This window comes from Microbacterium sp. cf332, assembly GCF_900102175.1.
Taxonomy (GTDB): domain Bacteria; phylum Actinomycetota; class Actinomycetes; order Actinomycetales; family Microbacteriaceae; genus Microbacterium.
The window spans coordinates 57,672-113,921 of sequence record NZ_FNKN01000001.1; the positions used below are offsets into that span (position 1 = coordinate 57,672).

The 56,250-nt window shown below is 71.0% G+C and carries 51 protein-coding genes, 2 tRNA genes and 1 pseudogene (2 of these 54 running past the window's edge); 38 read left to right on the top strand and 16 right to left on the bottom strand.

All coding sequences use genetic code 11. The features are described 5' to 3' along the window. The 7 genes from BLT21_RS00205 to BLT21_RS00235 form a co-directional block, all read left to right on the top strand. Positions 1-578, top strand: the 3' portion of a protein-coding gene (locus BLT21_RS00205; protein ID WP_091497218.1) for a 4-(cytidine 5'-diphospho)-2-C-methyl-D-erythritol kinase. Its footprint begins 364 nt before the window's first position; 578 of the gene's 942 nt are visible here — the last part of the coding sequence; the start codon falls outside the window, past its left edge; it ends in the stop codon at positions 576-578. Next, positions 575-1,900: a GNAT family N-acetyltransferase gene (locus tag BLT21_RS00210; RefSeq protein ID WP_091497221.1), complete on the top strand. Its 1,326-nt coding sequence runs from the start codon at positions 575-577 to the stop codon at positions 1,898-1,900. Before BLT21_RS00205 ends, BLT21_RS00210 begins: the two co-directional genes overlap by 4 nt. A gap of 114 nt (positions 1,901-2,014) precedes the next feature. Then, positions 2,015-2,305, top strand: coding sequence for a DUF427 domain-containing protein (locus BLT21_RS00215; RefSeq protein WP_091497225.1), 291 nt, complete (start codon positions 2,015-2,017; stop codon positions 2,303-2,305). A gap of 4 nt (positions 2,306-2,309) precedes the next feature. Then, the gene (locus BLT21_RS00220) at positions 2,310-3,167 is read left to right on the top strand and encodes an ABC transporter ATP-binding protein (protein WP_091497230.1); all 858 of its coding nucleotides are present in this window, start codon (positions 2,310-2,312) and stop codon (positions 3,165-3,167) included. 1 nt (position 3,168) lies between these two features. Then, positions 3,169-3,852 (top strand): ABC transporter permease, encoded by a 684-nt coding sequence (locus BLT21_RS00225; RefSeq protein WP_091497235.1) that lies wholly within the window; start codon positions 3,169-3,171, stop codon positions 3,850-3,852. Further along, positions 3,849-4,565: an ABC transporter permease gene (locus BLT21_RS00230; RefSeq protein WP_091497239.1), complete on the top strand. Its 717-nt coding sequence runs from the start codon at positions 3,849-3,851 to the stop codon at positions 4,563-4,565. The genes BLT21_RS00225 and BLT21_RS00230 overlap by 4 nt, the downstream gene beginning before the upstream one ends. Before the next feature lie 53 nt (positions 4,566-4,618). After that, complete coding sequence (locus BLT21_RS00235) at positions 4,619-5,536, top strand: ABC transporter substrate-binding protein (RefSeq protein ID WP_091497242.1); 918 nt, start codon at positions 4,619-4,621, stop codon at positions 5,534-5,536. A 109-nt stretch (positions 5,537-5,645) separates the two neighbouring features. On the opposite strand, the gene BLT21_RS00240 is transcribed toward BLT21_RS00235, so the two are convergent. Both BLT21_RS00240 and BLT21_RS00245 read right to left on the bottom strand, forming a co-directional pair. Further along, positions 5,646-7,502, bottom strand: a complete 1,857-nt coding sequence (locus BLT21_RS00240; RefSeq protein ID WP_091497246.1) for an ABC-F family ATP-binding cassette domain-containing protein — start codon at positions 7,500-7,502, stop codon at positions 5,646-5,648. A gap of 62 nt (positions 7,503-7,564) precedes the next feature. Continuing rightward, entirely contained in the window at positions 7,565-8,083 is a 519-nt protein-coding gene (locus BLT21_RS00245; RefSeq protein ID WP_091497249.1) for a MarR family winged helix-turn-helix transcriptional regulator, read from the bottom strand. A 99-nt stretch (positions 8,084-8,182) separates the two neighbouring features. On the opposite strand from BLT21_RS00245, the gene BLT21_RS00250 reads away from it, so the two are divergent. From BLT21_RS00250 to BLT21_RS00280, 7 genes are all read left to right on the top strand, one after another. Further along, positions 8,183-8,254, top strand: a tRNA-Gln gene (locus BLT21_RS00250). A 1-nt stretch (position 8,255) separates the two neighbouring features. Continuing rightward, positions 8,256-9,728, top strand: coding sequence for a bifunctional UDP-N-acetylglucosamine diphosphorylase/glucosamine-1-phosphate N-acetyltransferase GlmU (gene glmU / locus BLT21_RS00255; RefSeq protein ID WP_091497253.1), 1,473 nt, complete (start codon positions 8,256-8,258; stop codon positions 9,726-9,728). Next, complete coding sequence (locus BLT21_RS00260; RefSeq protein ID WP_091497257.1) at positions 9,703-10,737, top strand: ribose-phosphate diphosphokinase; 1,035 nt, start codon at positions 9,703-9,705, stop codon at positions 10,735-10,737. The genes glmU and BLT21_RS00260 overlap by 26 nt, the downstream gene beginning before the upstream one ends. A 443-nt stretch (positions 10,738-11,180) precedes the next feature. Further along, positions 11,181-13,886 carry an HAD-IC family P-type ATPase gene (locus tag BLT21_RS00265; RefSeq protein ID WP_091497261.1) on the top strand — a complete coding sequence of 902 codons (2,706 nt, stop codon included), beginning with the start codon at positions 11,181-11,183 and terminating at the stop codon, positions 13,884-13,886. Between the two features lie 87 nt (positions 13,887-13,973). Further along, positions 13,974-14,480: an FMN-binding protein gene (locus BLT21_RS00270; protein ID WP_091497266.1), complete on the top strand. Its 507-nt coding sequence runs from the start codon at positions 13,974-13,976 to the stop codon at positions 14,478-14,480. Further along, on the top strand, positions 14,477-15,349 hold the full coding sequence (locus BLT21_RS00275; RefSeq protein ID WP_256335859.1) for an FAD:protein FMN transferase: 873 nt from the start codon (positions 14,477-14,479) through the stop codon (positions 15,347-15,349). Before BLT21_RS00270 ends, BLT21_RS00275 begins: the two co-directional genes overlap by 4 nt. Further along, the gene (locus BLT21_RS00280) at positions 15,346-16,893 is read left to right on the top strand and encodes an FAD-dependent oxidoreductase (RefSeq protein WP_091497271.1); all 1,548 of its coding nucleotides are present in this window, start codon (positions 15,346-15,348) and stop codon (positions 16,891-16,893) included. The genes BLT21_RS00275 and BLT21_RS00280 overlap by 4 nt, the downstream gene beginning before the upstream one ends. A gap of 58 nt (positions 16,894-16,951) precedes the next feature. Here the strand turns inward: BLT21_RS00280 and BLT21_RS00285 are convergent, their stop codons facing one another. From BLT21_RS00285 to BLT21_RS00300, 4 genes are all read right to left on the bottom strand, one after another. Continuing rightward, a complete protein-coding gene (locus tag BLT21_RS00285) occupies positions 16,952-18,391 on the bottom strand; it encodes an HNH endonuclease signature motif containing protein (protein ID WP_256335860.1) in 1,440 nt (479 codons plus the stop codon). Between the two features lie 143 nt (positions 18,392-18,534). Continuing rightward, the gene (locus BLT21_RS00290; RefSeq protein ID WP_091497275.1) at positions 18,535-18,948 is read right to left on the bottom strand and encodes a hypothetical protein; all 414 of its coding nucleotides are present in this window, start codon (positions 18,946-18,948) and stop codon (positions 18,535-18,537) included. Next, positions 18,945-20,423, bottom strand: coding sequence for a sensor histidine kinase (locus tag BLT21_RS00295; RefSeq protein ID WP_176786773.1), 1,479 nt, complete (start codon positions 20,421-20,423; stop codon positions 18,945-18,947). Before BLT21_RS00295 ends, BLT21_RS00290 begins: the two co-directional genes overlap by 4 nt. 116 nt (positions 20,424-20,539) lie before the next feature. Next, complete coding sequence (locus tag BLT21_RS00300; protein WP_091497278.1) at positions 20,540-21,271, bottom strand: response regulator transcription factor; 732 nt, start codon at positions 21,269-21,271, stop codon at positions 20,540-20,542. An 88-nt stretch (positions 21,272-21,359) separates the two neighbouring features. Between BLT21_RS00300 and BLT21_RS00305 the strand changes: the two genes are divergently transcribed. Further along, a complete protein-coding gene (locus tag BLT21_RS00305) occupies positions 21,360-22,373 on the top strand; it encodes a magnesium and cobalt transport protein CorA (RefSeq protein ID WP_091497281.1) in 1,014 nt (337 codons plus the stop codon). A gap of 77 nt (positions 22,374-22,450) precedes the next feature. Here BLT21_RS00305 and gndA read toward each other — a convergent pair whose 3' ends face one another. After that, entirely contained in the window at positions 22,451-24,043 is a 1,593-nt protein-coding gene (gene gndA / locus BLT21_RS00310; protein ID WP_091497285.1) for an NADP-dependent phosphogluconate dehydrogenase, read from the bottom strand. A gap of 76 nt (positions 24,044-24,119) precedes the next feature. Beyond that, positions 24,120-24,782: a bifunctional 4-hydroxy-2-oxoglutarate aldolase/2-dehydro-3-deoxy-phosphogluconate aldolase gene (gene eda, locus BLT21_RS00315; protein ID WP_091497290.1), complete on the bottom strand. Its 663-nt coding sequence runs from the start codon at positions 24,780-24,782 to the stop codon at positions 24,120-24,122. A gap of 97 nt (positions 24,783-24,879) precedes the next feature. On the opposite strand from eda, the gene BLT21_RS00320 reads away from it, so the two are divergent. Then, entirely contained in the window at positions 24,880-26,337 is a 1,458-nt protein-coding gene (locus BLT21_RS00320) for a gluconokinase (protein WP_091497295.1), read from the top strand. After that, positions 26,334-27,302, top strand: coding sequence for a phosphoglycerate dehydrogenase (locus BLT21_RS00325; RefSeq protein WP_091497299.1), 969 nt, complete (start codon positions 26,334-26,336; stop codon positions 27,300-27,302). The genes BLT21_RS00320 and BLT21_RS00325 overlap by 4 nt, the downstream gene beginning before the upstream one ends. On the opposite strand, the gene BLT21_RS00330 is transcribed toward BLT21_RS00325, so the two are convergent. Continuing rightward, positions 27,277-27,972, bottom strand: a complete 696-nt coding sequence (locus BLT21_RS00330; RefSeq protein ID WP_091497305.1) for a FadR/GntR family transcriptional regulator — start codon at positions 27,970-27,972, stop codon at positions 27,277-27,279. The two genes, BLT21_RS00325 and BLT21_RS00330, sit on opposite strands and share 26 nt — an antisense overlap. 162 nt (positions 27,973-28,134) lie before the next feature. Between BLT21_RS00330 and BLT21_RS00335 the strand changes: the two genes are divergently transcribed. From BLT21_RS00335 to BLT21_RS00345, 3 genes are all read left to right on the top strand, one after another. Continuing rightward, on the top strand, positions 28,135-29,523 hold the full coding sequence (locus BLT21_RS00335) for a GntP family permease (RefSeq protein ID WP_091497309.1): 1,389 nt from the start codon (positions 28,135-28,137) through the stop codon (positions 29,521-29,523). Between the two features lie 62 nt (positions 29,524-29,585). Beyond that, positions 29,586-30,353 carry an SDR family oxidoreductase gene (locus tag BLT21_RS00340; RefSeq protein ID WP_091497314.1) on the top strand — a complete coding sequence of 256 codons (768 nt, stop codon included), beginning with the start codon at positions 29,586-29,588 and terminating at the stop codon, positions 30,351-30,353. A 16-nt stretch (positions 30,354-30,369) separates the two neighbouring features. Beyond that, on the top strand, positions 30,370-31,383 hold the full coding sequence (locus tag BLT21_RS00345; RefSeq protein ID WP_091497319.1) for a zinc-binding dehydrogenase: 1,014 nt from the start codon (positions 30,370-30,372) through the stop codon (positions 31,381-31,383). Positions 31,384-31,454: 71 nt separating this feature from the next. Here BLT21_RS00345 and BLT21_RS15770 read toward each other — a convergent pair whose 3' ends face one another. Beyond that, positions 31,455-31,577 carry a hypothetical protein gene (locus BLT21_RS15770; RefSeq protein WP_256335861.1) on the bottom strand — a complete coding sequence of 41 codons (123 nt, stop codon included), beginning with the start codon at positions 31,575-31,577 and terminating at the stop codon, positions 31,455-31,457. 214 nt (positions 31,578-31,791) lie between these two features. On the opposite strand from BLT21_RS15770, the gene BLT21_RS00350 reads away from it, so the two are divergent. The 3 genes from BLT21_RS00350 (at position 31,792) to mfd (ending at position 36,741) form a co-directional block, all read left to right on the top strand. Further along, positions 31,792-32,436 (top strand): 50S ribosomal protein L25/general stress protein Ctc, encoded by a 645-nt coding sequence (locus BLT21_RS00350; RefSeq protein ID WP_091500610.1) that lies wholly within the window; start codon positions 31,792-31,794, stop codon positions 32,434-32,436. A 67-nt stretch (positions 32,437-32,503) separates the two neighbouring features. Beyond that, positions 32,504-33,085, top strand: coding sequence for an aminoacyl-tRNA hydrolase (gene pth, locus BLT21_RS00355; RefSeq protein WP_091497324.1), 582 nt, complete (start codon positions 32,504-32,506; stop codon positions 33,083-33,085). 56 nt (positions 33,086-33,141) lie between these two features. Further along, positions 33,142-36,741: a transcription-repair coupling factor gene (gene mfd, locus BLT21_RS00360; RefSeq protein ID WP_176786774.1), complete on the top strand. Its 3,600-nt coding sequence runs from the start codon at positions 33,142-33,144 to the stop codon at positions 36,739-36,741. A 38-nt stretch (positions 36,742-36,779) separates the two neighbouring features. On the opposite strand, the gene BLT21_RS00365 is transcribed toward mfd, so the two are convergent. After that, complete coding sequence (locus tag BLT21_RS00365) at positions 36,780-38,171, bottom strand: basic amino acid/polyamine antiporter (RefSeq protein ID WP_091500611.1); 1,392 nt, start codon at positions 38,169-38,171, stop codon at positions 36,780-36,782. A gap of 132 nt (positions 38,172-38,303) precedes the next feature. Then, complete coding sequence (locus tag BLT21_RS00370; RefSeq protein ID WP_091497333.1) at positions 38,304-40,976, bottom strand: phosphoenolpyruvate carboxylase; 2,673 nt, start codon at positions 40,974-40,976, stop codon at positions 38,304-38,306. Between the two features lie 115 nt (positions 40,977-41,091). On the opposite strand from BLT21_RS00370, the gene BLT21_RS00375 reads away from it, so the two are divergent. From BLT21_RS00375 to BLT21_RS00420, 10 genes and pseudogenes are all read left to right on the top strand, one after another. Continuing rightward, the gene (locus BLT21_RS00375; protein ID WP_091497338.1) at positions 41,092-41,838 is read left to right on the top strand and encodes a nucleoside triphosphate pyrophosphohydrolase; all 747 of its coding nucleotides are present in this window, start codon (positions 41,092-41,094) and stop codon (positions 41,836-41,838) included. Positions 41,839-41,869: 31 nt separating this feature from the next. Beyond that, a complete protein-coding gene (gene hisS, locus BLT21_RS00380; RefSeq protein ID WP_218125732.1) occupies positions 41,870-43,126 on the top strand; it encodes a histidine--tRNA ligase in 1,257 nt (418 codons plus the stop codon). A 316-nt stretch (positions 43,127-43,442) separates the two neighbouring features. Then, a pseudogene (locus tag BLT21_RS00385) lies at positions 43,443-43,982 on the top strand (GDSL-type esterase/lipase family protein); the annotation flags it as partial. A gap of 96 nt (positions 43,983-44,078) precedes the next feature. Further along, entirely contained in the window at positions 44,079-44,753 is a 675-nt protein-coding gene (locus BLT21_RS00390; RefSeq protein ID WP_091500612.1) for an O-methyltransferase, read from the top strand. 98 nt (positions 44,754-44,851) lie between these two features. After that, positions 44,852-46,132 carry a phosphopyruvate hydratase gene (gene eno / locus BLT21_RS00395; protein ID WP_091497346.1) on the top strand — a complete coding sequence of 427 codons (1,281 nt, stop codon included), beginning with the start codon at positions 44,852-44,854 and terminating at the stop codon, positions 46,130-46,132. Positions 46,133-46,162: 30 nt separating this feature from the next. Further along, a complete protein-coding gene (locus BLT21_RS00400) occupies positions 46,163-46,633 on the top strand; it encodes an FtsB family cell division protein (protein WP_256335862.1) in 471 nt (156 codons plus the stop codon). A gap of 116 nt (positions 46,634-46,749) precedes the next feature. Next, positions 46,750-47,220, top strand: a complete 471-nt coding sequence (locus BLT21_RS00405; RefSeq protein ID WP_091500614.1) for a DUF501 domain-containing protein — start codon at positions 46,750-46,752, stop codon at positions 47,218-47,220. Further along, positions 47,217-48,482 carry a S8 family serine peptidase gene (locus BLT21_RS00410; protein WP_091500615.1) on the top strand — a complete coding sequence of 422 codons (1,266 nt, stop codon included), beginning with the start codon at positions 47,217-47,219 and terminating at the stop codon, positions 48,480-48,482. Before BLT21_RS00405 ends, BLT21_RS00410 begins: the two co-directional genes overlap by 4 nt. Positions 48,483-48,525: 43 nt before the next feature. After that, the gene (locus BLT21_RS00415; RefSeq protein ID WP_091497351.1) at positions 48,526-49,962 is read left to right on the top strand and encodes an NAD(P)/FAD-dependent oxidoreductase; all 1,437 of its coding nucleotides are present in this window, start codon (positions 48,526-48,528) and stop codon (positions 49,960-49,962) included. Between the two features lie 164 nt (positions 49,963-50,126). Continuing rightward, positions 50,127-50,199, top strand: a tRNA-Leu gene (locus BLT21_RS00420). Here BLT21_RS00420 and BLT21_RS00425 read toward each other — a convergent pair. Further along, positions 50,159-51,055: an EamA family transporter gene (locus BLT21_RS00425; protein ID WP_256335957.1), complete on the bottom strand. Its 897-nt coding sequence runs from the start codon at positions 51,053-51,055 to the stop codon at positions 50,159-50,161. The two genes, BLT21_RS00420 and BLT21_RS00425, sit on opposite strands and share 41 nt — an antisense overlap. Before the next feature lie 42 nt (positions 51,056-51,097). Between BLT21_RS00425 and BLT21_RS00430 the strand changes: the two genes are divergently transcribed. From BLT21_RS00430 to ilvA, 4 genes are all read left to right on the top strand, one after another. Then, entirely contained in the window at positions 51,098-51,577 is a 480-nt protein-coding gene (locus BLT21_RS00430; RefSeq protein ID WP_091497354.1) for a MarR family winged helix-turn-helix transcriptional regulator, read from the top strand. A 78-nt stretch (positions 51,578-51,655) separates the two neighbouring features. Then, the gene (locus tag BLT21_RS00435; protein WP_091497359.1) at positions 51,656-52,222 is read left to right on the top strand and encodes a LemA family protein; all 567 of its coding nucleotides are present in this window, start codon (positions 51,656-51,658) and stop codon (positions 52,220-52,222) included. A gap of 64 nt (positions 52,223-52,286) precedes the next feature. Then, entirely contained in the window at positions 52,287-53,468 is a 1,182-nt protein-coding gene (locus BLT21_RS00440) for an AI-2E family transporter (protein WP_091497364.1), read from the top strand. Then, positions 53,465-54,691 carry a threonine ammonia-lyase gene (ilvA, locus tag BLT21_RS00445; RefSeq protein WP_091497368.1) on the top strand — a complete coding sequence of 409 codons (1,227 nt, stop codon included), beginning with the start codon at positions 53,465-53,467 and terminating at the stop codon, positions 54,689-54,691. The genes BLT21_RS00440 and ilvA overlap by 4 nt, the downstream gene beginning before the upstream one ends. Positions 54,692-54,767: 76 nt before the next feature. Here ilvA and greA read toward each other — a convergent pair whose 3' ends face one another. Together greA and BLT21_RS00455 are read right to left on the bottom strand one after the other, a co-directional pair. Next, a complete protein-coding gene (greA, locus tag BLT21_RS00450) occupies positions 54,768-55,259 on the bottom strand; it encodes a transcription elongation factor GreA (RefSeq protein WP_091497373.1) in 492 nt (163 codons plus the stop codon). Positions 55,260-55,343: 84 nt separating this feature from the next. Next, the gene (locus BLT21_RS00455; protein WP_091497378.1) at positions 55,344-55,739 is read right to left on the bottom strand and encodes a DUF4307 domain-containing protein; all 396 of its coding nucleotides are present in this window, start codon (positions 55,737-55,739) and stop codon (positions 55,344-55,346) included. A 79-nt stretch (positions 55,740-55,818) separates the two neighbouring features. Here BLT21_RS00455 and BLT21_RS00460 point away from each other — a divergent pair, with 79 nt between their 5' ends. Next, positions 55,819-56,064 carry a hypothetical protein gene (locus BLT21_RS00460; RefSeq protein WP_091497382.1) on the top strand — a complete coding sequence of 82 codons (246 nt, stop codon included), beginning with the start codon at positions 55,819-55,821 and terminating at the stop codon, positions 56,062-56,064. 22 nt (positions 56,065-56,086) lie between these two features. On the opposite strand, the gene BLT21_RS00465 is transcribed toward BLT21_RS00460, so the two are convergent. After that, positions 56,087-56,250 carry the end of a PAQR family membrane homeostasis protein TrhA gene (locus tag BLT21_RS00465; RefSeq protein WP_091497386.1) on the bottom strand. 529 nt of this gene lie beyond the right edge of the window, so only the last 164 of its 693 coding nucleotides appear in the window; its start codon lies beyond the right edge, outside the window — the gene reads right to left on this strand; its stop codon occupies positions 56,087-56,089.

Consider the following 56,250-nt stretch of genomic DNA (forward strand, 5'->3'; position numbering starts at 1 on the left):
TCGCCTGCGACGCGCTGTGGGGCGCGGGACTCACCTCGCCCGCCCTGCAGGAGATGGCCGCTCGTCTCGGGGCCGACGTGCCGTTCTCGCTCCTCGGCGGCAGCGCCGTCGGCACCGGCCGGGGAGATCGCCTCAGCCCGGCCCTCGGACGCGCGCGGTTCGACTGGGTGGTGGTCGCCGACGACGGCGGCCTCGCCACACCCGCCGTCTACGCCGAGCTCGACCGCCTGCGGGAGGCGCGTCGTCCCGACATCGCCCCGGAGCCGGGCCCTCCCGAGGTCGACCCGGTCGTCCTCCAAGCGCTGCGCTCGGGGTCTCCCGACCTGCTGGCCGGTTCGCTGCGCAACGATCTCCACGACGCCGCGTGCTCGCTCCGCCCCGACCTGTGCGATCTGCTCGATCGAACGTCCGAGCTCGGCGCGCTCGCCGGGCTGGTGTCCGGCTCCGGACCCACCCTCGCCTTTCTCGCCGCCGACGCCGACTCCGCGCGCGGCATCGAGCACGCCCTGTCCGCGGCGGGCCATCGGGCCCGCCATGTCTCCGGCCCGGTGGCGGGTGCAAAGGTGGTGTCCCGGTGACCGACGAGCTCTCCCCGTCGATGCCCGTCGCGGTCGACGAGGCGTCACGCGCGGCCCTCGCGCAGCGCGGTCTCGGCTATCGCACGGTGGCCGCCGAGGGCCCGGCGTTCGAGGGATGGCTGCACGCGGTGTCGCGCGGCTTCCAGGACGGCGAGCGGTCGACGGATCAGGTCGCCGCGGCCCGTGCCCGTAATGCCGAGCGACGTCTGACGGGCGTCTTCGACGACTCCGGGCCGATGCCCGAGGTCGCCGTCGGCACGATCGCCTCATGGTCATCCGAGCTCACCGTCCCGGGCGGCGGCACCGTGCCCGCCGGCGCGATCAGCGCCGTGAGCGTGGCCCAGACCCACCGGCGCCGAGGCATCGCGCGCGCCCTGCTCGAGGGCGAGGTGCGGACGATCGCCGCCGCGGGCCTCCCTCTCGCGATGCTGACCGTCACCGAGTCCACGCTCTACGGGCGCTACGGGTTCGCCTCGGCGGCCTCCGCCGTGACCCTCGACATCGACACCCGTCGGGTCCGGTGGACCGGGCCGGTACCCGACGGACGGCTCGACTTCGTCGAGCGCACGGCTGCGCGCGACGCGGTCGTCTCGCTGCACGAGCGCACGCGCCGCCGGACGCCGGGCGAGGTGGCGCTGCCGCCGAGCCACCGCGACCGGTTCACCGGGACCGACCCCGACGCGAAGGACGGGGGAGACATCCGGTGCGTCGCCTATCGCGACGCCGGCGGTGAGGTTCGCGGCATCCTCACCTACACGATCGTCCCGCACGCGCACGACATCGTGCAGGGGACGGCGAAGGTCACGATCCTCCTCGCCGAGACCGACGACGCATACGCGGCCCTCTGGCGCTTCGTGCTCGAGCTCGATCTCGTAGCGCACGTGCATGCGGATCTCCGTTCGGTCGACGAGCCCCTGCTGTGGATGATCGACGATCGGCGTGCGGCGTCCGTCCGCGTCGTCGACCATCAGTACCTGCGGGTCCTCGACGTGCCGGCGGCGTTGGCCGCGCGGACCTATGCGGCGCCCGGTCGCGTGTTGCTGCGGGTGACCGACCCGCTCGACATCGCGGCGGGGGAGTACGTGCTCACCGCGGGCGTCGACGGCGGCGCGCGCGTGACCGCCCCCACGGCGGCCGACACGCCGGACGTGGCGGACGCCGGGTCGATCGAGCTCTCCGTCGTCGAGCTGGCGGCCGTCTACCTCGGCGGCGTCTCGCCCGAGACGCTCGCACGAGCGGGACGTATCCGCGCGACGGACGCGGCCTCGGCGTCGCGCATCTTCGCCACGCCGACGGTGCCGAGCCTCGGTCTCTGGTACTGATCGCACGACCGGGTCGGGATGCGCGTTTTTAGTCCATTTCACGACATGACGCAACACGACCTCCGGTGTCGGCTCCGAACGCTACCGTGAAAGACCACAACGGAGGGCGGCGCCATGCGTGCACGACTGGGCGACACGATCATCGCGGAGGCCGACGAGAACGATCTCGTGCGGATCGAAGGCAACTGGTACTTCCCGCCGCGCAGCATCGCGCCGGGGGTCCTGACCGAGAGCGACACCGCCTACACGTGCGCCTGGAAGGGCGACGCGCAGTACTTCGACGTCGCCGGGTCGTCCGACAAGGCGTGGTCGTACCCCACCCCGTATCCGACGGCCATCGAGCGCGTGGGCACCGACTTCTCGGGCTACGTCGCATTCGACCGCGCCGTCTCCATCGAGAGCTGAACGCGTGATCGAGTTCCGAGACGTCGTCAAAGAGTTCCCGGACGGCACCCGGGCGGTACGGGACTTCTCGCTCGTCATCCCGTCGCACAAGACGACCGTCTTCGTCGGATCGTCCGGATGCGGCAAGACCACCCTCCTGCGCATGATCAACCGCATGGTCGAGCCGAGCTCCGGAGCGATCGAGATCGACGGCGAGAGCGTCGCGACGGGTTCGCCCGTGCAACTGCGTCGCCGCATCGGCTACGTCATGCAGAACTCCGGCCTGCTCCCGCACTTCACGGTCGCCGACAACATCGCGACGGTCCCGGTACTGACCGGAACCAGTCGCCGCGACGCCCGTCGCCGCGCCCTCGAGCTGATGGAGACGGTCGGTCTCGACACCCGCATGGCCGACCGCTACCCAAGTCAGCTGTCGGGAGGCCAGCAGCAGCGCGTCGGCGTCGCCCGCGGGCTCGCCGCCGATCCCAACATCCTCCTCATGGACGAGCCCTTCGGCGCCGTCGACCCGATCGTCCGCACCGAGCTGCAGCAGGAGCTGCTCCGCCTGCAGCGCGAGCTCGGCAAGACGGTCGTCTTCGTGACCCACGACATCGACGAGGCCTTCCTCCTCGGCGACCAGGTCGTCATCCTCGCGGCCGGAGCCGAGAAGCTGCAGGTGGGTTCGCCCAGCGAGATCATCCGCGAACCCGCCGACGACTTCGTCGCGAGCTTCATCGGCGTCGACCGCGGCAAGCGCGCGCTGCGCATCGAGCAGACGCCGGCGGGCCCGGTGCTCGTCGACTCCGAAGGACGCACGCAGGGCACCCTCGTCGACGGAGCGCCCGCGCACGACGCCGCTCGGCGGAGCGAAGGCGGCTCCTGACGTGTCGTGGATCTGGTCGAACCTCGACCTCATCTTCTCGCTCGCCCTCGACCACATCCGGCAGAGCATCATCGCGATCGTGCTCGGCTTCGTCCTGTCGGTGCCTCTGGGATGGGTCGCCTGGCGGTACCGGCTGCTCCGCGGATGGGTCATCACGCTGACCGGCCTGCTGTACACGATCCCCTCTCTCGCGCTGCTCGTGCTGCTGCCGAGCGCGCTGGGCTACGGCATCCGCACCGAGACCAACCTCATCGTCGGGCTGACGATCTACGCCATCGCGATCCAGACCCGCTCCGTCGCCGACGGCTTCGACTCCGTCGACCCGGGCGTGCGGCAGGCGGCGACGGCCATGGGTTACGGCGGATTCCGCCGATTCTGGGCCGTCGACCTGCCCCTGTCCGGTCCCGTCGTGCTCGCCGGGCTGCGGGTCATGTCGGTCTCGACCGTCTCGCTCGCCACGGTCGGCATCCTCGTGGGCGTGACCAACCTCGGCTACCTCTTCACCAACGGCATCCAGCGCCGCCTCCTCGAGGAGGTGTTCGCGGGCATCGTGGCCGTCGCGGTCATCGCGCTCATCATCGACGCGTTGCTCGTCATCCTCGGGCGCCTCGTGATGCCGTGGGCCCACACCGCCGCACCGCGCCGTAGCCGGCGGGCGCGTCGCCGAGTGGAGGCGACCGCATGAACGTCTTCGTCGACGCGATCGCGTGGCTGCTCGATCCGGCGCAGTACACCGGCAGCAACTCGGTGCCGTTCCTCATCGGCCAGCAGCTGTTCTACACGTTCATCTCCGTGCTCATCGCGGCGGTCATCGCCGTGCCCATCGGGTGGGCGATCGGCCACACCGGCAAGGGCCGCGAGTTCGCGGTGGCCGTCTCGGGCGCGGCGCGTGCCATCCCATCCTTCGGTCTGCTGATCCTGCTGATCCTGCTCCTCGGCGTCACGCAGAAGACCGAGGCGGCCTTCGTCACCTTCGTCGTGCTCGCCGTTCCCGCGCTCCTGGCAGGCGCCTACAGCGGCCTGCAGGCCATCGACCGGCGCACCATCGACGCCGCTCGGGCGGTCGGGATGACGGAGTGGCAGATCCTGTGGCGGGTCGAGGTGCCCCTCGGCCTCCCGCTGCTCATCGGCGGACTGCGCTCGGCCGTGCTGCAGGTCGTCGCCACCGTGACGATCGCCGGCTACACCGACCTGGGCGGGCTCGGCTTCCGCATCATCCAGGGCATCGATCTGCGCGCCATCGATCAGGTGCTCGGAGCCGCGCTGATCCTCGCTCTCCTGGCGCTGCTGCTCGACGCCGTCTTCGCCCTCCTGCAGCGCCTCAGCGTGCCGCGCGGCATCCGCGCCGCCGACGCCGCGCCGCAGCGGCGCCGCCGACCCGTGGCCGCCACCGCTTGACCGACCATCCGACCCACAGCACCGATCCTTCGCACCACCGGAAAGAGGAAACCATGTCCCGCTTCACCACCCGCCGTCTGCTGACGGTCGGTGTCGGCGTGATCGCCGCCACCACCCTGTTCGCCGGTTGCGCCAGCTCCGACCCGCTCTCGGAGGGCGGCTCGGAGTCCGCAGCCCCCGCCGACGGCACCATCGTCATCGGCTCGCAGGACTACTACTCGAACGAGATCATCGCCGAGATCTACGCACAGGCGCTCGAAGGCGCCGGCAAGACCGTCGACCGCCAGTTCACGACCGGACAGCGCGAGGCGTACCTGCCCGAGCTCGAGAGCGGCTCGCTGACGCTGTTCCCCGAGTACACCGGCAACCTGCTGCAGTACTTCGACGAGGACACCACCGCCCGCACGTCGGAGGACGTCTACGCGGCCCTCGGCGACGCGCTGCCCGACAACCTCACGGTGCTCGACCAGGCGACTGCGAGCGACCAGGACTCGTACACCGTGACCGCTGCCTTCGCCGAGCAGTGGAACCTCACCACGATCGCCGACCTGGCGAACGTGACCGAGCCCCTCACCCTCGGCGGCCCCGCCGAGCTCGAGCAGCGGCCCTACGGTCCGTCGGGCCTCGCCGACACGTACGGCATCGACGTGAGCTTCCAGGCGACCGGCGAGACCACCGTCGACGACCTCGTCGCCGGCACGGTCAACGTCGCGAACGTCTTCACGGCCGACCCGCGCATCCAGACCGACGACCTCGTCGTGCTCGAAGACCCCGAGGGGCTCTTCCTCGCCTCGAACGTCGTCCCGGTCGTGAATAAGGACCAGGCCGACGAGATCGCCGACACGATCAACGCCGTCAGCGCGAAGCTCACCCCCGAAGCCCTGGTCGCCCTGAACGTCCAGAGCACGGTCGACAAGCTCGAGCCCGCCGAGATCGCCACGCAGTGGCTCGAGGAGAACGGTCTCGTCTGACCGTCCCCGGAACCGCGAGACCTCACTTTCGCGCCGAGACCATGGGTTGACCCCCGGGTCTCGGCGCGAAAGTGCATTCTGGCGGGGGTCGAGTCCCGGGGTCGGCGGGTCAGCCGCCGAGGGCCTCGCCGAGCTCCAGCCAGCGTTCCTCGAGCTCGGCGGTCTCGGCGACGAGCTCGTCGCGCTGCCGCTGCAGGCCGAGGAGGCGCTCGAAGTCGTCATGGGCGTCGGCGAGCTCCGCGTCGATGCCCGCGATCTCGCGCTGGACCTTCTCGAGACGGCGGTCGATCGACGACAGCTCCTTCTCGGCCGCCCGCCGCTCGGCACCGCTCAGCGCCGGCTGCGCAGCATCCTTCCCGCCGCCGCCCGAGGCGGACGACGCCGACCCCCCGGCAGATCCGGAGCCGGATTCGGAGCCGGATGCGGTCGCGTTCGCGCCGGTGCGTCCGGGCTGCTCCCGCCGCAGCCGGAGGTACTCGTCGACACCGCCGGGCAGATGGCGGAACCGTCCACCGAGGATCGCGTACTGCTGGTCGGTGACGCGCTCGAGGAAGTAGCGGTCGTGCGACACGACGATGAGTGTGCCGGCCCACGAGTCGAGAAGGTCCTCGATGGCCCCGAGCATGTCGGTGTCGAGGTCGTTCGTCGGCTCGTCGAGGATGAGCACATTGGGCTGGTCGAGCAGGATGAGCAGCAGCTGCAAGCGTCGTTTCTGTCCGCCCGAGAGGTCCTTGACGGGCGTCGACAGCTGCGCCGAGCTGAAGCCCATCCGCTCGAGCAGCTGTCCCGGGGTCAGGTCCTGAGCCTTCGACCCGGTTCCGACGGTGTAGCTCGTCCGCAGGTTCGAGATGACCACCCGGACCGGGTGTTCGAGGTGCTCGTCGAGCTCGCCCATCCGCTGCGAGAGCGTCGCGACCTTCACGGTCTTGCCGTGCTTGACGCGGCCCGCGGTCGGTTCGACCGTGCCCGACACGAGTCCCAGCAGAGTCGACTTGCCGGCGCCGTTGACCCCGAGGATGCCGGTGCGTTCGCCCGGTGCGACACGCCACTCCACCTTCTCGAGCACGACGCGGTCGCCGTACGTCACGCCGGCGTCGAGGACGTCGACGACGTCCTTGCCGAGCCGTGAGACCGCGAGCGACTGCAGCGCGACGCGGTCGCGGATCTCGGGGACGTCGGCGATGAGCTCGTTGGCGGCGTCGATGCGGAACTTGGGCTTGGACGTGCGGGCCGGGGCACCGCGGCGCAGCCAGGCGAGCTCCTTGCGGGCGAGGTTCTGCCGGCGTGCCTCGATCGCGGATGCCTGCCGGTCGCGCTCGACGCGCTGCAGGATGTACGCGGCGTAGCCGCCCTCGAAGGGCTCGACGATGCGATCGTGCACCTCCCAGGTGGCGGTGCAGATCTCATCCAGGAACCAGCGGTCGTGCGTCACGACGAGCAGTGCGCCCGAACCGGCCGACCACCGGCGCTTGAGGTGCTCGGCGAGCCAGGAGATGCCCTCGACGTCGAGGTGGTTGGTGGGCTCGTCGAGGAAGATGACGTCGTGGTCGCCGGCGAGGAGCGCAGCGAGCGAGACCCGCCGTCGCTGGCCGCCCGACAGACCGCGGATCGGTCCCTCCCAGTCGAGGTCGCCGAGGAGCCCGGCGATGACGTCGCGCACGCGTGCATCGCCCGCCCACTCGTGGTCGGCCAGGTCGCCCACCACCGCGTCGCGGATGCGCAGATCGTCGTCGAGGTCGTCGGCCTGCGACAGCACCCCGACCCGGATGCCGCCGCGCACGGTCACCCGGCCCGAGTCGGGCTCCACCAGGCCCGCGAGCATGCGCAGCAGGCTCGACTTGCCGTCGCCGTTCCGTCCGACGATGCCGATGCGGTCGCCCTCGTCGACTCCGAGGGAGACCCCGTCGAACACCACTTTGGTCGGATACTCGAGGCGAAGGCCCTCGGCTCCCAGAAGATGCGCCATATTGCTTCCAGGCTAGGCCACGCCCGCCGGCGACCCGGCGCGGGCCCGAACGCGGGGGACGGTCACGCCGAGGGGAGGCCCGCAGAGGTGTCGAAGCCGAGCGAGAGCTTGCGGAGCAGCCCCGCGAGACGGTCGCGATCGCCCTTCGACAGGCCGCCGAGCAGCACGGCCTCGGCGTCGACGAGGCGGGTGATCGCGGCATCCACGCGCACCCGACCGTCGTCGGTGAGGGTGACCAGGACGCTTCGCCCGTCGCCCGGGTCGGCTTCGCGACGGACGAGGCGACGGCCCACGAGACGGTCGATGCGGTTGGTCATGGTGCCGCTCGAGACGAGGGTCTGCTGGAGCAGCTGCTTGGGGCTGAGCTGGTAGGGCTCGCCCGCGCGTCGGAGCGCCGACAGGACATCCCACTCCCAGGGCTCGAGGTCGCTGCGCCGGAACGCCTCTCGACGTGCGCGGTCGAGGTGGCGTGACAGGCGGTCGACGCGCGAGAGCACCTCGAGCGGCGAGAAGTCGAGGTCGGGACGCCGCAGCGACCACGCGCCGACGATGCGGTCCACCTCGTCGGTCTCGTGTGCCATGGCCCCATTATCCCGGTCGTGTCGCGGCGGCATCGGCGGCGCGCAGGCGGGGGCCCCTGCGCTCTGGCAGACTTGACGGGCCGCGCCTCGGTGCGGCGGTCCGCCGTAGTGTAATGGCAGCACGACAGCCTTTGGAGCTGTGAGGTTCAGGTTCGAGTCCTGGCGGCGGAGCATGAGCGACACCCAACTCGATCCCGGCCTCGCCGTCGTCATCCTCGCCGCGGGACAGGGGACGCGGATGAAGTCGTCCCTGCCGAAGGTGCTGCACCGCATCGGCGGGCGTCCCCTCGTGGGACACGTGCTGTACACGGCTCGAGACCTCGCGCCCGCCCATGTCCTCGTCGTCGTGCGACACGAGCGCGATCGGGTCGCCGACGCGGTGCTCGGAGTCTCGCCCGAGGTCGTCGTCGTCGATCAGGACGAGGTGCCCGGCACGGGCCGCGCGGTCGAGGTCGCCCTCGACCGTCTTCCGGGCTTCGAGGGCGATGTGCTCGTCCTCAGTGCCGACGTGCCGCTGCTGGACCACGTCACCCTCGGCGACCTCCTGCGCGCCCACCGCACGTCGGGCGCCGCCGCGACGATGCTCAGCGCGCGGCTCGACGATCCGACGGGCTACGGCCGCGTCATCCGCGACACCGCCGGCGGCGTCGACCGCATCGTCGAACACAAGGACGCGAGCGAGGCCGAGCGCGCGGTCGACGAGATCAACGCGGGTGTCTACGCCTTCCGGGCCGCACCCCTGCGCGAGCGGCTCGGTCGCATCAGCACCGCGAACGTGCAGGCCGAGAAGTACCTGACCGATGTCGTGGGGATGCTGCGCGCTGACGCGCTCGCGGTCGCGGCGCAGCTCGTGGCCGACCCGTCGCTCATCGTCGGCGTGAACGACCGTGTGCAGCTGTCCGAGGCCGGACGGCTGCTGAACGCGCGCACGGTGCGGCGCTGGCAGCTCGCGGGCGTCACGATCCAGGATCCCGCCACGACGTGGATCGACGTGACGGCATCCCTCGCCCCGGATGTCACCGTCCTGCCGAACACGCACATCCTGCGCTCGACGGTGATCGCCGAGGGCGCGACGGTCGGTCCCGACACCACCCTGAACGACTGCGAGGTCGGCCCCGGGGCCACGGTCTCCCGCAGCGACGCCACGCTCGCCGTGATCGGCGCGGGCGCCACCGTCGGGCCGTTCTCGTACCTGCGACCCGGCACGCAGCTGGGAGAGCGCGGCAAGATCGGGACGTTCGTCGAGACGAAGAACACCGTCATCGGCGAGGGCAGCAAGGTCCCGCACCTGTCGTACGTCGGCGACGCCGAGATCGGCCGAGGCGTCAACCTCGGCGCCGGAGCGATCACCGCGAACTACGACGATCTGGCGAAGCACCGCACGGTCATCGGCGACGAGGTCCACGCCGGCTCGCACAACGTGTTCGTCGCGCCCGTTAAGATCGGTGAGGGCGCCAAGACGGGCGCCGGAGCGGTCATCCGCAAGGACGTCCCCGCCGGTGCTCTCGCCCTCAGCGTCGCCCCCCAGCGCAATGTCGAGGGGTGGGTCGAGAAGAACAGACCCGGTACTGGCGCGGCCGCAGCGGCGGCGCGCGTACGGTCTTCACAGGAAGCGGACGATGGCTCGCAAGAAGAACACGGTTGATCTCGACGTCGCACGGGGCATCGCCCCGGGACTGGTCGCCAAGACCAAGAAGCGGCTCGTCGTCGCATCCGGTGGTTCTCACCCGGGACTGTCGGCGGATGTCGCCACGGCCCTCGGCACCGAGCTGGTCCCCACCGAGCACCGCACCTTCGCCTCGGGTGAGATCCTGACGCGCTTCGAGGTCTCGATCCGCGGCTGCGACTTCTTCCTCGTGCAGTCGTTCGGCCCGCCGGTCAACGAGTGGCTCATGGAGACGCTCATCATGCTGGATGCCGCGAAGCGGGCGTCCGCGAAGCGCATCACCGTTGTCGCGCCCTACTACCCGTATTCGCGTCAGGACAAGAAGGGACGCGGTCGCGAGCCGATCAGCGCCCGCCTCGTCGCCGACCTCTTCAAGACGGCCGGCGCCGACCGCGTCATGAGCGTCGACCTCCACGCCGCGCAGATCCAGGGCTTCTTCGACGGCCCCGTCGACCACCTGTTCGCCAAGCCGGTGCTGCTCGAGCACTTCGAGCAGACCCTCAGCCCGGAGGACCGCGCGCGGCTCACGGTCGTCTCGCCCGACACCGGCCGGGTGCGCGTGGCCGACACGTGGTCCGACAGCCTCGGTGCACCCCTCGCGATCATCCATAAGCGTCGCGACCCCAACGTCGCGAACCAGGTCACCGTCAACGAGATCGTCGGCGACGTCCGCGGGCGGGTCTGTCTGCTCGTCGACGACATGATCGACACCGGCGGCACGATCGTGAAGGCCGCGCAGGCGTTGAAGAAGAACGGCGCCGAGCGGGTCATCGTCGCGGCGACCCACGCGATCTTCAGCCACCCGGCGGTCGAGCGGCTGCAGGATGCCGCCATCGACGAGGTCGTCGTCACCGACACCATCCCGCTGGGCGACGACAAGCGCTTCCCCGGTCTCACCATCCTCCCGATCGCCCCGCTGCTCGCGCGCGCGATCAAAGAGGTCTTCGAGGACGGCTCCGTCACGAGCATGTTCGACGGCGCGGCCTGAGCCCCGCGCACGCGTCGCACCCGGTCCGTTTCCGGGCCGTCCACAGGCTGAGCGGCTGAGACAGCCGGTTCACCGGCCTCCTCAGCCGTCCCGACCTGTCGGCGGCACCGGGTGGTTGACGGCGCACGCCGGCGACGGCATCGGCTGAGCGAGCGGGAGACGAGCTCCGGTAGGGCGCACCGTGGCCGGCACCGGCGGCTGGAGCCGCTCGGCCCCCCGGGAGCGGGCGGACCGCCGCCCGCTCGGCCCGTGCCGCGCACAGGCTCGATCGACACGGTGGGTATCCCGGACGGCGTGAGAACCGCCGCAGCCTGGTGGCGGGACGGAGCGGCGGGGTGAACCGCTCGCCGAGCGAGACGGTTTCCGACCGGAGCGCCGCCGGCGTCGTGTCAAACACGGCCGTCGGGTCGATACGCGTGAGGCGCACGCCGTAGGATCGCGGCATGGCTGCCCCTGTCTCCGAGGCGGACTTCTCGCCGTCCCGCCCGTACGCGCACGACATCGACGAGGTGGCTTCGGCCCTGGGCACGGGCTCGGACGGGCTCTCGTCGGATGAGGCGGCGACGCGCCTCGACACGGTCGGCGCGAACGTCCTTCCCGAGGCCAAGCGGACGCCCGCCTGGCTGCGGTTCCTGTCGCACTTCAACGACACGCTGATCTACATCCTGCTCGCGGCGGCGGCCATCAAGGCGGTCATGGGTGACTGGCTCGACGTCTGGGTCATCCTCGCGGTCGCCATCATCAACGCCGTCATCGGCTTCGCGCAGGAGGGGCGCGCCGAGAAGGCGCTCGCGGGCATCCGCGGGATGCTGTCGTCCGATGCCAGCGTGCGCCGCGACGGGTCGTGGCAGAGCATCCCCGCAGCGGACCTCGTGCCCGGCGACGTGGTGCGGCTGTCGCCCGGCGATAAAGTGCCGGCCGATGTCCGTCTCCTCCAGGCGAGCCAATTGCGCATCGACGAGGCGGCGCTGACCGGCGAGTCGGTGCCCGCCTCGAAGCAGACGGCGCCGGTCGACGAAGACGCCGGCGTGGGCGACCGGTCATCGATGGCCTTCTCGGGCACGATCGTGTCGGCCGGTCAGGGGCGGGGCATCGTCACCGGAACCGGCGCGCGCACCGAGATCGGCAAGATCCAAGAGCTCGTCGGGGGAGCCGGGGCGCTGACCACGCCACTCACGAAGCAGCTCGACTCGTTCGGCAAGGTGCTCACCCTCGTGATCCTCGGTATGGCCGCGGCGATGATGCTCATCGGGCGGTTCGCGCACGGGATGCCGTTCGGCGAACTCGTGTCGGCGACGATCGGCTTCGCGGTCGCGGCGATCCCCGAGGGTCTTCCCGCGCTCGTGACGATCACGCTCGCGATCGGCGTTCAGCAGATGGCGCGTCGGCGAGCGATCACGAGGAAGCTGCCCGCCGTCGAGACGCTCGGGTCGGTCACCACGGTCTGCTCCGACAAGACGGGCACCCTGACCAAGAACGAGATGACCGTGCGCCGGATGATCACTCCCGTCGCGCGCTATGACGTCTCGGGGCTCGGCTACGAGCCGGAGGGCGCGATCGAGCGCACCGACGGGGATGGCTCGTCGGGCGGCGACCTGGCCGCGCTGCTCGCGGTGGCCGATCTGTGCAACGACGCGCATGTCGTGCGCGGCGACGAGGGCTGGAAGCTCGTGGGTGAGCCCACCGAGGGTGCGCTCCGCGTCGTGGCGATGAAGGGCGGACACGATGGCGAGTCGGACGGAGTCGAGCGCATCGATGTGCTGCCGTTCGATTCCGAGAACAAGTTCATGGCGACGGTGAACGCGGGCGGCGACGGATCCCGCGCACTCCTCGTCAAGGGGGCCCCCGACCGGCTGCTCGACCGGTCGACCCGGCAGCGCGGCGCCGATGGGTCGGAGGATCTCGACCGCGCCTTCTGGGATGCGGCGATCGCGGAGCTCAGCGACGAGGGGCTGCGGGTGCTGGCCGCCGCGCGCAAGCCGGTGCGGCTCGACGAGGTCGGACTGGACGATGTCGACGAGCTCGAGTTCCTGGGGCTCTGGGGCATCCTCGACCCGCCCCGGCCGGAGGCCATCGAGGCCATCGCCGACTGTCACCGCGCCGGCATCCGTGTGAAGATGATCACCGGCGATCACGCGGGCACGGCCGTCGCGATCAGCCGCGAGATGGGACTGGTCTCGGACGAGGACCCGCGCGTGCTCACCGGCAGCGAGCTCGAGGGGCTCAGCCAGGAGAAGCTGAAGGAGGTCGTCCGCGACGTCGATGTCTACGCCCGGACGAGCCCGGAGCACAAGATCCGCATCGTCCGTGCGCTGCAGTCCCATGGCGAGGTCGTGGCGATGACCGGCGACGGCGTCAACGACGCGCCCGCGCTGACGCGCGCCGACGTCGGGGTCGCGATGGGTATCAAGGGGACGGAGGCGACGAAGGAGGCCGCGGAGATCGTCCTGGCCGACGACAACTTCGCGACGATCCGTTCCGCGATCCACGAGGGGCGGCGCATCTACGACAACCTGCGCAAGTCGGTCGTGTTCCTGCTGCCCACCAACGGGGCGCAGTCGCTCGTCATCCTCGTCGCAGTGGTGTTCGGCCTCGCGCTGCCGCTGTCGCCGGTGCAGGTGCTGTGGGTGAACATGGTCACCGCGGTGACGCTGTCGCTCGCGCTGGCATACGAGCCCGCCGAGCCGGGCATCATGTCGCGGTCACCGAGATCGAGCGGCGGATCCATCATCTCGATGCGCGAGCTCGGCTTCGTGCTGATCGTCTCGGTGCTGATCGGCGGAGCGACGCTCGCGGCGTTCGCGATCGCCCGCGGGATGGGCACCGACCTCGAGGGCGCCCGCACGGTCGCCGTCTCGGTTCTCGCGCTCGGCCAGCTGGCATTCCTGCTGAACTGCCGCTTCCTCACGCGATCGAGTCTCACGCCCGACGTGCTGCGCGGGAACCGGGTGATCTGGTGGTCGGCGGGCGCGCTCATCGTGCTGCAGCTGATCTACACCTACGTGCCGTTCATGAACGCCCTGTTCGAGTCGCGTCCTCTCGCCATCCAGGCGTGGCTGTTGCCGCTCGGCTTCGCGGTGGTCATCTTCTTCGCGGTCGAGGGGCTGAAGGCGTTGCGCCCCGCCGGAGCACTCGATGCAAACGCATAGGAAGCGCAGAGGAGAGTCGGCCCGCTGTTCGCTAGCGTGAAAGCAGCCCACCTCCCCCCGGAGGGGCACGACACAGGAGGACCACCCATGATCCGCACCACTGCCGTACCCCGCTCGTTCCGCGTGACCGCCGCTGCCGCGTCCGTCGCCGGCCTCGCCCTGCTCGCCGGGTGCTCCGGTCAGGCCGACGCCGAGCAGCCCGCATCCGACGCCACGACGCCGTCCTCCGACAGCACGGGCTCGACCGGGTCGACGGGCTCGACTGGGTCGACGGGCTCGACGGGCTCGGCCGGCGGGGCATATGTCGACGGCTCCTACACGGCCGAGGGCAGCTACCAGACCCCCGAGGGGCCCGAGACGATCACGGTGACGCTCACGGTCGAATCCGACACCGTCACGGCCGTCGAGGTGACGGGCGAGCCGACCCGGCGCGAGAGCAAGCAGTACCAGTCGCAGTTCATCGGCGGCATCGAGGAGGCCGTCGTGGGCAAGAGCCTCGATGACGTCGAGGTCGACCGCGTCGCGGGCTCGTCTCTCACGAGCGGTGGGTTCAACGCCGCGGTGGAGGAGATCCGCACCGACGCCGCAGCATGACCGCGATCATGGTCCCGCCGGCACGGTGGGACTTCGATGCGATCGGCACCGCGTGGCGCATCGACAGTGAGGCGCCGCTGCAGCCGGCCGACCGCGAGGCCGTCGCCTCCGTCATCGAGGGGTTCGATCGCGACTGGTCGCGGTTTCGCGCGGACTCGACGGTGAGCCGCATCGCGCGGGGAGGGTCGGCACCGGCGCCCCCGGACGCCGCGGCCATGCTGCGGCTCTACGACGAACTCGATTCCGCGACCGACGGCTCGGTCAACCCGCTCGTCGGCGATACGCTCGCCCGGCGCGGGTACGATTCGGCCTACTCGATGACCGATCGGGGTGCGCAGGCGGCGCCGCGGGCCTGGCGCGACATCCTGCAGCTGTCGGACGGGCGTCTGGCGGCGCGTGGTGCCGCGACGATCGATGTCGGCGCGGTGGGCAAGGGGCGTCTGGTGGATCTCGTCATGGCCGAGCTGCGCGAGCGTATCGACGGCTGGATCGTCGTCGACGGCAGCGGCGACCTCGCTATCCACGGCGTCGCGCAGCGCATCGCGCTGGAGCATCCGTACGACGCCTCGCGTGCGATCGGGGTCTGGACGCGCGACTCCGGCGCGCTGTGCGCGTCGGCGACGAATCGCCGCGCGTGGGGAGCCGGGCTCCACCACGTCCTGGACGCGCGCACCGGGCAGCCCGTGCGCGAGTACGCGGCGACGTGGGCCGTCGCCGCCGATGCGATGACGGCGGATGCCGTCGCCACCGCCCTTTTCTTCGACGGTGGGCCGCGGTTCGCGGACGCACGGGGGGCGTCGTGGGTGCGGATGCGCACCGACGGTTCCGTCGAATGGTCACCTCACTGCGAAGCGGAGCTGTTCGTATGACTTCTCTCATTGCGCTCCGGAACCGCGCGGTCGGCGCCCTGGGTCGAGTCTCGATGTACCGGTTCGTCCTCGTGGCGCTCGCGGTGCTCGCCGTGATCGCATTCGTGCTCACCCTGAGCGGCGAACTCGCCGGCGACCCCCTCGCCCTCCCCGTGTCGCTCGTCGTGCTGGTCGCGGCGATCGCGCTCGTCGACGCGATCGCGCAGCGGATGCTGGGGAGAACGTGGCGGATCGAGTCGGCGGCGATCACGGCGCTGATCCTGCTGTTCGTGCTGCGACCGACGCTCGAGCCGTCGGGACTCGTCGGTCTCGGGGTGGCGGGCGTGGTCGCCTCGGCGTCGAAGTACGTGCTGGCGTGGCGGGGTCGGCACATCTTCAACCCCGCGGCGGTCGGCGCGACCGTACTCACGGTGGTGAGCATTCCGTTCCCGGATCTGGGAGCGTCGGCATGGTGGGTCGGCTCGCCGGCGCTGGCGGTGCCGGTGATCGTGCTGGGGCTGCTGGTTCTGGTGCGCACCGAGAAGGTGCGGGTCGTCGCCCTGTTCCTCGTCGTGGCGATCGCGGTCGCCCTGGTGCGGACCGTCGTGCAGTACGCGCAGGTGTCGATCCCCGTCGATGGCACGGTGATCGGGCAGGTGCTGCTGTCGTCGCCGTTCCTGTTCCTCGGCGCGTTCATGCTTTCGGAGCCGTTGACTCTGCCGCCGCGGCGGCGTCAGCAGTACGTGGTCGCGGCCGTGGTCGGTGCGCTCGCGGGCTGGCCGATCCTGATCGGCGAGATCAGTCTCGGGCAGGAGCGCGCGCTGCTGGTCGGCAATCTCCTCGCCTTCTTCTTCGCGTGGCGGGCCGCCGTGCGGTTGCGGTTCGTGGAGCGGACCGCGCTCACCCCGTCGGTGCGTGAGCTGACGTTCCGCGCCCATCGGGGTTTCCGATTCCGCCCGGGGCAGTACCTCGAGCTCGAGGTGCCGCATCGTCGAGCCGACGCGCGGGGTACGCGGCGCGAGTTCTCGATCGTGTCGGCGCCCGCAGAGCTGCCGGAGGTGCGGATCGCGATCCGCGAGGGTTCGCAATCGAGCTACAAGAAGGCGCTGGCCCTCGTCGAACCCGGCCGCGAGCTTCCCGTCACCGGAGTGTGGGGCGATTTCGTGCTCCCGGCGCGGACCGATGCGAAGGTGCTGCTCGTGGCGGCGGGGATCGGCGTGACGCCGTTCGTGTCGCAGCTGCGCGAGATGCGGCTGGCGGGGGAGCGGCGGGATGTCGTCATGGTCTATGTCGCGTCCGAGGCGGAAGAACTGGCGTTCCGGGACGACATCGTCGCCGCCGGCATCCCGGTGATGGTCGTGACGCGGGACGAGCCGCGCGAACTTCCGGCTCACTGGACGTGGACGGGAGGCGCGCGCCTGGAAGCCGCGACCTTGGCCGGCCTCGTGCCCGACCTGGCGGAGCGGCACGCGTTCATCTCCGGACCGCCGCGCCTGATCGCCGACCTGGCGCCCGCGCTCGCGAAGGCGCGCTCGCTCACGACCGACGCATTCGCCGGCTACTGAGGTCGGACGCCGAGACGTGTCCGGCGCCCGATCGAACCGCGGCGCAGCCGCGCGTTCGTCAGAACGGCGGTGTCGCGCCGGCCGGCGCGTGCGCGCGCGGGGAGGCCACTCGATCCCGCCCGGGAGGGCCGCCGTCCGGTCTCCGGACCGGAGCGACCGTGAAGCAGACGGCCGGTGTCGGGACGTCTTCGCGGTAGATCCGGCCCCGTGGTGAGGTCCACTCCAGGACACCCCCGCCGACCTGTCGAACCTCCCAGCTGGTGAACTGCTTCATCGAGTGGTGCCGCTGGCACAGATGGGCGAGGTTGCCGAGGTGGGTGTGCCCGCCGAGGGCGTAATCGCGGGTGTGATCGATCTCGCAGCGGATGGCGGCGAGGCGGCATCCGGGGAACCGGCAGTGCTGGTCCCGGGCTTTCAGCACCTTCGCCATCGCCGCGGTCGGCCGATACGTGTCGACCTCGAGAGGTGTGCGGGTGATCGGGTCGATGAACAGTCGGTCCCATTCGGTGCTCTGTCCGGCGAGGAGGCGGGCGGTGTCGGCATCGATCAGCCCTGCCCCGACGACCTCCGCCGAGTGTTCGTCGCTGCCGGTGAGCGTTTCCGCGGTGATCGCGACCTGAACCCGCGCGCGGATCGCGCCAAGCCCCCCGGACCGGTCGCTGCCGTAAGTGGGGTCGACGACGGGCGCCCCGGCGAGGATGAGGTCGCTGAGGATGTCGGCGCGGAGCTGATCGATGGTGCGAACGTCGGGCTCCGCGACCGTGCCGCCCGCACCCGGACCCGCACCGACACCGGCATCCGCATCCGCATCCGCATCCGCATCCGCCGCATCCGACTCCGCCCGGGCGTCCTTCACCGCGTGCCCCATCTGCGTGAGCCGGTCGAACATGCCCGCAGCGATCACCGCCGGCAGCGTCGCCACGAGGTTTGACATCCCGTCCTGTCCGGGGAAGACCCGCACGCACCGCTCCGCCGCAGCGGCCCGGTGGCGTTCGGTGAACGACCGCGGATGAACCCGCGCCGCCAGAACCTCCAACGCGCCCCGCACCCGTGAGGGCACGTCCCGTTCGCATACCTGGATCGCGGCCCGCTCGAACTCGACCCGCACCTCCGCCGGCACACCCGCGCCGGCCCGGACGACCGCGTCCACGTGCCCGCGTTCGATGCGCCGCTCCACCCACGCCGTGAACACGGCCGGGTAGTCGTCGATCACCGTCATGGCGTGGTCGATCTCGCGCTGCACCCGCCGGTCCGTGGACCGGGCCATGCCGGCGGCTTCGGCTGCGACCGAACGCAGTTCCATGTCGGACGCCATCCCGCGCACCCCGCCCTGCCGCGCCTCGCGGAGAGCCGACCGGCCCAGCTCCGCGAGCGCGCGCACGTGCGCGATCTCGCCCGCGTGCTTGAGTGTCAACGCCTCCTCGAGCTCGGAGAACGCCGCGGCGTGCGGCGGACCGCCCGACCCGCTCGATCCGCCCGTCCCATCACCCGTTCGCATGTTCCCATCGTGCCACCGGGCTACGACATCGAACCCGAAGAAATATCCCGGTGAGGATAACTTTCCCGGGATTACCGGTGGGGAGGAATCGCCGCGCGATCGCCTGCGGAGGCGGGGCAGTCAGTGTGCACCGTTCGCCGTTTCTACGCCCGCCCGATTCCCTCGCGATACCGCTCGATCGCTGACACGGTCGCATTGACGGCGCCGCTGAGGACGTCGTCGACCGGCCCTGCGGCGGGACCGAGACCCAGCCGTGCCGCGAGGACACGTCTGGCATGCGCCCGATCGATGTCCGGGGGCAGGGCGAAGGCGACGACATCGAAGTCGCGCTCGGCAAAGGCGCCGACCTCGGCGCGTACCCGTCCGATGTTCGGATCGTCGCTGTCGAGGTGAAGGTGCGCGCGCAGCTCCGGGTCGAAGCCGGTCGCGCCCACGTACGTGACCTCGCTCGAAGCGACGTCGATCCATGCGTACACCCATGAGCCGCTGGGCTGGACGCGCCCGCGGCGCACGGCGACGACGCGCGGCAGCGCCGAATCCGCGTTCGCGTCCGTCATGCCCGCTCCGCCGCCCCGCCGGCCGTCCCGGCAGGGCCGGCATCCGTGCCCGCTTCGGGATCTGCGGGGCGCGCCGTCAGCCGCAGCTCGAACGTCGTGGATCCGGGCTCGCTCGACACGGTGAGCGAGCCACCGTGGGCGGCGACGATGGCCCGGGCTATCGACAGGCCGAGCCCGGTTCCGCCTGTCTGCCGAGCACGCGAGCGATCGGCGCGCGAGAACCGCTCGAAGATCTCATCGGCGACCGCGGGATCGATGCCGGGGCCGTCATCGCGGACGCTGAGCACCGCGGTCCCGCCGTCGACCCGCACGGAGGTCGTCACGGTCGTGCCTGCCGGGGTGTGCACGCGCGCGTTGGCGAGCAGGTTGGCGACGACCTGCGTGATGCGCGTGCCGTCGGCCGCGACGACGACCGGCTCGTCCCCGACATCGAGGCGCCATTCGTGGTCGTGACCGGCGACACGGGCGTCGGCGACGGCGTCGACGGCGAGAGCGGTGAGGTCGACGGCGCCGTACACGAGCTCCTGACCCTCGTCGAGACGGGCGAGCAGCAGCAGGTCCTCGACGAGACTCGTCATGCGGAGCGACTGCGCCTGGATGCGTTCCAGCGCGGAGGTCGTCGTCTCTTCGACTCCCGGCACTCCCTGGCGCATCGCGCGCAGCGACAGCTCGGAGTAGCCGCGGATGGAGGCCAGGGGAGTGCGCAGCTCATGGCTGGCGTCCGCGACGAACGACCGCATCCGCTCCTCGTTGCGCTGGCGGGCGACGAGGGAGGCATCGATGTGGTCGAGCAGCGTGTTGAGCGCCGATCCGACCCGGCCGATCTCGTCGTGGTCGTCCGCCTCTTCGTCGGGAACGCGCTCGGTGATCGAGACGGCACCCTGCGCGAGCGGCTGCGAGGCGACCCGCGCGGCGGTGTCGGCGACGACGCGCAGCGGGCGGAGCGAGCGCTGGATGACGACCGCGATCGCCGCGCTCAGCAGCAGCAGACCCCCGACCGTGACGATCGTGATCGTGGTCACCACGTTGGTGACCGTGTCATCGACCTCGGCGAGCGGCACGCCGGCGACACCCGTCACATCGCCGGCGACGAACGAGACGAGCCGGTAGGCCCCGAGGCCGCCGATCTGCGCCGTCGTCGAACCCGCACTCAGATCGGCGGTGCGCAGGTCGCGCAGCTCGTCAGCGGAGAGAGTGCGGATGCCGGACTCGCCGTCGAAGAGCGCCCCGGTCAGCCCGTTGCGCGGGCTCTGCACCAACAGCGTGTATCCGTAGGGAAGCCCGTCCGTGTCGGCGATCGTCTCGCTCGCCGTGCGCTCGCGAACGACATACCCGCCGTCGAAGAGCTTGAGTTCGCGGGTGAGCGATTCCGCCTTCGTCTGCACCGTTCCGACGAGGACACCGCCGATCGTCGTCGCCAACCCGACCGCGCTCGCGGTGAGCGTCAGGGCGACGATCCCCACGACGGTGAGCATCAGCCGTGTCTGCAGGGTCCATCGCCTGCGGCGGTGCGGCCGGGTCGGCACGGTGGACGGGCGCGACCTCGAGGCGTCGCGCCCCCGTCCCTCGGTCTGCTCGCTGTCCGCCACGCTCACTGCGGCGCTTTGATCATGTAGCCGACGCCGCGGACGGTGTGGATGAGCGGCTCGCGACCGGCGTCGATCTTCTTGCGCAGGTACGAGATGTACAGCTCGACGACCGATGATCGCCCGCCGAAGTCGTAGTTCCACACGCGATCGAGGATCTGCGCCTTAGACACGACGCGCCGCTGGTTGCGCATGAGGTATCGCAGCAGCTCGAACTCGGTCGCCGTCAGCTCGATGTTGGTGCCGTCGCGCTCGATCTCGTGCGAGTCCTCGTTCAGCGAGAGGTCGCCTACCCGCAGCACGGGGTCGGCGCCGCCGGCTGTCGCGGTGCCGGCGCGGCGCATGAGGCCCCGGAGTCGTGCGACGACCTCCTCGAGGCTGAACGGCTTGGTGACGTAGTCGTCGCCGCCTGCGGTGAGTCCCGCGACTCGGTCGGAGACGGAATCCTTGGCCGTCAGGAACAGCACGGGCACGTCGTCGCCGGACTGTCGCAGACGCTGCAGCACCGACATCCCGTCGAGGTCGGGCATCATGATGTCGAGCACCATGGCATCGGGATCGAACTCGCGCGCCGCCGACAGGGCTTCGAAACCGGATGCCGCGGCCCGCACCTCCCAGCCCTCCATCTTCAGCGCCATCGACAGGAGGTCGGTGAGCATCTGCTCGTCGTCGACGACGAGGACGCGCAGAGGGGAGCCGTCGGGACGCTGCAGGGTGGCGGGCGCGGGAATGGTCATGTGGTCATTGTGCTGCGTTTGCTATGGAGAAGCTATGGGCGATGCTATGCCCCCGCTGTGAGAGCGTGCACCGGCATACAGTGACGTCATGACACTCGTGCAGACGGCCGTCTACGTCGACGGCGCCCTCGTGGACCGAGACCTCGGACCGGGCGAGGCGGCCCGGCAGGCGACCGACCGCGGGGGCTTCGCCTGGGTCGCGGTGATCGACGCCGACGAGAACGAGATCGGTGCTCTGGCTACGGAACTGGGCGTCCATCCGATCGCCGTGAAGGAGAGTCTGCGCTCGCATCAGCGCTCGGTGTTCGAGCGCTACGGCGACGACGCGTTCGTCGTGCTGCAGCCGGCGCACTACGACGACGCCTCCGAGACGGTGCGGTGCGACGAGATCGACGTGTTCCTCTCGGCCCACCTCATCGTCACCGTCACACGATCGGACCGGGTCGACCTCGGCGAGCTGCGCACGCGCATCGAGACGCATCCCGACCTGCTGCGTCGCGGGCCGGCGAGCGTGATGTGGGTGCTCGCCGAAACCGTGACGAGCGGCTACCGTGTCGTGCTCGACGGCGTCGAGAACGACATCGACGAGATCGAGGACCAGCTCTTCGGAGACGATCCCGGGGTCTCGCGGCGCATCTTCGACCTGCAGCGCGAAGTGATCGACCTCGCGCACGCGACGACGCCGTTGCCGGATGTCTTCGAGCGCCTCGCCACGATGCTGACCGACACGGCGACGGGCACCGAGCCCGCGGGGTGGGACGACGTCCGCGGGCGCGCACGCTACGTCTCCGACCGCGTGCTGTCGATGCGCCACACGCTCGATGACGCGCTGACGATCCATGCGACCCTCGTGAACCAGCGGCTCGACGAGAAGATGGCCGACCTCACGCAGGTGCAGGTGCGGCAGAACGAGCAGGTCAAGAAGATCTCGTCGTGGGCGGCCATCGGCTTCGCCCCCACCTTCGTCGCGAGCGTCTACGGCATGAACTTCAAATTCATGCCCGAGCTCGAGCAGCCCTGGGGTTACCCCATGGCGATCGGCCTCATGGTGCTGTTGAGCGTCGGACTCTACGGGATCTTCAAACGCAACGACTGGCTCTGAGCGTCAGCTCGCACGAGCGACGACGGCCCCGGCGAGAGCGGATGCTCGCCGGGGCCGTCGTCAGACGTGCGACGAGGTCAGTGCGTGTCCTCGGCTTCGACCTCGGACCGGTCGCCCGACCACAGGGTGTGGAACGTGCCGTCCTTGTCGGTGCGCTTGTAGGTGTGCGCGCCGAAGAAGTCGCGCTGACCCTGGATGAGGGCGGCCGGCAGGCGCTCGGCCCGCAGGCCGTCGTAGTACGACAGCGACGAGCTGAAGGCGGGAGCCGGGATGCCGGCACCCGCGGCTGCCTGCACGACGTGACGCCAGGCGCCCTGCGCGCGGCCGAGCGCCTCGACGAAGTACGGCGCGGTCAGCAGGACGGGCAGCTCCTCGCCGGCCGCGTACGCGTCGGCGATGCGGTTGAGGAACTGGGCGCGGATGATGCAGCCGCCGCGCCAGATCTTCGACACGGCGCCCAGGTCGATGTTCCACCCGTACTGGGCGGCACCGGCGCGGATCTCGTCGAAGCCCTGCGAGTACGCGACGATCTTCGAGGCGTAGAGCGCGAGACGGATCTGCTCGATGAACGCGTCGGCGTCCTCGACCGTGAACGACGCGTCGTCGGGGCCGGGCAGCGAGCCCGAGACGTCGCGCTGCTCGCGGTGGCTCGACAGCGAACGCGCGAAGACGGCCTCCGCGATGCCCGAGACGGGCACGCCGAGGTCGAGCGCCGTCTGCACCGTCCATGCGCCGGTGCCCTTGGCCCCGGCCTGGTCGACGATGATGTCGACGAGCGGCTTGCCGGTCGCGGCGTCCGTCTGGCGCAGCACCTCGGCGGTGATCTCGATGAGGTACGACTCGAGCTCGCCGCGGTTCCATTCGGCGAAGATGTCGGCGATCTCGGCGGGCGTCTTGCCCGTGCCGCGGCGGATGAGGTCGTACGCCTCGGCGATGAGCTGCATGTCGGCGTACTCGATGCCGTTGTGCACCATCTTCACGAAGTGGCCGGCGCCGTCGTGGCCGACGTGAGTCACGCACGGCTCGCCCTCGGCGACGGCTGCGATCGACTTGAGGATCGGGCCGAGGGTGACCCACGACTCGTCCGGACCGCCGGGCATGAGGGAGGGGCCGAGCAGAGCGCCCTCCTCACCTCCCGAGACTCCCATGCCCACGAAGTTGAAGCCCGCCTCGCCGACGGCCTTCTCGCGGCGGATGGTGTCGGTGAACAGCGAGTTGCCGCCGTCGACGATGATGTCGCCGGGCTCGAAGACGCGCATGAGCTCGTCGATCACGGCGTCCGTCGGACCGCCGGCCTTGACCATGATGATCGCGGTGCGCGGCTTCTGCAGGCTGGCGGCGAACTCCTCGTACGAGAACGCGGGGACGAATCCGGCCTCGGGATGGGCCTCGACGAGCTCGTCGGTCTTCGAGCGCGAACGGTTGAAGACGGCGACGGTGTTGCCCTCGCGGCTGGCGAGGTTGCGCGCGAGGTTCGAACCCATCACGGCGAGGCCGACGACGCCGATGTTGGCGGGACCGGCGCCACCCGCCGCGGGGGCCGAGCTCTCGGCAGGCGTCGGGCGTTCGACCTCCTCGGGACGCGGCGCGCCCTCGTGGACGGTGGCCGCTTCGTGCGGTGCCTGATCCTGATCGGTCGAGGGTCCTGTCGGTGAGGGGGTCGACGCCATGCGTAGCTCCAGGTTCGCGTGCGGGGTGGGTCTTGCGGGGAGGGGGGTTCGGAGAGAGCCCGGCTCTCTCGCCACTTTATCCGTTCGCCCGAGGCGCCGGAGCGGCTTGCGGGGATGCCGCGGCGCGTGCCACCGCGTCGGCGGTCGAGCGGACGATGGTCGCGGCGTCGCGGGCCTCGAGGGCTGCGCGCGGCAGCATCCACGACCCGCCGACGGCGACCACCTGCGGGTGCGCGAGGTACTCGTCGAGGTTCGACGCGTCGATGCCTCCCGTCGGGACGAAGGTGACGTCGCCGAAGGGCCCCGCGAGGGCGCGCAGCGCGGGGAGGCCGCCCGAGGTCTCGGCCGGGAAGAACTTGACCGTCGTGATGCCGGCGGCGAGCGCCGCCATGATCTCCGTCGCGCTGACCGCCCCCGCGACGAGCGGCACACCGTGCTCCGCGGCGCGGGCGGCGACATCGGGATGGAAGCCGGGCGAGACCAGGAAGCGTGCTCCCGCCGCGACGGCGACGTCGACCTGCGCGGCGGAGACGACCGTCCCGGCACCGACGACGACGTCGCCGCGCTCGGCGAGAGCCTGGATCACGGCGGGGGCGGCCGCAGTGCGGAAGGTGACCTCGGCGACCGGCAGCCCGCCCTCGTACAGGGCGTCGGCGATGAACAGGCCCTCATCCACGGAACGTGCGATCACCACCGGGACGATGCGGTGACGGGCGATCTCATCGAGTGCGGTGACCATTGCGGATCTCCTCGGGGTGTCGTCTTCGAGCGAAAAGATCATATCATTGGGTCTCGGCGACGCTGCTGCTCGCCGGACACCCGACGATGGGCCCGACATGAAGATCCTCGCTCTCGAAGCCAGCACGACCTCGGCCAAGACCATGCTCTTCGACACCGATTCCGGCGCGGTCGCCGTGCGCAATCGCCGGTTCGAGGTCGACGGGCCCGATTCCGCGGTCCGCGACGCCGATGCGATCTACATCCAGCTCATGGCGCTCGGGCGCGAAGCGGCGGCCGGTCAGCGGATCGACCTGATCGTGCTCAGCGGCACCTGGCACGGTCTGACGCTGCGCTCGCCCGACCTCGCGCCGGTGACCCCCGTCATGGAGTGGCCCTACACGGGTGCGCAGGACCTCAGCGCGGCGCTGCGCGCTGACGAGGACCTCACGTGGTGGTTCTACGAGCGCACCGGATGCATGGTCAACGCGATCTACCCCGTCTTCAAGCTCCAGCACCTGCGCGCGCAGGGTCTCGACATCGACGGCCTCCTCGCCCTCGACCAGGCGAGCCTCATCTTCGCGCGGATGACGGGAGAGGCGTGGACCAACGACTCGCTCGCATCGGGCACCGGCCTGCTGTCGGCGACCACGGCCACGTGGGACACCGAGGTGATCGACCGCTTCGGTCTCGGCGGCGTGCGCCTGCCCGAGCTGCGCGAGACCACCGCGACGGCGCCGCTGTCGCCCGAGGCCGCCGTGCTGCTGGGGCTGACCGCGGGGACCCCCGTGCTGACGCCCGGGCCCGACGGCGGTCTCAACCAGGTCGGCGACCTGGCGACCGAACCCGGCGAGATGACGTTCTCGATGGGCACGAGCGGAGCGCTCCGCGTCGCATCGCGGCACCCCTCGTTCTCGCCGACCCTGAGCACGTGGTCGTACCGGTCGCCTCTGGGGGCCCTCAGCGGCGCCGCGACGTCGGGGTGCGGGAACTGCGTCGACTGGGCCCGCGACCGTCTCTTCGGCTCGTCGACGGACTACCTCGACATCGAGCCGTCGCTCTCGTCCGCGCGCACCGATCTCCCGGTGTTCATGCCTTTCCTCTTCGGCGAGCGCAGCCCCGGCTGGCAGGACCAGCGCAAGGGCGGATTCCTCGACCTGTCGCCCCAGCACTCGCGGGTCGACATGTACCAGTCCGTGCTCGAGGGCATCGTCTACTCGCTCTTCCACTGCTACAAGGAGCTCACCGCCCTCGGAGGCACGCCGCGTCGCATCGTGCTGTCGGGGGGCGTGCTGTCGTCGCCCTTCTGGACCCAGCTCACCGCCGACGTCTTCGGCGTAGAGATGGAAGTCTCGACCCAGCAGCACACCTCGATCGTCGGTGCGGTGCGGATGGGCATGCTCGCGAGCGGCCTCGAGCTGCGGCATCCCGCATTCGACGACGTCGAGGTGCGGACGGTGGCGCCGCGCACCGAGTTCCGGAGCCAGTACGACGCCGGCTTCGCTCGCTACCTCGATCACTATCAGCGCACCGTGCCGGGGTCGCAGGCATCGGCGCCTCGGGGGGCGGGCCGATGAAGGTTCTCGTGACGCCCACCTCGCTGTGTCGTGATCCGGATGCCCCCGCGCTCGTGCGGCTGCGCGACCGGGTCGACGAGGTCGTCCTCAACCCCTTCGGCCGCCCGCTCACGTCTGCCGAGCTGACGGACCTCGTCGGTGACGTCGACGGCATCGTCGCTGGCCTCGACGACTACGACGCGGACGTCTTCGCGGCCGCACCGCGATTGCGGGTCGTGGCGCGCTACGGCGTGGGCGTCGACCGCGTCGACCTGGATGCCGCCGCCGCACGCGGTGTCGCGGTGACGCGGACCCCGGGAGCGAACGCCGTCGCGGTCGCCGAGCTGACGATCGGCCTCATGTTCGCGGCGGCGCGCGGCATCGCCGGACTCGACGCCGCGGTGCGCGCGGGGGAGTGGCCACGCGTCGAGGGCAAGGAGCTCGCAGGCGCCACCGCCGGTGTCATCGGCTTCGGTGCGATCGGTCGTCTCGTCGCCGAGCGCGTGCGCGGACTCGGGATGACTCCGATCGCCTTCGACCCGATGCTCCCCGACGGGGCCTTCACGGATGCGGGGGTCGAGCGCGTCGACATCGACGAGCTGTGCCGGCGCAGCGACGTCGTGACGCTGCACGTGCCGCTGGTGCCGGAGACCCGCCACATCCTCGACCTCGTCCGTCTGCGGCTGCTCCCCGCCGGCGCGATCGTGGTCAACACCGCGCGGGGTGGGCTGCTCGACGAATCGGCCGCGCGGCGGCTCCTCGACGAGGGCGTGCTGCACGGGGTCGCCGTCGACGTGTACGAGTCCGAACCACCGACGAGCTCGCCTCTGGTCGGACACCCACGCGTCGTGGCGACGCCCCACGCGGGCGGGCACACGACGGGCGCCGTGCGGCGGATGACCGACCAGTCGATCGATGCGCTGCTCGCCGTGCTCGGCGGTCAGCAGCCCGAGGGACTGGTCACACCAGGGCTCGCACCTCGCTGAGGACCGCATCGACGTAACCGCGGGTGTGGCGCTCTGCCCCCTCGGCGTCGCCGCGCGCGATCGCGGCGGCGGTCTGCACGTGGTTGTGGAGCGCTTCCTCGTAGGGGATCGCGGGCGTCAGGCCGACGTCCGAGCGGCCGGCGATCACCGCGGCGATCGCCGCCTTGTTGGCGGCGAGCATGAGATTGCCGCTCATGTCGAGGATGAGGTCGTGGAATTGGATGTCGACCTCCAGGTACGCCGGCGACGCCCCCTGCCCGCTGCGGCCGAGCTCCTCGAGCCGTGAGGCGAGCCGCAGCAGCTCCGCGCGCTGCACGTCGCTGCCTCGCTGGGCCGCGAGTCGCGCGGCGATCGGCTCGACGGCGGAGCGCAGCTCGTTGACGACGACGATCTGGTGGTCGCGGCGCGGCGACTTCAGCTGCCAGCCGATCAGGCGGGTGTCGAGAGCGCTCCATTCCTGCACGGGCGTCACCGTGAGCCCGACCCGTCGACGCGACGAGAGCATCCCCATCGCCTCGAGCACCCGGACGGCTTCGCGGACGACGGTGCGCGACACCCCGAACTCGGCCTCGATGTCGGCGAGGGTGCACACCGACCCCGGCGCCAGTTCTCCGGAGGCGATGCGCAAGCCGAGCGCATCCAGCACGGAGCCGTGGGATGCCTGCGCCATGGCGCCTCCAAAAATACGATCAGTGGTTGTGAAAAATACGATCATTGTGCGAGGATCGCTCTGCTCCGCTGCCGTGGCACGGGGCAGCTCGAATACTAACGCGGGACGATCCGCGGGTCCTCGGCCCTGATCGTCCGCTTCCCGACATCAACGGAGATACCGATGGAAGACTGGACCCAGACGCTGGGCGCCGGCCCCCTGCTGCTCATCGCAGCGGGAGCGATCGCCCTCATCCTGTTCCTGATCATCGTCTGCAAGGTGCACGCCTTCCTGACCCTGATCATCGTCTCGCTGCTCACCGCGTTCGTCGCGCAGGTGCCCGTCTCGGCGATCGCGAACACCCTCACGAGCGGGTTCGGCGGCACCCTCGCAGGCGTCGCGCTCCTGGTCGCGCTGGGCGCCATGCTGGGCAGGCTCATCGAACACTCGGGCGGCGCGAAGGCGCTCGCCGACAAGTTCGTCGAGGTCTTCGGCGAGAAGCGGGCGCCGTTCGCGCTCGGCATCGCGTCGCTCGTGCTCGGGTTCCCGATGTTCTTCGACGCGGGCCTGATCATGATGCTGCCCATCATCTTCGCCATCGCGCGTCGGGTCTCGCAGGCGAACGTCCTGCTCTTCGGCATCCCAGCAGCGGCGGCGTTCTCGGTCATGCATGTCTTCCTGCCCCCGCACCCCGGCCCCGTGACCGCGACGGAGGCATACGGAGCCAACCTCGGCCTCGTCCTGCTGCTCGGCCTCATCATCGTCTTCCCGGTCTGGTACGTCTCGGGCTACCTGTGGGGCAAGTTCGTCGCCGCTCGCATCCCGCTGCCCGTCCCGGCGCTGTTCGGCGAGAAGGACGACGACCAGCCCGCGAACCCGCCGCGCCCTCGCACGGTGATCATGCTCCTGCTCCTGCCCATGCTCCTGATCTTCATGAACACGGGCCTCACCACGCTCGCGGCGGCCGGCGCCGTCTCGACCGACGACGTGTGGGTGCAGGTGCTCGTGCTGCTCGGCAACTCGTTCGTCGCGCTGCTCATCACCGTCGTGGTGGCGACGTTCGTCCTCGGCACCCGCCGCGGCGAGAACGGCACGGCGCTCGAGAAGGTCGTGGACTCGGCCCTCGGACCGGTGTCGTCCGTCATCCTCATCACCGGAGCCGGCGGCATGTTCGGCGGCGTGCTGCGCGCCTCGGGTATCGGTGACGCTCTCGCCGACACCCTGTCGGATCTCGGCCTCCCGATCATCGTCGCCGCCTACGTCATCGCGGTCATCATCCGCCTCGCGCAGGGATCGGCGACCGTCGCGCTTGTCACGGCGGCCGGCCTCGCGGCACCCGCGGTCGCCGCGGGCGACTTCAACCAGCTGCAGGTGGCGGCTATCGTGCTCGCCACGGCTGCCGGGTCGGTCTTCGCCGGTCACGTCAACGACTCGGGCTTCTGGCTCGTGGGACGCCTCATGGGCATGGACGTCAAGACCACGCTGAAGACCTGGACCGTGCAGCAGACGATCGAGTCGGTCCTCGCGTTCGTGCTCGTGCTCGGCATCTTCGGGCTCGCCTCGCTCATCTGATCACCCGGAGGGCGGCCGGCGCATCGCGGCCGCCCTTCGCCCCTCGACCTCTCGGAGCACTCATGTCCTCTCTTTTCGATGTGACCGGTCGCGTCGCGCTGGTCACCGGTTCCTCGCGCGGGCTCGGCCGATCGCTCGCCCTCGCTCTCGCCCGCGCCGGAGCGCGCGTCGTCGTGCACGGGCGCGACGCGGATGCTGTCGAGCGCACGCGGCTCGAGGCGGCCGCGGCCGGCTCGCCCGACCCGATCTCCGCGGTCTTCGACGTGACGGATGCGGCTGCCGTCGAGGCCGGCGTCGCGCGGCTCGTCGACGAGGCCGGCGTGCCCGACATCCTCGTCAACAACGCGGGCATCCAGCGGCGCGCGCCGTTCACCGAGTTCTCGATCCAGGACTGGGACGACATCGTGTCGGCGAACCTCAACGGGGTGTTCTACGTCGCCCGCTTCGTCGCACCCGGCATGGCGGAGCGCGGCTCGGGCAAGATCGTCAACATCGCGTCGGTGCAGTCCCTCCTCGCGCGGCAGACTATCGCCCCGTACTCGGCGACGAAGGGAGCGGTCGCGCAGCTCACCAAGGGCATGGCGGCCGATCTCGCCCGCCACAACGTGCAGGTCAACGCGTTGTCTCCCGGCTACTTCGCCACCGAGATGAACCGTGCGCTCGTCGACGACGCCGACTTCACCGCGTGGCTCACTCAGCGCACCCCCGCGCAGCGCTGGGGCGACTTCCGCGAGCTCGACGGCGCGCTGCTCTTCCTGTGCTCCGACGCGTCGAGCTTCGTCTCGGGCCAGAACATCTTCGTCGACGGCGGCATGACCGCCGTCGTCTGACCGGAAGGACACGATCATGCGCGCAGCGCACATCCACGGCAAGCAGCACATCGAGATCTCCGATGTCACCGCACCCGAACCGGCGGAGGGGCAGGTGCGCATCCGCGTCGAGTACGTCGGCATCTGCGGTTCCGACCTGCATTACTTCTACGAGGGCGCGAACGGGGCGTTCGTCGTGCGCGAGCCGCTCATCCCCGGTCATGAGCTCAGCGGGCGCATCGATCACGACCCTGCGGGGGAGTGGGCGCCCGGCACGCCCGTGACGTTGCATCCGGCCACGTTCGGAACCCCCCATCCGGCGATCACGGACGAGCCGCATCTTTGGCCGGGAGGCGCCTACCTCGGCAGCGCCTCGACCACGCCGCACACCCAGGGGGCGCTCGCGGAGACCATCGTCGCCGACCGGAACATGGTGCGCGTGCTGCCCGCGAGCCTCCCGGTCCGGCGTGCCGTTCTCGCGGAGCCTCTCGCGGTCGCACTCCACGGTCTGAGCAAGGCGGGCGCGGTGGCCGGCGCACGGGTCCTGGTCACCGGCGCCGGTCCGATCGGCCTGCTCGCCGTCACGGCGGCCGTCGCAGCGGGCGCCGCCGAGGTCCATACGACCGACGTGCTCGCGGGACCGCTCGACCGCGCCCGCGCGCTCGGCGCGGCACGAACGTTCGATGTGACCTCCGAGCAGCCGCCGGCCGACGCCTACGACGTCGTCCTCGAATGCTCCGGGGTGTCGGTCTCGGTGTCCACCGCTCTCCGCGCCGTGCGACCCGCCGGCCGCGTGGTCCAGGTCGGCATGGTGCCGAACGAGCCGCGCCCGGTCAATCTCGCGCCCTTCATCTCGAAGGAGGTCGTGTATGTCGGCACCTTCCGGTTCAAGGACGAGATCGACGCCGCGATCCGCCTGCTCGACGAGCATCCCGAGATCGAGGACGTCATCACGCACGTTCTCCCCGCGGACGACATCGTCGAGGCGTTCGCCACCGCGAAGGACTCGCAGGAGTCCGGCAAGGTCGTGGTCGCGGTCTGGCCCGCCTGACACGCCCCGACGAAGAAGCGCGCCACCTCGACGGGTGGCGCGCTTCTGTTCGTCCGGGCGTCCCCGCCGGCTCAGCCCTTGCGGTAGCCCTGCCGACCCATCGAGAAGAGGGCGAGGGTGACGGAGACGATCGAGCCGAGGGTCATCGCACCGATGACCCAGAGCAGCACGTGCGAGAACCAGCCGTATTCCATTTTTCCTCCGGGGCATAGACGACGTCTCGTCCACCCTACCGAGCGCTGGTAGAGTGGGGTGTACTTCGGCGAGGGATGCCGCGTGACCGCACGGCGGGAACCGGGATCCGTGATCGACGAGGGTGTGTGCAGGACCTCTCCTCTCCACGCGCTCGCGTTCGCGTCGAACCCGCATACCGCTGAGCCGGGCCCCGAGCCCATCAAGGAGAAACGCATGTCCACCGAGACCGACACCCAGGTCGCCGCCGAGACGCGCACCAACTTCGGCAAGGGCTTCGCCCGCCGTCTGCGTGCCGCCGGCAAGATCCCCGCCGTCATCTACGGCCACGGCACCGACCCCGTGCACGTCGCCCTTCCGGGCCACCAGATGCTGCTGCTCGTCCGCCGCGCCAACGCGGTCATCGAGCTCTCCATCGACGGCAAGGACCAGCTGGTCCTCGTCAAGGACGTGCAGCGCGACCCCGTGCGCCAGATCATCGAGCACATCGACCTCCTCGTCGTGAAGAAGGGCGAGAAGGTCCAGGTCGACGTTCCCGTCGTCGTCACCGGCGAGCCCTTCGCCGGCACGATCGCGACGCAGGACGCGTCGTCGGTCACGCTCGAGGTCGAGGCCACGCACATCCCGCAGACCATCGAGGTCGACGTCGAGGGTCTCGAGGACGGCTCGCGCATCACCGCCGCCGACCTCGGCCTGCCGCAGGGTGCCGCCCTGGTGACCGAGCCGGAGACGCTCGTCGTCGCCGTCTCGGTGCCGGCCGCCACCCTCGCCGCCGTCGACGAGATCGAGGCCGCCGACGAGGCGACCGCCGCCGAGCAGTCCGACGAGGCCGAGGCCGAGGGCGACGAGAAGTCCGAGTAAGACTCACCCCCTGCGGAGCCCGTTCTCACCACGGTGGGGGCGGGCTCCGTCGTTCGAAAGGCGCACCATGGCGGACACCTGGCTCATCATCGGTCTCGGTAACCCGGGACCCCGCTACGAGACGACCCGGCACAACATCGGGCAGATGGTGATCGACGAGCTCGCGGCGCGGCGCGGCGAGACGCTCCGCTCGCACAAGGCCAACGCGCTGGCCGCCGAGAGCTGGCTCCGACCGGGTGCGGCGAAGCTCGTGCTCGCCAAGCCCAAGACGTTCATGAACGTCTCGGGCGGTCCCGCCGCCGCGCTGGCGTCGTTCTACGGCATCGCTCCGGAGCACGTCGTCGTCGTGCACGACGAGCTCGACATCCCGTTCGACACCATCAAGCTGAAGACGGGTGGGGGTCACGGGGGCCACAACGGTGTGCGCGACATCGCCAAGGCGCTGGGCACGCCCGATTTCGCGCGGGTGCGTGTCGGCATCGGCCGGCCGCCCGGCAGCCAGGACCCGGCCGACTGGGTGCTCGATCCGTTCTCGGCGACCGAGCGCAAGACGCTCGGGATCCTCGTCGCCGATGCCGCCGACGCCGTCGAGACGGTCGTCGGTGACGGGCTCCTCGCGGCTCAGCAGCGCTTCCACGCACCGCGCTGAGCGCCTGGGGCGCAGCGCGCGGCCATCGTGTCGGCGGCCGGCGGTAGGCTTCTGTGGTGACAGTTCCCGGGATCGTGCGCGCCCTTTCGCAGGCTGACTCCTTCCGGGAGGCGGTGACGACCGGCGCCTCCGGCAGTGTCGACTACTCGCTCGCCGACGGACTCGACGCCCCGCTCCTCGCGGCGCTGCTCGAACGCCGCCGCGCCGACGGCCGTCCCGCCGTGATCCTCGCCGTCGCCCCGACGGGACGCCGTGCCGAGACCCTCGGTGCCGCCCTGCAGTGCCTCGCACCCGAGGCCGAGGTCGTGCACTTCCCGGCGTGGGAGACCCTGCCGCACGAACGTCTGAGCCCGAGCCCCGAGACGGTGGGCCGGCGCCTCGCCGTCCTCCGGCGGGCAGCCGCGCACGACAGTGGGAGCGCCCCACTCGTCATCACCGCGTCGGTTCGGGCGGCCCTCCAGCCGCTGGCCGCGGGGCTGACCGACGCCGAACCGGTCTCCCTGTCGGTCGGAAGCCGCGACCGTGACCTCGAGCAGGTCGTCCGGCGCCTCGTCGAGCTCGCCTACCACCGGGTCGACATGGTGTCGCGCCGGGGCGAGTTCGCGGTGCGCGGCGGCATCCTCGACGTGTTCCCGGCGGCGGCCGATCATCCGCTGCGCGTCGACTTCTTCGGCGACGAGGTCGACCAGATCCGGGCCTTCTCGATCGCCGACCAGCGATCACTGCCGGGCGAGGTGGGTGACGCGCTGCTGCTGCCGGCGCGCGAGCTGTTGCTGACCCCCGAGGTGCGCGACCGGGCTGCCGCCATGGCGCCGACCTTCCCGAGCCTCACCGGCATGCTCGAGAAGATGTCGCAGGGCATCCCCGTCGAGGGTATGGAGTCGCTGCTCCCCGCCCTCACCGACGGTGTCGTGCCGCTCGTCGACTACCTGCCGCGCGGGTCCGCCATCGCCCTCGTCGATCCGGAGCGGTCGCGCACCCGCGCCCGCACCCTCGGTGAGACGAACCGGGAGTTCCTCGAGGCCGCCTGGAGCGCCGCGACGGCGGGCGCCGACAGCCCCGTCGACCTGGGCGCGGGCGACTTCCTGACCCTGCCGGCCCTTCGCGAGGCGACGCGCGAGCGCTCGGGGGCGTGGTGGGCCCTCAGCGCCTTCGACTCCGGGGCGGCCGAGGCAGCCGACGAGGGCCTGACCGACACCGGCGACGACCTGCGCATCGAGGGCAGCGCCGTGCCGTCGTTCCAGGGCAACGTCGACGGAGCCACCACGCACATCGGCGACCTGCTGTCCCGTGGGTGGCGCGTCGTCGTCTGCGCGTCCGGACCGGGACTCGTCGACCGGGCGCGCGACGTGCTCGCCGAACGCGGCATCGCGGCACGCACGGGCGACGGCGTCGCTCAGCTCACCGACGAGGCTGTCGCGGTGTGCGTCGTCGCGTCGCTCGAGCGGGGTTTCGAGTCCGCCGAGGCGAAGCTCGCCGTGCTCACCGAGAGCGAGTTCTACGGTCGGACGATCGGCAACGACGGGCGCGTCGTGAAGAAGCTCGCGACGCGCCGGCGCAATGTCGTCGATCCGCTCCAGCTCAAGCCGGGAGACGTCGTCGTGCACTCGACGCACGGCATCGGGAAGTTCGTCGAGCTCGTGCAGCGGGAGGTGTCGAGCGGCGGCCGGAATGCGGTGAAGACCCAGCGCGAGTACCTCGTGCTCGAGTATGCGCCGGCCAAGCGGGGCTACCCCGGCGACAAGCTCTTCGTCCCCACCGATCAGCTCGACCAGCTCTCCCGTTACGTCGGCGGCGAGGCACCCGTCCTGTCGAAGATGGGCGGCAGCGACTGGGCGGCGGCGAAGGGCAAGGCCCGCAAGGCGGTGCGTGACATCGCGGTCGAGCTCGTCAAGCTCTATTCCGCGCGCATGGCGTCCAAGGGCCACGCTTTCGGCCCCGACACGCCCTGGCAGCGCGAGCTCGAAGAGGCGTTCCCGTTCGCCGAGACGCCCGACCAGCTGCAGACGATCGACGAGATCAAGGCCGACATGGAGAAGCCGATCCCCATGGATCGCCTCCTCTCGGGCGACGTCGGCTTCGGCAAGACCGAGGTCGCCGTGCGCGCGGCGTTCAAGGCGATCCAGGAGGGCAAGCAGGTCGCGATGCTCGTTCCCACGACGCTCCTCGCGAAGCAGCATCTCGAGACGTTCACCGAGCGTTTCGCCGGCTTCCCCGTCAAGGTACGTCCGCTGTCGAGGTTCCAGAGCACGAAGCAGGCGCGCGAGACCGTCGACGGTCTCGCCGACGGCACCGTCGACATGGTCATCGGCACCCACCGCATCCTCACCGAGAGGGTCGCCTTCAAGGACCTCGGCCTGCTCATCATCGACGAGGAGCAGCGGTTCGGCGTCGAGCACAAGGACTCGCTGAAGAAGCTCAAGACCGGCGTCGACATCCTCGCGATGAGCGCCACGCCCATCCCGCGCACGCTCGAGATGGCGGTGACCGGCATCCGCGAGATGTCGACACTCGCGACGCCGCCCGAGGAACGGCATCCGATCCTCACCTTCGTCGGCCCCCGCAGCGACAAGCAGATCGCCGCCGCCATCCGTCGTGAGCTGCTGCGCGAGGGCCAGGTGTTCTTCGTCCACAACCGCGTGCAGTCGATCCAACGCGTCGCGGCGCAGCTCGGCGAGCTCGTGCCCGAGGCGCGCATCGCCGTCGCGCACGGGCAGATGGGTGAGCACCAGCTCGAGCAGGTCGTCGACGACTTCTGGGAGAGGCGCGCCGACGTTCTCGTCTCGACGACGATCGTCGAGACCGGCCTCGACATCTCGAACGCGAACACGATCATCATCGACCGCGCCGACAAGTACGGCCTCAGTCAGCTCCACCAGCTCCGCGGCCGTGTCGGCCGCGGACGCGAGCGCGCGTACGCGTACTTCCTCTACGACGAGAACAAGCCGCTCAGCGAGACCGCCGCAGATCGCCTCGAGACCATCGCGGTCAACAACGACCTGGGGTCGGGTATGCAGGTGGCGCTGAAGGATCTCGAGCTCCGCGGCGCCGGCAACCTGCTGGGCGCCGAGCAGGCCGGTCACATCGCCGGAGTCGGGTTCGACCTGTACCTGCGGATGATCGGCGAGGCGGTCTCGACGTTCCGCGGCGAAGAGGTCGACGGTCCCGCAGAGCTCCGGCTCGAGCTGCCGGTGGCGGCGCGGATCCCGGAGGACTACATCGACAGCGAGCGGCTGCGGCTCGAGGCTTACCAGAAGCTCTCGGCCGCCGCAGCCGTCAGCGCGAAGGACGACGCGATCGCCCTGGTCGTCGACGAGCTCACCGACCGGTACGGCCGCCCGCCCGCCGAGGTCGAGGGGCTGCTGGCGGTCGCCCGTCTTCGTCGTCGTGCCGCGCAGTCGGGTCTGACGGACGTCGTCGCCATGGGGCCGAACCTGCGCGTCGCGCCGGCGCGCCTGCCCGAGTCGATGCGCATCCGTCTGCAGCGCCTCTACCCCAAGGCCAAGCTGCTGGCCGGTGGCGAGGCCCTCGTCGTCCCGCTGCCCACGGCAGGGGGTGCGCCGCTCGGCGATGCCGACCTCATCGCGTGGACCGGCCAGCTGCTCGAACAGCTCTTCCCGGTGGCGGCGCCGGCTGCGTCCCCGGCGACGGTCTGAGCTGACGCTGCGATCCGGTCGTCGAGGCGGAATACCGGTCAGAGGCTGATGCGGCCCGTCGCCAGCAGCACCACGGCGGCGACCGCGCCGATCGCGGCCAGGGCGAAGACGACCCACTCCGCCGGCGCGAAGACCCGCGCACCGGCGCGTCGTCGCGCGGAGGCGAACAGGGCCGTGCCCGGCACGATGATCAGCAGCGAGAGCAGCAGGTACTGCGTGCCCGCGGCGATGAGGAGGAACATCGTGTAAGCCGTGGCGACGACGGCGACGACGAGGTCGCGGCTACGCGCGCGATCGCCGGGCGCGTAGGTCTCGCCCGTGACGGTCAGCTTCAGCGCGTATCCGGCCGACAGCACGAACGGGATGAGCACGAGCGCGCTCGTCAGGTCGAGTGCCACGGAGAACGCGTTCTCGGCGAAGAGCACCACCACGAGGAGGACCTGCACGAGGGTCGTCGAGAGGATGAGCGCCCCGACGGGGGTGTCGTCCGCGTTCGTTCGGGACAGGAACCGGGGAAGGTCGCCCGACCGCGAGGCCTCGAGAAGCACCTCGGCGGCCATCAGCGTCCAGGACAGGTACGCCCCCAGCACCGCGACGATGAGCGAGACGCCGATGAACACGGCGCCCGCCGGACCGACGATCGTCTCGAGCACGCCGCCGAGGGAGGGTTCCGGCAGCGCGGCGATCTGCTCGCGGGGCAGCACCCCGTACGAGACGATCGTGACCGAGGCGAACACCGCCAGCACGCTGAGGAACCCGAGCAGGGTCGCTCGGCCGACGTCGCGACGCGATCGTGCGTGGCGCGAGTTCACGCTCGCGCCCTCGAGGCCGATGAAGACGAACACCGTCACGAGCATCGTCGCGCGGATCTGGTCCCACAGAGGCGCGCCGGACGGACCCGCCCAGTTCTCCGCGAAGACGGTCGGGTCGAAGACGGTCGCGCAGAGGACGATGAACACCACGATCGGCAGCGTCTTGGCGATGCTCACCACGCGATTGACGGCGGCGGCGGCGCGCACGCCCCGACGGATGAGGATGAAGAACAGCCACAGGCCCGCCGAGGACACCGCGACCGCCGCCACCGTGTCGCCCGCGCCGAGCTCGGGGAAGACCGCTCCGAGCGTCGAGGTGATGAACACCCAGTAGAAGACATTGCCCGCGCACGCGCTCGCCCAGTAACCGAACGCCGAGAAGTAGCCGAGGTAGCGCCCGAATCCGGCGCGGGCATAGCTGTAGACCCCGGCATCGAGGTCGGGTCGCCGATTGGCCAGGAGCTGGAAGGCGAAAGCCAGCGTGAGCATGCCGCCGCCGGCGACAGCCCAGGCGATCAGCGTCCCGGCGACACCGGTCTCGGCCGCGAACCCCGCGGGAAGCGAGAAGACGCCCGCGCCGACCATCGAGCCGACGACGAACGTCGACAAGGTGAGCATCGACACCGTCGCCGGGCGGGAACCGGCTCGCGCGTCGACAGGGCCCGTGGGGGAGGAGGCGGGGGAAGACACGGGGAGAAAGCCTAACCCGGGCCGGCGCCGGAACGATGCCGCCTCACCTGCCGCGGATCATCACCCGGTGTTCTGCAGGCCCGCCGCGACGCCGTTGACCGTGAGCAGCAGGAGGCGCTGCCACTCCGGTGGCGTCGGAGCGCCGTGCTCCGTCGAGCGCAGCACACGCAGCGCGCGCAACTGCAGCAGCGACAGCGCGTCGACGTAGGGGCTGCGCATCTTGACGGCGCGCTGCAGGACGGGCTTGTTGGCGAGCAGGCCGTCACCTCCCGCAATCCGCACCACCCAGTCGCGGGTGAGCAGCATCTCGTCGACGACGAGCTGGGCGAGATCGTCACGGTCGGCCAGCGCCAGGTGGCGTTTCGCCATGCGCGGGTCCGCCTTCGCGAGGCTCATCGCCACGTTGTCGATCACGGTGCGCAGCAGCGGCCACTGCTCGTAGGCCTCGCGCAGCAGTGCCTCGTCGCCGACGGCCTCGAGGGCGGTGCCGAGTCCGAACCAGCCGGCGAGATTGATGCGCGCCTGCGTCCATGCGAACACCCAGGGGATGGCGCGCAGGTCTTCGAGCGACTCGACCGACAGGCCGCGACGCGCCGGGCGCGAACCGAGCGCGAGCAGCCCGATCTCCTCCATGGGGGTGACGGCTGCGAACCAGGGCGCGAAGCCGGGCGCCTTCACGAGCGAGAAGAAGCGCTCGCGCGAAGCACGATCCATCGTCGAGGCGACCGCGGAGTACCGCTCGGCGGCACGGCTGTTGCGCTCCTCGATCGACGGTGCGGATGCCAGCAGGACGGCCGCCGCCACCTGGTCGATGTGGCGCAGGGCGATGTCGGGGTCGCCGTAACGGGCGAAGATGACCTCGCCCTGCTCCGTCAGCTTGAAGCGGCCGTCGACCGAGTGCGGCGGCTGCGCCAGGATGGCGGAGTTGGCGGGTCCGCCGCCGCGGCCCAGAGCGCCGCCGCGACCGTGGAACAGCGTGAGTTCGATGTCCTGCTCCTGCGCCCAGGCCGAGATGCGCGCCTGCGCCTCGTAGAGCGCCAGGTTCGCGGCGACGGGACCGACGTCCTTCGACGAGTCGGAGTAGCCGAGCATCACCTCGAGGCGCCGGTCGGTGGCGTCCAGACGTGCGGCGAAGGCGGGATGACCGACGATCTCGGCGAGGATGCCCGGCGCGGCCTGCAGGTCGGCGAACGTCTCGAAGAGCGGGATGACATCCAGCACCGGCGGCGTTCCGTCGGGGCCGACCGCGTGCCGCGCCAGCGCATGGACATTCGCGAGGTCGCCGGCGGATTGGGTGAACGAGACGATGTAGCGACCGGCGGCACGGGGTCCGAAGCGCTTCTGTACCTGCGAGATGGTGCGGAACACCTCGAGCACCTCGGTGGCCAGCTCGCTGAGCTCGCCGCCGGCCTCGCATTCGGCGAGCACCTTCGCGTGCACCGCGGAGTGCTGCCGGACCTCGAGCTCGGCGAGGTGGAACCCGAAGGTCTCGACGGCCCAGATGAGCTGCTGCAGCGCACCGAAGGCCTGGCGTGCCGCACCGGCGTCGGCCAGCGAGGACTGCACGACCCGCAGGTCGGCGAGGAAGTCCTCGGGGTCGCCGTACGCGAGATCGGCGTTGCGCGCTCGGGTCGCGCGGATGCGCCGGGCGAGCAGCATCATGACGCGCTTGTGATGCTCGCCCGGAGCGCGCTTGATCGCGTGTGCCGCGCCCTCGTCGTCCGCGGCCGCGAGACGATCCCAGAGCGACCGCAGCGCGACGCTCGGCGGGGTCGTGTCACCCGACATGGTGAGGCTGCGGCCGACGCGCTCGGTGCTGCGCTCGAGACCGAGCAGTACGTGCTCCGCCGCGATGCCCGCGGCCTTCTTCGTCACCGAAGCCGTCACGAACGGGTTGCCGTCGCGATCGCCGCCGACCCATGTGCCCAGTCGCACGAAGGGGGAGACCACCGGGGGCCTGCTGCCGGCGGCGTCGCCCTGCAGGGCGTCGTCGAGGCGGCGGTAGACGAGCGGGATGGTCGTGTAGAGCGTGTCGTCGAACACCGCCATGACCGCGCGCACCTCGTCGGTCGGCGTCGGCTTCTCGGCGCGCAACGGCGACGTCCGCCACAGCGTGTCGATCTCCTCGAGCATTCGCCGTCGCGCGCGACGGTGTTCGGCCCCGCCGGCGGCGGAGTTCTCGAGGGTCTCGAGCAGCGTCACGAGGCGTCGGATGCTCTCGGAGACCGCGCGACGACGGGCTTCGGTCGGGTGGGCGGTGAACACGGGGTGGAAGCGGAGGTCGCGCAGACGACGGGCGGCCTCGTCCTCGCCGACCTCGGAGGCGAGCTGGGAGTACGCGGCGGGGATGGAGTCGCTCGCGCTGTCCTGGTCGGAGATGCCCGCGCGCTCGCGCAGCAGACGCACCCGCTGGTGCTCCTCGGCGAGGTTCACGAGGTGGAAGTAGACCGTGAAGGCTCGGGCGACCTCGTCGGCGCGCGACACGCTGAACGATTCGGCGATCGCGGCGGCGCGCTCGAACGCCTCGGGCGAGTCATCGGTGTAGGCCTGGATCGTGGCGCCGCGCAGGCGCTCGACATCCTCGAAGAGTCCGGGCGAGCCGCTCTCGCGGAGCACCTGTCCGAGCATCGATCCGAGCATGCGCACGTCGGAGCGCATGGCCTCGGGAATCTCCTGCTCGGCCTCGTATCGGCCGACGAGGTCGATGGCTTCGGTTCGGGTCAGCTCGCGCATGTGTCCAAAATAACGGCACCCGCGGGCCCCGTTTGACACGGCCGTCACACAGCGCCCGTCGGCACCCGGTGCGTTACGGCGGACTAGCCTGAGACCGCCCGTCCGAAGGAGCCCGATGTCCGATCCGCTGCGCGCCGCCGCCGACACGATGCGCACCGTGCGCGACCGCTGCGTGTGGACCGCGCAGATCTCGCATCGCGACCTCGTGCCCTACCTGATCGAGGAGTCGGCCGAGGTCGTCGACGCCGTCGAGAGCGGGACGTCGGAAGACCTCCGCGAGGAACTCGGCGATCTGCTGTGGCAGGTGCTGTTCCACGCCGAGATCGCATCGCGGGCCAGCGTCGACCCGTTCGACATCGACGACGTCGCCCGGGGCCTTACCGAGAAGATGGTGCGCCGGCATCCGCACGTCTTCGCGGGTGAGACGGCCGAGACGCCCGAGCAGGTGCTCGTGCTCTGGAATGCAGCCAAGGCCGCCGAGAAGCACTCCCGCACGAGTGTCCTCGAGGGCGTCTCGCACCACATGCCGACTCTCGCCCTCGCCCAGAAGCTCCTCGCCAAGTCCGCCGCCGTCCCCCGACCCGCGAAACCCCACTCGCGGCCCGAGACCCCGGCGCCAACCCAGCCCGTCGGGGCGCAACTGGGGCCTCGCGGTTCCGAGGGGACGGAGGACGGCGAGGCGGCGCTGGGGGAGGCGCTGCTCGGGCTCGTCGCGCTGGCGCGCGAGAACGGGTGGGACGCCGAGCGGGCGCTGCGCGGGCGGCTGCGTGCGCTCGAGGACGAGATCCGCTCGGCGGAGGCCGGGCGGGACCTCGCGGACCGGGATGCTGCGGAGACGGGCGTCGGCGACCTGGAAGGATAGGACGGTGCCCACCGTGAACCCGCCGCGCGGCATGCGCGACTTCCTCCCCGCCGACAAGGCCCGCCGCGAGCGCGTGCTCGCCGTCGTCCGCGAGCGTTACCGAGCCCACGGCTTCGACGAGATCGAGACCCCGGTGATGGAGGAGTACGGGAGGCTCCACGCCGGCATCGGCGGCGACAACGAGAAGCTCGCCTACAACGTCCTCGCGCGCGGCCTCGATGCCGACGGCATCCGCGCCGCCGCCGACGACCCGGCGGCGCTGACCGACCTCGGGCTCCGCTACGACCTGACGGTGCCGCTCGCCCGCTTCTACGCCTCGCACCGTGCCGAGCTGCCCGCGGTGTTCCGTGCGATCCAGATCGCGCCGGTGTGGCGGGCAGAACGCCCCCAGAAGGGGCGGTACCGGCAGTTCGTGCAGTGCGACATCGACATCATCGGCGACCCGTCGTCTCGAGCGGAGGCCGAGCTCATGGCTGCGAGCCTCGACGCGCTCGACGCACTCGGCCTCGCCGGCGGCTCGGTGCGGGTGAACGACCGTCGGGTACTCGACGCGATGCTCGCGACGTTCGGGTTCGCCGAGGAAGAACGGCCCGGCGTGCTCATCACGATCGACAAGCTCGACAAGCTCGGGACCGACGGTGTCGTCACGGAGCTGCGCGAGCGCGGTGCGACGCCGGCGGCCGCCGACTCGTTCGAGGCGTTCCTGCGTCGCCGACAGCCGGATGCGGTGGGCTTCGACGCCGACGGCATCCGTGCGAGCCTGCCCGACGGTGTGTCCGCCGACGTCATCGCCCACCTCGTCGGCATCGGCGACGCCGTGCGGGCCGCGCGCGGTGGCTCGGCCGAGGTGCCCCTCGTCTTCGATCCTTTCCTCGTGCGCGGCATGGGCTACTACACCGGCACGATCTTCGAACTCGCTCACCCGTCGGTGACGTACTCGCTCGGGGGAGGCGGACGCTACGACGGCATGATCGGCCGGTTCCTTGGCAGCGACGTGCCCGCGGTCGGCTTCTCGCTCGGCTTCGAGCGCCTCGTCGACCTGCTGACCGACACGAGCGGCGACGAGCGGCCCGGTGTCGTCCTCGTGCACGACCGCGACGTGCCTCTGCCCGAACTCCTCGCCGCGAAGGCGCGCCTCGTCGCCAGCGGGTCGCGCGTGCGGATGGAGCAGCGCCCCAAGAACCTCAAGGCGCTGCTCGAGCGGGCGGCGTCCGACGGTTACCGAGCCTTCGTCACCCTGCGTGCGGGCGAGGACGTCACCGCCGTCGAGCCGCGCCCCATCGGCTGACGTCGCCGCGCCGCGCCACGGTACGGCCCGGCCGGGCACGGCACGATCCGGCGCCGCCCGCTGTTCGCCTCCGCGTCGCCGCGTGTTCATCCGCCGATGCTGTGCTGGCGTCATGCAGAGCCCCGTCGCGCGCGCAGCAGCGGCCCTGGGCGGCACGGTCCTGTCGCTCGGCGCGACCGCCCTCACGGCGCGGGTGCTGCTCTCGCATCAGGCCGCGCTCGCGCGGGAGCGCATCGGAAAGCCGCTCGGCGAGCTGGCCGTCGATGCCGACCGCCTGTGGCGGCGGTCGTACGCGGGGGAGCCCGTGCGCCTGATCATGCTCGGCGACTCGCTCGCGGCCGGCCTCGGTGCCGAGCGCCGCAAGGACACGCTCGGCGCCCGCCTCGCCCGCGGGCTCGCGCGGCGCTCCCGGCGCCCGGTGCGGCTGCGCACGGCCGCGGTCGTCGGCGCCGAGTCCGCGACGCTGCTCCACCAGATCGCCGCGCTCGGTGACGACGCGACGGCCGACGTCGCGGTCGTCGTCGTCGGCGGCAATGACGTCACGCACCGCGTCCCGCCGGAGGATGCGGCCCGCAGCCTCTTCGATGCCGTGCAGCGTCTTCGGGAGCACGGGTGCGCCGTCGTGGTCGGCACCTGCCCCGACCTCGGTGCGCTGCGCCCGGTGCCGCAACCGCTGCGCACCTTCGCCTCGCGCGCCTCGCGCTCCCTCGCGGCCGCGCAGGAGGTGGCCGCCCGCGCCGCCGGGGCGCACGTGGTCTCGCTGCGCCGAGCCGTGGGACCGGTGTTCGTCGAGCGACCCGACGAGATGTTCAGCCTCGACCGCTTCCACCCGAGCGCCCTCGGCTACCGGCGCACCGCCGACGCGCTCCTGCCCGCCGTCGTGGCGGCGCTGGCGGACGCGGTCGCGTCGCGGACGCTGGCGCGCGCCGGCCGGGTGCGGTTGGCTGAGGGGATGACCGACCCCACTCCCGACGCCTGGCGGCGCACTGACGCGTACCTGACAGCGACCCTCGTCGAGCCCGACGCCGAGCTGGCGGCGGCGCTGGCCGATCAACGGGCGGCGGGACTCCCCGAGATCGAGGTCTCGCCCCTCAGCGCGAAGCTGCTCCAGCTGCTCATCCGCATCGGGCGCGTTCGTCGTGTCCTCGAGATCGGTACGCTCGGCGGCTACTCGACCATCGCGATGGCGCGCGCTCTGCCGGCCGACGGCCGTGTCCTGTCGATCGAGGCGGAGCCGCGGAACGCCGACGTCGCGCGTCGGAGCATCGCGCGAGCCGGCCTCGACGGTCGGGTCGAGGTGCGTGTCGGTCGAGCCGCCGACGTGCTGCCCGATGTCGACGAGGAGTTCGACCTGGTCTTCATCGACGCCGACAAGGAGTCCAACACGGTCTATCTCGACCATGCCGCCCGGCTGACCCGCCCCGGGGCGATCGTCGTGGTCGACAACGTCGTCCGCGGGGGCCGCGTCAGCGACCCCGCGACCGAGGACGAACAGGTCGCGGGCACCCGGCGCGGCCTCGAGATGCTGGCCCGTGATCCGCGGTTCGACGCGACCGCCCTGCAGACCCTCGACCTCAAGGGCTGGGACGGTCTCGCGCTCGCCGTGCGCGCGGACGCGGGGGCGTAGTCCCGGCGGGCCCGGTGGCGGGCGCCGTCGGCATCACTAGACTCAGAGTGGACCGACGACGCTCCACGACTCACCCTCCACAAGCAAGGAGTACCCCTGTGGCACTGATCGAGGCTGTAGGCGCACGCGAGATTCTGGATTCGCGTGGCAACCCGACCGTCGAAGTGGAGGTGCTCCTCGACGACGGCATCGTCCAGCGCGCGGCCGTCCCCTCCGGCGCATCCACCGGCGCGTTCGAGGCGTACGAGCTCCGCGACGGCGACAAGAGCCGGTACAGCGGCAAGGGCGTGCTGAAGGCCGTCGCCGCTGTCATCGACGAGCTCGGACCGGCCATCGAAGGCGTCGACGCCAGCGAGCAGCGCATCATCGACGAGATCCTCATCGAGACCGACGGCACGGAGAACAAGTCGCGCACCGGCGCGAACGCCATCCTCGGTGTCTCGCTCGCCGTCGCGAAGGCCGCGGCCGACTCGGCCGACCTGCCGCTGTTCCGCTACCTCGGCGGCCCCAACGCGCACGTCCTCCCCGTCCCGCTGTTCAACGTCATCAACGGCGGCGAGCACGCCGACAACGGCATCGACATGCAGGAGTTCTTCCTCGCGCCGATCGGCGCCGAGAGCTTCAGCGAGTCGCTTCGCTGGGGCACCGAGGTCTACCACGTCCTCCGCGGCGAGCTGAAGGCGGCGGGCTACGCCACCGGCCTCGGCGACGAGGGCGGCTTCGCCCCCGACCTGCCGAGCAACCGCGAGGGTCTCGAGTTCCTCGTCAAGGCGATCGAGAAGGCGGGCTTCACGCCCGGTTCCGAGATCGCCCTCGGTCTCGACGTCGCGGCGACCGAGTTCTTCTCCGACGGCGTGTACCGCCTCGACAACAGGGACTGGACCGCCGAGCAGCTGACCGACTACTACGTGCAGCTCGTGAACGACTTCCCGATCGTCACCATCGAGGACGCCCTCGCCGAGGACGACTGGGACAACTGGACCGCCCTCACCGAGAAGCTCGGCGACAAGGTGCAGCTCGTCGGCGACGACCTGTTCGTCACCAACCCCGCGCGTCTCTCCGACGGCATCCGCCGCAAGGCCGCGAACTCGCTGCTCGTGAAGGTCAACCAGATCGGCACGCTGTCCGAGACGCTCGACGCGATCTCGGTCGCGCACCGCGCGGGCTACACCACGATGCTGTCGCACCGCTCGGGCGAGACCGAAGACACCACGATCGCCGACCTGTCGGTGGCGGTCAACGCCGGTCAGATCAAGAGCGGCGCGCCCGCGCGTTCCGAGCGCGTGGCGAAGTACAATCAGCTTCTGCGCATCGAGGAGGAGCTGGGTGACGCCGCGGAGTTCATCGGCCGTGCTGCGTTCCCGCGATTCCAGGGCTGACCTGCGCTGAAACGTACGAGAGGGGGAGCCGTGGTCAAGACGACGGCTCCCTCTCCCCGTTTCCGGCGGCGCGTCGACGTCCGCGAATGGATGGGCGGCATCCGCGTGTCGGGGTTCGCGTTCATCATGCTCGGGCTCGTCGTGCTCGCGGCCTGCGTGCTCGTGCCCTCCGTGGGCACCTACCTCGACCAGCGTGCCCAGATCGCTGCGCTCGAGGAAACCGTCCGCGTCGGACATGACGAGGTCGCGGCCCTCGAGGCCGAGCGCGAGCAGTGGCGCGATCCCGCCTTCATCATGACGCAGGCCCGCGAGCGTCTGTACTACGTCAAGCCCGGCGAGGTCGTGTACCTCATCGACGACGATCTGCCGGAGTCGTCGCTTCCCGGCGATCCCGCGGCCGTTTCGAGCGATGTCGAGCGGACCCGCACCGATTGGATGTCGCAGTTCGTGCGCTCGGTCGTCACGAGCGGCACGTCGCGGACGACCTCCACCGCACCCTGAGGCCGCTCCGGTCGCTCGGGCCGCACGCGACTCAGGTCGACACGATCCGCGGACGGTAGCCTGTGTGGGTGACTGACGCCGCCCTGACGCCCGCGACCGACGCCGACCTCGAGGTCATGCGCGAGCAGCTGGGCCGTCCCATGCGCGGTGTGGTCGGCATCGCCGCCCGGTGCGCGTGCGGCAACCCGACGGTGGTCGCGACCGAGCCCCGGCTGCCCGACGGCACACCGTTCCCCACCTTCTACTATCTGACGCATCCGGGTGCGACCGCCGCCATGTCGGCGCTCGAGGCGACCCACGTCATGCGCGAGCTCGCCGACCTGCTCGCGGACGACGACGAGATCGCGTCCCGCTATCGCGCAGCCCACGAGGCCTATCTGGCAGACCGGTCGGTCTACGGCGACGTCGAGGAGATCGCCGGCATCTCCGCGGGTGGGATGCCGACCCGCGTGAAGTGCCTGCACGCCGTCGCCGCGCACGCACTCGCGGCCGGCCCGGGTGTGAACCCCATCGGCGACCTCGCTCTCGAGCGTTCGAGCTGGTCGCCCGCGCGCTGCACGTGCGCGAACCCGCGGGTGGCCGCGTGACGGGGCGCACCATCCGGTTCGTGCGCGCCGCCGTCGTCGGCGTGATCGTCGTCGTCGCCGCGACCGCGGGCGCCGTCGTGCCGCCGGCCGATCCCGCCCGGCAGGCGGAGTACTGGCTCGACGACTACGGCATCCGCACGGCGTGGGAGACCACCCGCGGTGCCGGCACGACCATCGCCGTCATCGACACCGGCATCGGACGCGGCCCCGCCGAGTTCGAAGGCGCAGTCAGCGCGGGAGCGGACTTCTCCGGCTCGGGCAGCGCCGACGGTCGCACCCCGGTCGGCGGCGACGACCGCGACCACGGCAGCTGGGTCGCCTCCCTCGCGGCGTCCCGCGGCACCGGAGCCGACACGGGCATGATCGGCGTGGCACCGGAGGCGAGGCTGCTGTCGCTGTCGATCGGGTTCGGCGGCAGCTCCGACATCCCGTTCGCGACCCAGGTCGCCGACGCCATGGTCTGGGCGGTCGACCAGGGTGCCGACGTCATCAACCTGTCGTTCACCACCAACCTCCTCGAGTGGGACCCGTCGTGGGACACCGCGTTCCAGTACGCGTACGACCACGACGTCGTCGTCATCGTCGCAGCGGGCAACCGGGGGACCGGCACCGACCGCGTGGGTGCGCCCGCCACGATCCCGGGGGTGCTGACGGTCGGCGGTGTGGACCGCGAGGGCGTCGCGAGCCAAGAGGCCTCGACGCAGGGGATCACGATCGGCATCTCGGCCCCGAGCGAAGGGCTGCTGGGCGTCTCGTCCGACGGGCGCATCGTCGTCTGGGACGGCACCAGCGGCGCGGCACCGATCGTCGCCGGCGTCGCGGCCCTCGTGCGGTCGGCGCACCCCGGTCTCGACGCCAACAACGTCATCAACCGCATCATCCGGACGGCTCGATCGGTGCCGGGGGTCTCGGCCAAGCCCGACCCGCTCTACGGCTACGGTCTCATCGACGCCGCGGCCGCCGTGTCGACCGCGGTGCCCGCGGTGTCGGAGAACCCCATGGGCGACCTCGCCGAGTGGGTGCGCATCTACCGCCGGGCCGAGCAGGCACCCGCGCCCCAGCCGTCGACCACGCCCGTCGCGCTGCCCGAGCTGCCCGCCGCCGACGCGCCGTCCGAGACCGGCTCGCCGCTGCTGCCGAGCATGGAGACCCTCGTGTACGGGACGGTCCCGCTCGTCGGCGCGACCATGGCCGCTATACTGGTGGCGCTCGGCGTCACTGCTGCTGTCCGGCGCATCCGATCGGCCCGCGCGTCGCGCTAGCCGAGCCCCCGATCAAGGAGTTCTTCCGAACGTGTCCACTTCCGTGCCCCAGATTCTCGTCGTCGGCGGAGGCTACGCCGGCTTCTACACCGCGTGGAAGCTCGAGAAGCACCTGCGCAAGGGTGAGGCCGAGGTCACCATCGTCGACCCGCTGCCGTACATGACCTACCAGCCGTTCCTGCCCGAGGTCGCCGCCGGTGAGATCGAGGGCCGCCATGTCGTCGTGGGCCTGCGTCGCCACCTCAAGCGCACCAACGTCGTCAACGCCAAGGTCACCAAGATCGACCACGCGAACAAGGTCGCCACGATCACGCCCGAGCAGGGCGAGCCGTGGGAGCACCGTTACGACCAGATCGTGGTGACCGCCGGTGCCGTCTCGCGCACCTTCCCGATCCCGGGAATCGCCGACAACGCGATCGGCCTGAAGACGGTCGAAGAGGCGATGGCGATCCGCGACCGCATCCTCACGAACTTCGACCGCGCGGCCAACCTGCCCGCCGGTCCCGAGCGCGACCGCCTGCTCACCGTCGTCGTCGTCGGCGGCGGGTTCGCGGGCATCGAGGTCTTCGCCGAGCTGCGCGCCATGGCGTCGTCGCTGCTGAAGAGCTACCCGCAGCTGCGCTTCGAGGACACGCACTTCCACCTCATCGAGGCGATGGGCCGCATCATGCCCGAGGTCTCGCTCGAGACGAGCCAGTGGGTGCTCAAGGACCTCGCGAAGAAGGGTGCCAACGTGCACCTCGACACGCAGGTCCAGGGTGCCGAGGGCGGCAACGTGGCGCTGTCGACCGGTGAGGTCATCCCGACCGACGTCATCATCTGGACCGCCGGCGTGATGGCCAACCCGACCGTCGTGCGCGGCAGCGACCTGCCCGTCGAGGAGCGCGGCCGCATCCGCACGCGCGCCGACCTCCGCGTGGGCACCCCCGAGGAGATCGTCGAGGGCGCCTGGGCGGCCGGCGACATCTCGGCCGTGCCCGACCTGACCGGTGGCGGCGTCGGCGGATACTGCGTGCCGAACGCCCAGCACGCGGTGCGTCAGGCGAAGCTGCTCGCGAAGAACCTCGTGGCGGTGCTCCGCGGTGAGGCTCCCCGCGAGTACGTCCACAAGAACCTCGGTGCGGTCGCCGGTCTCGGCCTCGGCAGCGGCGTGTTCCAGTCGGGCAAGATCGCGATCAAGGGATTCTTCGCCTGGGTCGCGCACCGCGGATACCACGGCCTCGCGATGCCCTCGTGGGAGCGCAAGTGGCGCGTCGTCGGCGACTGGTGGATGAACTTCTGGCTCGGCCGCGACAACGTCGCCCTGCAGGCGTCGCTGACCCCCCGTGCTGCCTTCGAGGAGTTCGCCGCTCGTCCCCGTCCGGCGCAGCCCGCCGCGGAGAACCCGCAGCCGGCGATCGACCCGAAGAGCGTCGCGAAGGAAGAGGGCCCCGCGGCCGTCGCCCCGGCCGAGAAGGACAACAAGGTCTCCGCGAGCTGACGCCCCGGATCCTCACGAAGCCCCCGCACCCCACGGTGTCGGGGGCTTCGTCGTTCGCGCTGTCCGCCCGGCGGGGTGCAGAAGGGCACGACCTGCCAGGTGAACGCGACCCACGCCGGGCACGCGACCATGCCGGTCCGGCGGCGCCGGTAACGTGGGGGCGGGCCCCCGTAGCCCAATGGCAGAGGCAGGCGACTTAAAATCGCTTCAGTCTGGGTTCGAGTCCCAGCGGGGGCACCGGGCGGGGCGGCACGGCCGCCGCGGCGACCGAGGCGATCACGAGCACGAGGCCGGCGGCCTGCAGCGCGGTGACCCGTTCGCCGGCGAGCACGACGCCGACGAGAACCGCCACCACGGGGCTCAGGAGCCCGACGAACGCGGGCACGCGGGTCGGCAGGAGTCGCACCCCGCGGAACCAGAGCACATAGGCGAGCGCCGTGCCGAAGACCGACAGGTACGCGTATGCCGCCATCTGCGGGGGAGTCGGCAGTTCCGTCGGCATCGGTTCGATGACCGCCGTCAGGATGGCGAGCAGGATGCCGCCGGCGATCAGCTGCCACGCCGTGAGGGCCAGCGGCGGCTGGCCGGCGCCCCAGCGCTTGGTGAGCACCGTGCCGACGGCCATCGAGATCGCGCCCCCGAGTGCCGCGGCGACGCCGACGGGGTCGAGCGAGGCGCCGCCGGGCGCGACGACGAGGCCCACCCCGATGGCCCCGGTCAGACCCGCCGCCGCGGTGGCGAGCGTGAACCGCTCCGAGAGGACCGCCCAGGCGAGGCCGGCGACGATGAGCGGCTGGATGCCGCCGACGACCGCCGCGACGCCACCGGGCAGGCGCTGCGCCGCGACGAAGAGACACGCGAAGAAGCCGGTGAAGTTCAGGGCGCCGAGGATCCACACGCGCCACCACCACCGGCCCGAGGGGAGACGGCGCGCCAGCCCGAGCAGGATCACGCCCGCCGGCAGGGCACGGAGCGTCGCGATCAGCAGAGGATGGCCCGCCGGGAGGAAGGCCGTGGTCGTGAAGTACGTCGTGCCCCACAGTGCGGGCGCGATCGCCGTGGTGAGGATGATGACCAACCGCTTGCTAAGCACTTAGTCACTATAGCGAAGCGCTTAGCGAGTAGGGTTGTCTGTATGGATCACGTCGACCGCATCCTGCAGCAGTGGGCGCGCGAGCGGCCTGACCTCGACGTCAGTCCGATGGCCGTCATCGGGCGACTCGGCCGGGCCGCCGCCTCGGTCGATGCGCGTCTGGCCGCAACCTTCGCGCGTCACGGGATCGACGCGGCGACGTTCGACGTGCTGGCGACCCTCGTCCGGCAGGGGAGTCCCCACGAACTCACGCCCGCCGAGCTCGCCGCGGACGCCATGATCACCTCGAGCGCGGTCGCCCAGCGGCTCAACCGGCTCGAGGCGCTCGGCTACGTGACTCGCCATCCCGACCCCGCCGACGGCCGGGGCAAGATCGTGCGGCTCACGACCGAGGGTCGCGGGATCGTCGAGCGCGTCCTCCCCGACCACCTGGCGACCGAGCACGCGGTGCTGGCGACGTTGACCGACCCCGAGCGGGACCAGCTCGCGACGCTGCTCGCGCGTCTCGCGGTGGGTGGGTAAGACCTGCGAGTTCGCGAAGGCGGCCGGATCGGGCCGCGGTGCCCCGGCTAGACTGATCCCGGAGAAGGGGGACATGCAATGGAGTGGCTGATCCCGGTCATCGTCGTCGTGGGCGTGCTCGCCGTCGTCGGCATCTACCTGTGGGCGACCTACAACTCGCTCGTCGCGCTGAACGTGCGCGTCGACGAGGCGTGGAGCGACATCACCGTGCAGCTCAAGCGCCGTGCCGACCTCCTCCCGAATCTCATCGACTCCGTGCGCGGGTACGCCGCGCACGAGAAGGCGGTGTTCGAGAACGTCACGCGCGCCCGCGCGGAGATCCTCTCGGCAGACGGTCCCGCCGAGGCGGGCCTCGCCGAGGGCCACCTGCAGCAGGCGCTGAAGTCGCTCTTCGCGGTGGCCGAGGCCTACCCGCAGCTGCAGGCGAGCCAGAACTTCCTGCAGCTCCAGCAGGCGATCGTCGACACCGAGGACAAGATCCAGGCGTCGCGTCGGTTCTACAACGGCGGCGTCCGCGAGCTGAACACGAAGATCAAGGTGTTCCCCAACAACCTCTTCGCGCGCAGCCTCGGCTTCTCCGAGCGCGAGTTCTTCGAGGTCGAGAACGGCGCGGCGATCGCCGAACCGCCGCGCGTCCAGTTCTGAGCACCTGCCCGGAGAGACCCCGCCGGGGTCGGGTGGCGGCGTCCCGGAGTCCTAGACTGGCGGGATGAGCGACGACAAGGTCGGGCGGTCCTTCTTCGACGCCCTGCGAACCCGCACCGTTGCCACCGAGACGTCGACGGGCATCCCGCGCGGCCTGCGCGTGGCCACCGCATACTCGTGGCGCCTGCTCGTCGTCGCGGCCGCCGCCGGCGTGGCGATCTGGATCATCATCCAGCTCAAACTGCTCGTCATCCCGCTCCTGATCGCGATCCTCATCGCGGCGCTGCTCTGGCCGGGACTCCTCTGGATGCTCGAGCACCGTGTGCCACGGTGGGCCGCCATCGTGGTGAGCGTCCTGGCGACGGTCGCCGTGATCTCGGGACTGCTCTGGCTCGCCATCTGGCAGATCGGCCGGGAGTGGCCCTCGGTTCAGGCCCGGACGGTCGACGCCGTCCGCGAGCTGCGCCAATATCTCATCGACGGGCCGCTGCACCTGACGTCGATGCAGATCGACGACGCGCTCCAGCAGGGATGGGGCTTCTTCGAGCAGCAGGCGTCGCTCCTGCTGTCGGGGGCCCTCGCGATCGGCTCGACCGTCGGCCACGTGGCCACGGGCGCGCTCCTGGTGCTGTTCATCCTGCTCTGCATCCTCGCCGACGGCGGCCGCATCTGGCACTGGGTCGTCCGGCTGTTCCCGCGTCAGGCGCGTCCCGCGGTCGACGGGGCGGGGCGCACCGGATGGCGGACGGTCGTGACCTACGCCCGTACGCAGCTCCTGGTCGCGACGATCGATGCGACCGGCATCGGGCTCGGCGCGCTGTTCCTCGGCGTGCCCCTCGCTGCTCCCATCGCCGTGCTGGTGTTCCTCGGCGCCTTCATCCCCTTCGTGGGCGCGGTCGTCACCGGCGCTCTCGCGGTATTCCTCGCGCTCGTCTACAACGGCCCGTGGATCGCGCTGTGGATGCTCGTCATCGTGCTCGGCGTCCAGCAGCTCGAGGGCCACATCCTGCAGCCCCTGCTGATGGGCTCGGCCGTGAAGGTCCACCCGCTCGCGGTTGTGATCGTCGTGGCCGGCGGCGCCATGATCGCGGGTATCCCCGGCGCGCTGTTCGCCGTTCCGCTCGCGGCGTTCGTCAACGTGGTCGTGCTGTACATCTCGCGGCGATCGTGGGAGACGGGGGTCGCACCACGACCCGATGAGATGATCTGGAGCACTGTGCCCAGGGACCGGAGGAAGAACGCATGACCGGACCTACGCCGGCCGATCTCGACGACGCCGCGGCCGTGCTCGACGGCGTCGTGACCCGCACTCCCATGGAGTACTCGGAGCACCTTTCCGACCTGCTCGGCGTGCCCGTGCACCTGAAGCTCGAGAACCTGCAGCGCACCGGCTCGTTCAAGATCCGCGGTGCGACGTACCGCCTGTCGCGCCTGACCGCGGAGGAGCGCGCCCGCGGCGTGGTCGCCGCCTCGGCCGGCAACCACGCGCAGGGGGTGGCCCTCGCGGCGCAGAAGCTCGGCATCCGGGCGACGATCTTCATGCCTCTCGGCGTCCCCGTCCCCAAGCTGCTCGCGACGCGCGGCTACGGCGCCGACGTGGTGCTGGAGGGTGCGACGGTGGAGACCCCGCTGCGTCTCGCCGCCGAGTTCGCCGAGCGCACGGGCGCGGTCCTCATCCACCCGTTCGATCACCCCGACGTGATCGCGGGCCAGGGCACGCTCGGGCTCGAGCTCGTCGACCAGGTGCCCGACCTCGAGACCGTGCTGATCCCGATCGGCGGGGGCGGGCTGGTCGCGGGCGTCGCCGCCGCCGTCAAGGGCCGTGCCGCCGCCGAGGGGCGCCGCGTGCGGGTCATCGGTGTGCAGGCCGAGAACGCCGCCGCCTACCCGTCGTCGCTGGCGGCCGGGATGCCGCTCGCGATCGAGACGACGCCGACGATCGCCGACGGCATCGCGGTGGGGCGGCCCGGTGACGAGACGTTCGCGATCATCCGCGAGCTCGTCGACGAGGTCGTCACCGTGTCCGACGACGACATCGCGCGGGCCCTCCTCGTACTCCTCGAGCGTGCCAAGCAGGTGGTCGAGCCCGCCGGCGCGGCCGGCGTCGCGGCGATCCTGGCGGGGAAGGTCACCGCCTCCGGCCCGACCGTCGCGGTGCTCTCCGGCGGCAACATCGATCCGCTGCTGCTGCAGCGCGTCGTCGCGCACGGCCTCGCGGCATCGGGTCGCTACATGACGCTGCAGATCCCGTTGCCCGACCGGCCGGGTCAGCTGGCGCGCGTCTCGGAACTGCTGTCGGTGGCGGGAGCCAACGTCATCGAGGTCCTGCACACCCGGCACGGCCAAGGTCTGCAGATCAGCGAGGTCATCCTGCAGCTGAGCGTCGAGACCCGGGGTGAGGAGCATCGGGCCCAGGTCATCGCGATCCTCGAGGATGCCGGCTTCGCGCCGACGGTCGTCGCCGATTGACGACCCTCGGCGCGAAGCGCAGCGGTCACTGACCTCTCGAGGTCACTGAACGCTGGAGGTCACTGAACGCTGGAGGTCACTGGCCGGAGTAGGTCTCGACCTTGACGATCTCGACGGGGATGTCGCGCCCGTTGGGTGCGGTGTACGAGGTCTTCTCGCCCTCCTTGAGGCCGAGGATGGCGGCGCCGAGAGGTGACGCCTCGCTGTAGACGTCGAGCTCGGAGCCCGCAGCGATCTCGCGGCTGCCGAGCAGGAACACCTCTTCGCCGCCCGCGACGATCGCCGTGACGACGGTGCCCGAGAGCACCGTGCCGTCGGACTCGGGGGCCTCGCCGACCGTGGCGTCCTTGAGCAGCTGCTGCAGCGTGCGGATGCGGGCCTCCTGCTTGCCCTGCTCGTCCTTCGCGGCGTGGTAGCCGCCGTTCTCCTTGAGGTCGCCCTCCTCGCGTGCGGCCTCGATGCGCTTCGCGATCTCTTCGCGGCCGGTCGTCGAGAGGTGTTCGAGCTCCGCGACGAGCCGGTCGTAGGCGTCCTGCGTGAGGAAGGTGACGGGAGCGTCGTTCGACATGGGATCTCCTTGCACTGGTGCGGCGCACAGCCGCCTATGGCGAACGCCCCGGCATCCGACCGGGGCGCACAAGAAACACCTAGACTACGGGATCCAGCAAGACGTCGCCAAACCGTTCGTCGCCTCGGCCACGGTGGGGATCGTCTCGGTGAAGGTGCGGGTCAGCCCGGCGTCGGCGGGGTACTCGACGACGCGCCACCCGACGACGCCGTGTTCGGTGTCCTGCGCCTCGAGCGTGCAGGCGAGGGGTTTGTCGCGGGCTCCGCTGACCTGGAACGAGACGACGACCGAACGCTTGTCGACCACGTGGAATCCGGTGGAGTCCATGTCGACCGACTCGATCGCGCCGCTCACCGTGGACCAGCCGAGCAGGCCGACCAGTCCGAGGCCGACGACGGCGCCGGATCCGATCAGCAGCCGCCGCGAACGCTTCTCGCGCGTGCGCCCGTAGCGCTGGTCGAGCTTGAGCTGCGTGGTCATGGCGCGGTCTCCGGGGCGGTTCGGTCGGGATTAGGCTGGAGGTTCCAGGCTAAGCGCTTCCCGCGCAGATCGAGGAACCATGAACTCCCTCCTGTGGATCACGTCGGCGGCGACACCGATTCCCGAGATCACGGTCGACCCCACGGCGGTGACGCCCGGCCCGTGGGGGTTCGGTGCGATCGTCGTCCTGACCCTCGCCGTCGTCCTGCTTCTGCTCGACATGCTGCGCCGGGTGCGCCGCGGTCGCTACCGCGCCGAGGTGCGGGAGCAGCTCGACGAGGAAGACGCCGCCGCGCGCAGCGAACGGGACGCCGACACCCGCTGACAATGTCGTGGGCGGGCTGTTCTCAGCCGGCGTGGTAGGCCGGTTCGAGGGCGATCAACAGGCTCGCGGTCCAGTGGCACAGGAACGCCAGGACCGTGCACACGTGGAAGATCTCGTGGAAGCCGAAGTGCCCCGGCCACGGGTTGGGCTTCTTCAGGGCGTAGACCACGGCTCCGCCGCTGTAAA

What these genes read in the sequence shown, in the direction of transcription:
- BLT21_RS00215 (WP_091497225.1), top strand. Translation starts at nt 2,015, where the DNA reads ATGCGTGCACGACTGGGCGACACGATCATCGCGGAGGCCGACGAGAAC.
- BLT21_RS00230 (WP_091497239.1), top strand. Translation starts at nt 3,849, where the DNA reads ATGAACGTCTTCGTCGACGCGATCGCGTGGCTGCTCGATCCGGCGCAG.
- BLT21_RS00235 (WP_091497242.1), top strand. Translation starts at nt 4,619, where the DNA reads ATGTCCCGCTTCACCACCCGCCGTCTGCTGACGGTCGGTGTCGGCGTG.
- BLT21_RS00240 (WP_091497246.1), bottom strand. Translation starts at nt 7,502, where the DNA reads ATGGCGCATCTTCTGGGAGCCGAGGGCCTTCGCCTCGAGTATCCGACC.
- BLT21_RS00245 (WP_091497249.1), bottom strand. Translation starts at nt 8,083, where the DNA reads ATGGCACACGAGACCGACGAGGTGGACCGCATCGTCGGCGCGTGGTCG.
- glmU (WP_091497253.1), top strand. Translation starts at nt 8,256, where the DNA reads ATGAGCGACACCCAACTCGATCCCGGCCTCGCCGTCGTCATCCTCGCC.
- BLT21_RS00260 (WP_091497257.1), top strand. Translation starts at nt 9,703, where the DNA reads ATGGCTCGCAAGAAGAACACGGTTGATCTCGACGTCGCACGGGGCATC.
- BLT21_RS00265 (WP_091497261.1), top strand. Translation starts at nt 11,181, where the DNA reads ATGGCTGCCCCTGTCTCCGAGGCGGACTTCTCGCCGTCCCGCCCGTAC.
- BLT21_RS00270 (WP_091497266.1), top strand. Translation starts at nt 13,974, where the DNA reads ATGATCCGCACCACTGCCGTACCCCGCTCGTTCCGCGTGACCGCCGCT.
- BLT21_RS00275 (WP_256335859.1), top strand. Translation starts at nt 14,477, where the DNA reads ATGACCGCGATCATGGTCCCGCCGGCACGGTGGGACTTCGATGCGATC.
- BLT21_RS00280 (WP_091497271.1), top strand. Translation starts at nt 15,346, where the DNA reads ATGACTTCTCTCATTGCGCTCCGGAACCGCGCGGTCGGCGCCCTGGGT.
- BLT21_RS00285 (WP_256335860.1), bottom strand. Translation starts at nt 18,391, where the DNA reads ATGCGAACGGGTGATGGGACGGGCGGATCGAGCGGGTCGGGCGGTCCG.
- BLT21_RS00290 (WP_091497275.1), bottom strand. Translation starts at nt 18,948, where the DNA reads ATGACGGACGCGAACGCGGATTCGGCGCTGCCGCGCGTCGTCGCCGTG.
- BLT21_RS00295 (WP_176786773.1), bottom strand. Translation starts at nt 20,423, where the DNA reads ATGCTCACCGTCGTGGGGATCGTCGCCCTGACGCTCACCGCGAGCGCG.
- BLT21_RS00300 (WP_091497278.1), bottom strand. Translation starts at nt 21,271, where the DNA reads ATGACCATTCCCGCGCCCGCCACCCTGCAGCGTCCCGACGGCTCCCCT.
- BLT21_RS00305 (WP_091497281.1), top strand. Translation starts at nt 21,360, where the DNA reads ATGACACTCGTGCAGACGGCCGTCTACGTCGACGGCGCCCTCGTGGAC.
- gndA (WP_091497285.1), bottom strand. Translation starts at nt 24,043, where the DNA reads ATGGCGTCGACCCCCTCACCGACAGGACCCTCGACCGATCAGGATCAG.
- eda (WP_091497290.1), bottom strand. Translation starts at nt 24,782, where the DNA reads ATGGTCACCGCACTCGATGAGATCGCCCGTCACCGCATCGTCCCGGTG.
- BLT21_RS00320 (WP_091497295.1), top strand. Translation starts at nt 24,880, where the DNA reads ATGAAGATCCTCGCTCTCGAAGCCAGCACGACCTCGGCCAAGACCATG.
- BLT21_RS00325 (WP_091497299.1), top strand. Translation starts at nt 26,334, where the DNA reads ATGAAGGTTCTCGTGACGCCCACCTCGCTGTGTCGTGATCCGGATGCC.
- BLT21_RS00330 (WP_091497305.1), bottom strand. Translation starts at nt 27,972, where the DNA reads ATGGCGCAGGCATCCCACGGCTCCGTGCTGGATGCGCTCGGCTTGCGC.
- BLT21_RS00335 (WP_091497309.1), top strand. Translation starts at nt 28,135, where the DNA reads ATGGAAGACTGGACCCAGACGCTGGGCGCCGGCCCCCTGCTGCTCATC.
- BLT21_RS00340 (WP_091497314.1), top strand. Translation starts at nt 29,586, where the DNA reads ATGTCCTCTCTTTTCGATGTGACCGGTCGCGTCGCGCTGGTCACCGGT.
- BLT21_RS00345 (WP_091497319.1), top strand. Translation starts at nt 30,370, where the DNA reads ATGCGCGCAGCGCACATCCACGGCAAGCAGCACATCGAGATCTCCGAT.
- BLT21_RS15770 (WP_256335861.1), bottom strand. Translation starts at nt 31,577, where the DNA reads ATGGAATACGGCTGGTTCTCGCACGTGCTGCTCTGGGTCATCGGTGCG.
- BLT21_RS00350 (WP_091500610.1), top strand. Translation starts at nt 31,792, where the DNA reads ATGTCCACCGAGACCGACACCCAGGTCGCCGCCGAGACGCGCACCAAC.
- pth (WP_091497324.1), top strand. Translation starts at nt 32,504, where the DNA reads ATGGCGGACACCTGGCTCATCATCGGTCTCGGTAACCCGGGACCCCGC.
- BLT21_RS00365 (WP_091500611.1), bottom strand. Translation starts at nt 38,171, where the DNA reads ATGCTCACCTTGTCGACGTTCGTCGTCGGCTCGATGGTCGGCGCGGGC.
- BLT21_RS00370 (WP_091497333.1), bottom strand. Translation starts at nt 40,976, where the DNA reads ATGCGCGAGCTGACCCGAACCGAAGCCATCGACCTCGTCGGCCGATAC.
- BLT21_RS00375 (WP_091497338.1), top strand. Translation starts at nt 41,092, where the DNA reads ATGTCCGATCCGCTGCGCGCCGCCGCCGACACGATGCGCACCGTGCGC.
- hisS (WP_218125732.1), top strand. Translation starts at nt 41,870, where the DNA reads ATGCGCGACTTCCTCCCCGCCGACAAGGCCCGCCGCGAGCGCGTGCTC.
- BLT21_RS00390 (WP_091500612.1), top strand. Translation starts at nt 44,079, where the DNA reads ATGACCGACCCCACTCCCGACGCCTGGCGGCGCACTGACGCGTACCTG.
- BLT21_RS00405 (WP_091500614.1), top strand. Translation starts at nt 46,750, where the DNA reads ATGCGCGAGCAGCTGGGCCGTCCCATGCGCGGTGTGGTCGGCATCGCC.
- BLT21_RS00430 (WP_091497354.1), top strand. Translation starts at nt 51,098, where the DNA reads ATGGATCACGTCGACCGCATCCTGCAGCAGTGGGCGCGCGAGCGGCCT.
- BLT21_RS00435 (WP_091497359.1), top strand. Translation starts at nt 51,656, where the DNA reads ATGGAGTGGCTGATCCCGGTCATCGTCGTCGTGGGCGTGCTCGCCGTC.
- BLT21_RS00440 (WP_091497364.1), top strand. Translation starts at nt 52,287, where the DNA reads ATGAGCGACGACAAGGTCGGGCGGTCCTTCTTCGACGCCCTGCGAACC.
- ilvA (WP_091497368.1), top strand. Translation starts at nt 53,465, where the DNA reads ATGACCGGACCTACGCCGGCCGATCTCGACGACGCCGCGGCCGTGCTC.
- greA (WP_091497373.1), bottom strand. Translation starts at nt 55,259, where the DNA reads ATGTCGAACGACGCTCCCGTCACCTTCCTCACGCAGGACGCCTACGAC.
- BLT21_RS00455 (WP_091497378.1), bottom strand. Translation starts at nt 55,739, where the DNA reads ATGACCACGCAGCTCAAGCTCGACCAGCGCTACGGGCGCACGCGCGAG.
- BLT21_RS00460 (WP_091497382.1), top strand. Translation starts at nt 55,819, where the DNA reads ATGAACTCCCTCCTGTGGATCACGTCGGCGGCGACACCGATTCCCGAG.